Below are 43,354 nucleotides of genomic sequence, written 5' to 3' on the forward strand. Positions count from 1 at the left end.
GGACTGGGGACTGGGGATTGGGGATTGCGGATTGGGGATTAATTATTTTCCTCATCTTCTCCTGCTTCCCCTACTCCCTACTCCCTACTCCCTACTTACCTAAACAGTTAGCGCCGCTAATAAATCGCTAGGTAGAGATTGGCGCAGGCGATCGCCATATAATGCTAGAGCATTACCACCTAACAACAGCTCTAAATGCTCTTGGTCATACTCAGCAACTGTTGCGGCATCTCGAACGCAGTTATGGAGTACGCCATCCCAGTGACCGTAATCGCCAGAGAAGCAAGCCAAACGCTTACCGACTTCGCCCATTGCCACGTGAAGATAAGCAGGGCCGGGGTCATCTGATTCAAAGGAGGTAAATATTTGACCGCGTTCAAAATACTCCAAAGGATCTCGGTGACGCAGGTCGTAGTGTTCGTACAAACTAGCATCTTCGATTTTTGTGGGGTCGTGTTGGACATTCCACAATAAATCGAAGAGGTTTTTAGCTTGGCTAATCAAGTTGATATTATTGTGGCTACCTCTTTCTTGAATCATCAGCTTGGTGAATTCCATCAAGGAAGGACGATAGGGATTTTTGGGGTCAAAGTCACGGATGCGTTTTTCCCAATGTTCGTGAAAAGCATGGGCTAAATCTGGAACCCAACCGCAACCGCCTTCTAAAAAGCCTACCCGCAGTGTCGGAAAGCGCTCGAAGGCTCCATCAAAGACCATACGTGCTAAAGCTAGTTGTTGCTGGTTGCGCTGCACGAAAATGTGTGTTAATACAAAAGTTTCCGTGTGGTCGGAAATGCCACCCACCATGTAAGAACCAGGGCCGCCGTGAACGCCAAGTGAGATGTTTAAGTCTACCGCCGCTTGCAATATTGGGTGAAAGTCAGGATGGCTAATTGTTTTACAGGTGCGAATTTCTGGGAAAGCTTCTGGTGCTTTGGGATGGGGAATTGGCAAGTTGGGAGCAACGGCTACGCCAATCATCCCTAGTTCGTTTATACAACGGTGCATCTCAGCAACCGCAGCGTCAACATCCTGTAACGGTAATACACCAATGGGTTTGAGACGATTATTGTACCCCTTACAGTCGTCAGCAATGTAGCTGTTATAAGCGCGACAAAGAGCGATCGCTAAATCTTTATCTAGTAAGCTGGAAAAGACCAAATTTAATGTGCCATAGATTACCTGGACATCAATGCCTTCAGCATCCATGTGTTCTATTCGCACTTTATTGAACATTGCTCCCAAGGTTGTATCTGGATGCAAGTTACGAAAGCCGCCTTTCCCCATGCCTTGCGGTTGAGGAAACATCCGCATAAAGTCATTTTTACCCGTCGCCGGATTAAAATCGATGATGCGCGCCCGTTGATCTCCTAGGCTATCAATTACTAGACCGATGCGATCGCGGTATTCTGGTTCTAGATAATCCCGCATTACCAAGGGATTTTCTAACTTATGGGCATCAGCATCAATAACTAGTATGCCTTGATACATAATTCTGCTCCTCAAAATTTTTTTAGTATTCAGGTATCAGTTTTAAAAGTGCTGAGTGCTGAGTGCTGAGTGCTGAGTAAAAGTTTATGAGTTACGCCTAATGTGAATTAAAAAAGCCTGCTGTTTCATAAGGGTTTCAAGACTTATTAAAAATCTTGGTTTTGGAACCATCGACGAAATTACAAGGATTTCATCACTCAATTCACATTACACGTGAGTTAGTAAAGTAAACTTCATTCCTCTTGGGTACACAGTTCATGACGGCTACTTAGCAATTTGTTTGCAGATAACTGATTCCTTAAGCTGTTTTTTGCTTGAAGTATTCCCAGACTTGGCGCAAACCAAACCAGTTCTCAAAAGACCACGACATTGAAGCTAAGATGGTGATTCCTGGATATTTGACAAAGGCGGGTTCATTTTTCTCGAAGACTGCATGTCCGCCTAGGGCAAAAACTTGGGTCAACACCAAACAAACTAGTGTAAGTCGCCAATCGTAGAACAAAAAAACAGCAGCCGCGATCGCCAGCACATTAGTTAAATGATGCAAAATCTGATTAATTGGATGTTGATGACTGGTAACAAAATGGGCTTTTGCCTCTTGAAAGTAATTCAAATTGGTTTTTCTCCAACTGCACTTAATGAGGAAAATAGCAGCGTTTATCAGAACAGGTCGCTAAGTATTTAGAGAAAGTGTTCTGAGAAACACAAGTTTTTACGTTGTGGCATATAGTTTACCACCACCTCAGTTGTAAATAACCGCGTTCGGGTTGTTGAAGTTCTTCTGGTGTCAACCATTCTACAGGCTGGTATGTACCGAAGACTCGATCCCACCAGTCTACGGCTAAACCAAAGTTGTGATGCCACATCCCATACTTGTGGTGTACGTAGTGAACGGGCATTTTCATCCAAAAGCATTTCGTTGGGTTTTCGTGCTGTAGTTGATGGGCATAAGCTGAAAATGCAGCATAAACTAATCCGCCCATAAACCAACCAATTCCCGCTTCCCAAGAAAGGAAAAACATTAAAGCCATTACTAAACAACTCCCGGCCACATAGTCTCGAAACTCCCACAGCACCCCCTGTCCTTCATTGCGGCGGTGATGGTCGCGGTGACGTTTGCCGATGCGAGGTGACACGTGCATCAAGCGATGTAGCCAATATTCCACCAAACTTGCAAAGACAAATGCTAAGACAAAACAGGCGATTCCTATAGAAAGCTTCGCTAAAAGAAGCACGAATCTTCCTCCGTAGAGTTTTTCCCATTTAATCTATCACTATTTACAACTGTTGCTACAACCTGTTCTTAATTAATGTAAATTCACTACATAGGTATAGCAAAGTAGAGACGCGATTTATTGCGTCTAAAGTAGAGATGCGATTAATCGCGTCTGTACAAGAGTTAGTTATCAGTAGTTTTATTTACTTTTGTCTTCTGCCTTATGTCATATTTTTATCGAAACAATCGGGTCTAAAACCTCGCCTTGTAAGGCGAAAAGTTTTTGGAACGGGGTATAAAATCCTCGTTCCAAAAAAGGCCTCCTGCCTCCTGCCTTCTAACTTGAAAAAGGGTGTGGGGTATAGGGGAAGAAACCTTTTTCATGCATGGCGGTGAAACTTGTTTCATAGGGACTGCCTCCTGCCTCCTGCCTCCTGCCTCCTGCCTCCTGCCTTCGTTATAAGCTTTGATTTTGCAAAACCTCAATGACAAATTTCTTAGTTTCACTGTTGACCGCTGTTGCTAGACAAATTAAGGACAATTTCGTTCGTCAAACCCGTCACACTGATGCGGTGCAGGAGCAATTTTTACGCAAACTTTTACGGACTCATCAAAATACTGAATTTGGCCGCGAATATGGATTGAGCGGAATTAAAACTATCGAGCAATTTCAAAGGCAGATGCCGATTTTACCTTATAGCAGCTATGAAACTTATACCGATCGCATTGCTCAGGGAGAAACAAACATTCTCACGGCCGATCCGGTTGTCTATCTAGGCGTAACTAGTGGCTCGACAGGCAAAAAGAAAATGATTCCGACTACGAGGCGATCGCAAAATATTGTCCGAACGGCTACTCTCACTAGTATGGGTTTTTTAAGTGAGGCACTTGCTCGGCAAAAACTCCAGTTTGGTCAACTGCTGGTTACTAACTCGGTGGAACTGGGAGGACGCACGAGCGGCGGTATAAGTTACGGCCCTGCTAGTACTGGCGTGCTTCGCATGGATAAGCGACTTTATAAGCAATTTTTTGCCAATCCTTACGAAACTCTCCAGCCTGGGGATAGCCTCACCCGTCATTATGTTTGTTTGCTGTTTGCCTTGCGCGAGGTGTCGATGCGAGGAATGATAGCGAATTTCCCTATGCTACTGTTGCGAACGAGCAATTATTTAGAGCGCTATAGTTCAGATTTGATTCAAGATATAGAACAAGGGACAATTGCACCTTGGTTAGAACTCAAACCAGAAATTCGCGCTTCTTTGGAACAGCAATGGTCAGCATCTCCAAAGCGAGCTGCTCAATTACAAGCAATCTTAAATTCCCAAGGGCAACTGACTCCGAAACTTGTTTGGCCAAATCTTTCCTTTATCGCAGCTGCACGGGGAGGAACTTCGGATTTTTATTTCGAGCGATTTCCCAGCTATTTTGGCGATACTCCGATATTTGGGGCAGCTTATTCATCGGCAGAAGGCATGTTTAGCATTTACCCTGATGTCAACCAAGATGGCAGTGTCTTGGCAATTGAAAGTGGTTTTTTTGAGTTTATTCCCCAAGACCAATGGGAGGCAGAACATCCGAAAACTCTGCTAGCCACTGAAGTTCAGCCGGGAAAACTTTACCGCATCTTGATGACTAACTACAATGGCTTCTACCGTTACGATATTGGCGATGTCGTTGAGGTTGTGGGTTTTTACGAACAAGCTCCCTTGATAGTATTTCGCTACCGTCGCGGCGGACTGCTGTCTTCCACTTCTGAGAAAACAACTGAATTTCACGCTACACAAGTGATGCAAGCCCTGCAACAAGAATTTGGTTTACCTTTGGAGGATTTTTGTATCACTTTGTCTGAGAATGATTTCCCCGCTCACTATTTAGTAAACATTGAACTCGCCCCCGATCGCACACTCAGCAATCCCCAAGCTTTTTTATCTAGCTTTGATGATAAACTCAAGCAGATAAATTTATACTACGGTTCCAAGCGCCCAGATCAAGTACCTGCTCCGCGACTGCGAATTTTAGAGCCAGGAAGCTTTGCAATTGTCCGCCAACGGCAGTTACAAAGGGGAGTGCCTGATTCTCAACTAAAATTTCCCCACATCAGCGAAGACCGAAATTTTCTTGCAGGACTCAAGGTCGAACAAGAAGTTAGGCTTCCGGAGGAGTTGGTTTAACTAATAAAGTAGTTGTAGCAACTAGGATTAGTAATAGCCCAGCCACTAAAGATATACTTGCTGCTGTGTAAAATACTGATTCTAGATTGCTATGAGTGAGTACTACCCCAAGTAGTAGGGGACAAAAGAACTGTCCTAAAAAGCCTGCGCCTGTTCCCGCAGCTAACACGCTCGATCGCATTTTTGCTGGAGCTACACTTGCCAGAGCGCTGTAGAGGTTAGGTACGACAATGCCAAATCCGACACCGAAAAGCACCGCTGTCAGCAAAATCAAATCTATTTGACTCAGTAACGGGATTGTTCCCAAAGTTACTGCCATCAATCCAAAGCCGATTGCTGTGGAACGCTCCACACCGATGTTTTTCGCCAGCTTACTCGCTCCAAATGCCGATATCCCAGCAGCACCGATTGCCCTTGATGCCAAAACTATCCCGTTGAGGATGGTGCTAGCGCCAATCTTAACTTTCAGATATAGGGGTGCGTAGATCACTACACAAGACATGGCAATTGATGCCAAACTCAAGGTAAGTAATAACCACAGTACATAAGGATGCCCTAAAACTTGACGCAAATTTTGGGATGATTCCACCGCTTTTGCTTGCGGATGTAGCGACCGATTTTTGCGGAAAATTGAGGCTGTGAGCAAGGCTAGGGGTAAGGCCAATCCATATAGATAAAAGGTAAATTGCCAGTGAGTTGCACCTACCCAACCACCGAGAAGCGGAAAGAGAATGCCGGCAATCGTTAGGGCACTAGTTGCTTGACCTAAAGCTTGCGATCGCGCGTCACCTTCATACATACTTGCCAGTAAGCCTAAACTAGCTGCCGCAATCCCACCACTAGCAGCGCCCAGTAACGCCCGCGTTGCTAATAAAGGCCAAAAACTTTCCATGAAAGCTCCCGCCGTACCTACTAATGCGTAGAGCAGTAACGATGGAATCAGGACGCGTAACCTACCAACCCGATCTGCCAAAATGCCTAACAGGGGGCTGAATAAAGCTATAGTTAAGCAATGCATATTCACCAAGATACCTGCTAAACCAGGATGGATGTGAAGATGTTGCACTATTTCTGGCAAAATCGGAGCAACAACGCCCCCTACCATTGTGGTCAGAGAGCCTACCAAAAGCAGCACTAACAGTTTGAGATCGCGTATCATCAATGAGACACCTGAAAAACTCGGCAACTAAAACTTAGGTAGACAAGTTAGGGACTTGCAAGTAAAAAAGTATTCCATTGTTATTGTTAACGGTTGACGGTTGACTGTTCCAGTCAACAACCTTAAGCGAAATAATTTATTTTTTGGAGTTCCCTGACATTAAGTCCGAACGCAAAGAGATTTTAAGAATAAGTGATTATTCGGATTTAATATCACCATTAATGAAAAAAATGGTGCTGCCTGCATTTATGCCCACAAAATTAATTGACTTAAGAAATACTATAAGTTTAAGTATTATAACAGAGACAGGCAATAGAAGTTCGAGCAAATGGAACTAGCCACGACCCTTAAAAGCCAGAGAGTTCAGAACCGTGTCCGTGAGGTAGGTATTAACCCGAATTACTGGTATGCGGTTGGTTGGGCAAGCCAACTCCAGGTGGGTGAGATTGTATCGGTAATGATTTGGCAGCAGGCGATCGCAGTTTACCGCGATGCCGACGGTCAACTTCATGCATTGGAAGATGCTTGCCCGCACAAGGGTGTAGCGCTGCATAAGGGCAAAGTACAAGGTTGTAATCTGGCTTGTCCTTATCATGGTTGGGAATTTAATGGCAGTGGAGATTGCGTCAGCATTCCTTATTTAACTAAAGAACAGAAACTGCCCCGCGCCCAAGCTCGCAGCTATCCAATTCAAGAAAAATACAATATCATTTGGATTTTTCCTGGAGATCCTAGCCTAGCGATCGCCTCACAGCCACCCCATATCCCAGAATTTGACCAACCTGAATTGTTAATGGTTCCGATTAGTGCCCACTTTCAGGCGCATTTTTCGATATGCAATGAAAACGCTATGGACGTGTTTCATGGTTTTTTGCACCAAAACTTGCAAGGTTGGTTTAATCCAGTTCTATTGAATTTGAAAGAAACAGAATCAGCGGTTGCGGCTGAATATGCAGTTTCTTATAAAGGTCGCATGGCGCAATTTTTAGGTTTGAGCGAGCGCGCCGATGAAGTAACAACTCTACCTGTATGCGTACAATATCGCTACCCTCACTATTACACTTCTTTAGAGGGAGTTTCCAGTTTATACTTAATGCGGCTACCAGTTAGTCCTACTGAAAGTCGGTCTTTTGCTTTGTTCTTTTTCAGAGTTCGCCTACCCATATGGATATTTAAACCCCTGAAACCATTGCTGCAAACCTTGCTTTCACGTTTTATCTTGCCAAAATTTTTAGCCCAAGATGTTGAAATGATCGAGAGCGAACAGCAAACCTATCTAGCTAATCCTCAACGTCGTTATGTCGAAATTAATCCGGCAATAATTGCCATCCAGCGATTAATTATCCGGCAGTACGAAGAATTTATGCAAAAATCAAGTCAATCACAATCCCATGGAAACTAAAACTTAGAAAATACCTCTAACTCTGTCGGCGATCGCTTCCGATCAAACTGAATCTAACTAAAGAAATCAAATCAAATGAAGCTAACTATATTAGCATCTCCCATAACAAATCCATTGCGTAACCAATATCAGGATGTCATTAAGTGTCCAAGCTTTCCAGCAAAATGTATTAGTAAACACTATATAGTAATGAATTTTATGTAGCGATCGCAAAAAGCTACATTACAAATATAAAATCCGCAAAAGTATGGTTTTGAGGCAAAAGCGAGAAGCCGTCTCAGAGAAGGTGACAGGAGTAAACTTGTGAAAATTGTCAAAGAATATGTCCAGCGCTGGTACGAGAGTGGACTCGATCCAGATGAGTATATTTGTCTGCAAAAACAAGGTAATTTAGTTGAAATAGAAGAAGCAACAACAGGCGATCGCCGAACAGTTCTGACCTTCTGTACAAATGATGTCTTAGGGTTAGTTCAAGAAGAAGCTGTCAAACAAGCTGCTATCGATGCGATTCTCAAGTATGGAACGTCTAACAGTTCTTGTTCTGTCTTGAGCGGTCGGATTGACCTGCACCAACAACTAGAAGACGAAATTTCCGCCTTTAAGCATTTGCCCCACACCCAGCTATTCATGAATGCCTGGATGGCAATGCAAGCCTTAATGGATGCCTTCTGTCACTTAGCAATTCCAGTACCGGGATTTCAGCATACCCAAGAGACTTTGATTCTGACTGATGTCCTCAATCATGGCTGTATTGTCTCCGCAATTGTCAATGCTGGGACTCGTTCTGGTAAAGTATTTGGTCATAGCCCTCGCGTCCGAGTCAAGGCATACCGTCATTGCGATACAGAAGATTTAGCTCGTAAGCTGCATCGGTATGCGCGACCCAACGATCGCATCATGGTAATCTCGGATGCAGTCTTTTCCATGGATGGCGATATTGCACCGCTACCACAGATGTTGGATGTGCTGCACAATTACGAAGGCAGCGTACTCGTAATGGATGAAGCTCATGCCAGTGGGTCAATTGGCGCAACTGGTAGAGGAATTTACGAACATTTTGGGATTTTACCCTCTGATGCCATTGCGCGGGGTGTAGTGCCCTTGATTATGACAACTTTCTCAAAGTTTGCCGCCTCCGCTGGAGCTGCAATTAGTACTCATGTTGCAGAACTGAAACCACTATTGAATGTTTCTCCGACTTCCATTGGGACAATTTCCTTACCGCCACCATTAACTGCTGCTGCCTTGGAGAGTATTCGTCAAGTTCGTAAACATCCCGAACAAGTCAAAAAACTTCAGGAAAATACTCGGTATTTGCGATCGTGTCTAGCCGATCGCGGTTTTGTGGCGATTGGCGAAACCAATGTTGTACCAGTGGTTTTACCGTCAGAAATTAATCCCAAGATGTTCGCCAGACAAATCATGGAAGATCACGGGATTTGGGTATCGCCGATTTGGTTTATTGCCAAACCCCGGATTCGGATTACAGTCAATGCACTCCATACGCGAGAAGAGATGGAGCGTTTGGTTACAGCAATGGTAGCAACTCGCAACCTATTGTATAAACCAACAATTAGTGCATAAGTAGAGACGCGATTAATCGCGTCTGTGCAAGAGTAGGTTGGGTTAACGCAAGGAAACCCAACTTATTCTGATGAGGTTGGGTCTTGTAAACTCGACCCAACCTACAAAATTTAATCTAACGTGAGTTCGACAAGCCCTATTTGACCTCTCCCCCAACCCCTCTCCGACGCAGAGAGGGGAGCTAAAACCTTAATTTTTCGCTGCTCCTCCCTTTCCCCGTGGGAGAGGGAGGTTGGGAGGGAGAGGTTCATCAAACTCACATTAATCTACTAAAAGCGCTTATTCGACTTTTACGCCTTTCCAAAAAGCCACATAGCCCTCGATGTTTTTAGCTTTTTCCTTGGCGCTGGGATAGTACCAAGCTGCATCTTTATTGACTTGACCATCAACATCGATACTGTAGTAACTAGCAACACCTTTCCACGGACAAGTAGTGTGGGTATTACTTTCTTGAAAATACTGCTTGTTAATGGCATCAGCAGGAAAATAATGGTTGCCTTCCACAACTACGGTGTTATCGCTTTCGGCTAAAACTGCGCCATTCCAAATTGCTTTCGGCATAAGTGATTTTGTGAATAAAGTTTACATATAACATTTTGACACTTCTACGAGGTTAAAACTTTCAGTGGCTATAGGCTTTGATTGTAACTTCTGACAACTACAAAATTAATTAGTCTGTCAACAGACGTTTTTTGAGATTCTTTTTCTTCTCTTCATCAAGCCGATATATCTCAGAACCAGCCTTACCAAAAAGGTGTCCTTGAACAAAACTTACACCACTTTTTGCTAAACGGGATAGACTGATTTTTGCAAGAACTTCTTCATCGACTCCTTCAACAATTACATCAGGCGGGTTAGCGTTGCCGACTTTGACTATATCTAAAACAAATCGAATAATTACTTCGCTTGTTGGATGCTGTAAAATTTCGCGATCAATTTTGACATAAGGAAGATTCAAACCTGCTAAACGAGATATTGAAGAATAGCCAACTCCAAAATCATCAATCGCAAATCGAACTCCTGTATCATGGGTATATTCTAATACTCTCTTACGAAACTCTTGCAACGGAGAAGCACAGTCTCCCAAACTCTGCATTATCGGTAGTGCAGTTTTCTCCGAAATTTCAAGAATAATTTGTTCGGGTGGAAGCGCTGGGTTCCCTTGCAAAGCATCCCAAATAGCTTCTCGAACAGCTTTAAAGTAAGCCCTGCTCATGATAGAGCCTGGGTAAACATTAATGGATAGTGGCTGAACGTTTTCAGATTCCTCGAATCCTTTTGCCCGAATGCGTGCAAGACGATAACTCTCAATGGCTGTTTTCAGAAAATACTTATCAAGTTCTATGCTGAAATGAACTCCCCACAGTTCTGCTGCTTGAAATAGATCGATAGGAGCTTTGAGACTAACTGGATCTCTAGCAAGCGCTTCCCATCTTTTAATGGCCAAGCATCCTGGACGTATGTCAAGCATTGGCTCGAAGTGAACTATCATTCTGTCAAGCCGCTCTTTAAATAATTTTAGTCGTCGCTGATATAGCGATGGTGCTACAAACCCAAAAGCTTGTTTCAAATCATCAAGAATAGAAGCTTCAACTAATGCATAATTAGGCAAAAGTCTTTGACTGGCTCTGTAAAAGCTGGCTATAATCTGCCCGTAGGCATCGCCAAAAAAAGAATCCTTTTCTATACCACAAATAACAATAAATTCGCCCTTTTCTATATATTTTGCTCCTTTGTATGAGTCCCATTTTTCTTCTATTTGTAGTGGAACTAGGATAAATGCCTTGGGTATTCCTTTCCTTTCTTCAGATATTTTTAGATAAACTCCATGAAAGGCAGTGTCAAAAATTGACTTATAACTAACTGCTGATAAAACACTAGCCCTTAAAGTATCTATATAAGATTGGTCTACATTATCTCCAAAATTACTCCTTGATTTCTCAGTCCACTCATCCTCAGAATTGGTTTTATAATTATGTTGAAAAATGAAAACACAATCTGCCTTTGATGAACAACGAATAATATCAAGAATTCGGTTATCTACTATCGTAGCCAGTAACGTGTTTTGTTTTTCTAAAGCAGCAACAAACTTATCATTTTTTAGTCGTTTAATTAACTCGTTAATTAATACTTCATACTTTTCTAGAAAATTATGTAATGGCGGTACCTCCGACTCATATAAGTTACCATCCAGATGTTTAGACTTGGCAAGCTTGCAGTTACCAACAAAAAATTTATCTTGTTGAATAGGGGCAGCTTTTGTCTTAGCAATTGCAATGCTGAAACCCTCATCTTTGAATAGAATTTTGGGATTCATCTCAGGTTTTGTTTTCTTGACTTTATTGCAAACATATTCATGCAATTCCAAGACTGAGACTTGCCCATCTTGATTGAGGTCAGCATCACCAGTCTCAATTCCTTCAACTATATAATGAGTATAAATAGAGAGTTCTGAAACCTTTGTATCTTCATAGGAACACTGAGTTGAACTTGAGGAAGCCAAAATCGCTCTTCCTTTTCCACCTAGTTCCTTTTCAATATCAATTGTCCCGATATTTTTGGGAGTCAGTCCTTCTGCAAATGCCCCACTATAGCAGCAGTCAAGGACAACAATTTTGCGTTTACAACGTAAGCAGCTATTCAAAACAAGATAAATAAAGTTAGCAGGAACTGCTGTAGCGATCGCAAGGCTACCATCAGAGTTTGTACGGCTATTATTAGCAGCAAAATAAAGGTTGCCATTATCATCTTTAATGCCATGTCCAGAAAAAAATAACAATACCAGATCGTCTGGATTGCGTTGTTTTGTAAATAAGGATTCAATAGCTTCTTCCATTTCTTTGGAATCAGGGTTTTCCAGCAATTTTACTTCATTGAAATTGCCTAGTTCTGAATGCTCCAATACACGCTGCATGGCTTTAATATCATTGATAGCTCCAGGCAAAGGAGGGAATCCCGATTGATATTTACTAACGCCGATGAGTAACGCAATCTTTGCCATTTTTACCAACCTACTCCCCTAAAAATTTCTGTACAGCTGCGATCGCACGCATTTATTAACTCTTCTTTACTGTTAACTTTAACTTTGAACTCTACCGTTTGTTTTTACTTCCAATTCAACTTTGATATTTGAAGCATTTACCATGTGATAGTTGGATGTACGTGTTGCACTTATAGGATTCCCTTTTCTTCAGCGTACATACCATTAAAAAATGTATAGATTTATATTGATATAAGAAGTTTATTCAGATTTGAGCATTAAATCTTCATAATCTAGCCTGTAAATCTGCCTAGTAAACATAAAATTTTTGTAGAGTGTTCTTTGTGCAGGGGTTGCCTCCGCTGAGTAAAGTGTCCGTTACGCGTAGGCACACAGAGGAGATAGTAAATCATTTGTGCTTTTCTAATGCTGGTATCTTCATTACTACCCATGCAGAACGCACCCATAAAAGCGATCGCCGCCTTGGTGCAACTGCTGCAATCAACTACTGTGGATGACGACACCCGTAAGCAGGCAGCATCTAGCTTAGGGAAAATTCTACAGAATAATCAGCATCGCTTTGCGGTAGTCAAAGCTTTAAGTGGTTATTGGCAATTGGATGATGACTGTTACGATTTAGCTTGGAAATGCGCCCAGAATATGCCTTACCCCGATTTCTATCAAGCTTGGCATCAGCATAATGTTGCTACTCGTACAATGCAAAGCTTAAAGAAAATCCTCTTCACAAGAATAATTTAAGTACTTTTGCAGCAGCGACGTTACAAATATTTGCCTGTTAGTTAGCACAACTTGTCCGTTCGTTACCAACACAAAAGCTGTCGTTAGGAATGGAGTTGTTGACGTTACCACAGCTTGTCCGTTCGTTACCACCGCAAAAGCTGTCGTTAGAAATAGAGTTGTTGACGTTACCACAACTTGTCCGTTCGTTACCAACACAAAAGCTGTCGTTACTACAGCTTGCCTATTTGTGGCAAATGCTTATGTTGTCGTTACCACAGCTTAAGCAAAACTTATATATATAAGTCCTATACTATTAACAGCAAACTCAGATTCACGCCAATGAAAGCGATTGAAGTCAAAGGAACTGTCAATGAACTTGGTCAACTTTCTTTAAGACGAACCGTTGACTTTGGCAAAACATAGCCGCGTCCGGGTAATTGTACTCGTAGCGGAAGAGAACGAAGAGGATAAAATTTCCGAGTCTGCAAGCGAAAGTTTTCGTCAGGGTTGGCACGATGCTATGAGTGGAAATACTATATCTATTTCTCAACTTTGGGAAGGTTATGAATAAGAGAGTAACAGTTGTATTTGACGGTGGTGTGTTGCGCTCAGATGTCCCTTTGGATTTAGCCCCTAACACGCGTTATGTAATTACAATTCAAGAGTTGAAGGAAACATCATCATCCGGGGATGCTTGGGATGTGCTGGAAGAGATGGCGGGAACTGTTGACGCACCAGAGGATTGGTCTAGCGAACACTATTATTATTTGTATGGTACACCGAAGAAAGCAACTCCAAACAATCAGAATTGATTTTCACTGCTATGTCTATTGTTTTAAACTTGCTTAAACTAAAAAAATTACACATCTTGTTCAAATTGGTCAATAGCTTCAATATCGTCTGAAATCTGTACACATTGTTCTAATAAAGCAATATTTAGTTCTGGCAATAATTCACTTAATTGAATCTCTTCATAACCGTAAGTATCTAAAAACTCAGATGGTATTTCTTCCCTTAAATGGTAAAGCCTAAGTCGATTGAATTGCCAAATCCAAACTTCAGCAACTCCTAAACGGCGATAAATTTCTAATTTTTCAATACTCCCACTGGTGATGTTGACTTCTATCGCTAAGTCTGGGATATTTTTCTTCTCGCCAATGCAGTAACATTCATCTGGTTCAACCCCAGCTTGCTTGAGTTGTTTTTTAATAGTGGAACTCCCCATCGGACTGAATCGAATTCGCTTTGCATAGAGATAGCGTTCTATCAAAATAGCCAAACGTTTTTTAAGATTTTCATGTCTGATAGATGGTGACACAATTTCTAAAATTCCATCTAAATAGGTAATACGGTAATAAGAGTTATCTTCTAGTTTGGCTAATAATGCTTCATACATTTGCCAATTTACGCCACTAGTGACAAATTTTTCTTCTGGGTCATCAATCTGTTCGAGTTCTGAATCATCTAAGAATTCTTTTAGGCTGCTGACCATTGTTTTTTGTCTCCTAGTAAAGTATTGCTGGGTTACTGCGGTCATGCCTGCACATATTTTAAGTTATGTAGTGTTTGTATTGCATCTAAATTATGATTATTGATTACAACAGTTCTAAAAATTTGTCTAAATCTATCTGAGCTTGTTTTAAAATTTTAGCCAATGTTGTACGCTGGACTGGTCGAGGAGTAGGAAATGTTAGAGGTTGTTTGAAAAGTGGTTAGCTATGATTTTAGACACTTGTCGATCCCCCCTAGCCCCCCTTAAAAAGGGGGAATTAGAATCAAAGTCCCCATTTTTAAGGGGGATTTAGGGGGATCTAAAACTATTTGATACATCAATCATGACTTTTTAAACATCCTCTAAGGGTTCTAGGTAAAGTAGTATTGCTTCTTGAATATTTTCTAGTGATTCGTCGATAGTTTCCCCTTCACTGATACAGCCTGTAAGTGAGGGAACGAAAACTGTATAACCACCTTCATCACTTGGTTCTAAAACTACTTTTATGTTCATACAACATTTAAATTTTTACTAGTTAATAGTGTCTGAGGAGCAACATTTAAGTAACAGTTATGCTGTGGACGATTATTTTGTATCTATCGATTGGGTTTCGCTAGTTTCTTTAGGTCATGCCTAGATTATTTTAGCTGAGAGATTAACTCACCCAAAAGCGCCAAGAGGATGTAGTAAATCGTTTGTGCTTTTATAATGCTGGTATCTTCATCACTACCCATGCAGAACGCACCCAAAAAAGCGATCGCTATGCTTCAGTATCCCAATCTCGAACAAGCGCTAAAATATCACTTCGGTTACGACAGGTTCCGCCCCGGACAGCGGCAAATTATCGAAGATGCACTGCAAAATCGAGATTTACTGGTAGTGATGCCTACAGGTGGCGGTAAATCTTTATGCTTTCAGTTACCAGCGTTGATTAAAAAAGGCTTAACGGTGGTAGTATCGCCACTGATTGCTTTAATGCAAGACCAAGTAGAAGCCTTGCGAAACAATAACATTAGCGCCACATTTCTCAATAGTAGTTTGAATGTTTATAAGGTGCGATCGCGGGAAGATGCCATCCTCAGCGGTAAAATCAGATTACTTTACGTCGCCCCTGAACGTCTCCTCAGTGAAAGATTTCTCCCATTTCTAGATTTAGTTCATCACCAAGTCGGCATTTCTACTTTTGCCATTGATGAAGCGCACTGCGTCTCGGAATGGGGACACGATTTCCGCCCAGAATATCGCCAGTTGAAATCTCTGCGGAAACGTTACTTGGATGTCCCCACTATTGCCCTCACTGCTACAGCAACAGATCGCGTGCGTTCTGATATTATCCAACAATTGGGGTTAAAGCAGCCTAGCATCCACCTTGCCAGCTTCAACCGTCAAAACCTTTATTACGAAGTCCGTGCTAAAAGCAAACAAGCTTACGCTGAATTATTAGAACTAATTCGAGATAACGAAGGTTCGGCAATTATTTATTGCTTGACGCGCAAAAAAGTTGACGAACTCACCTTTAAACTGCAAAATGAGAAAATTTCTGCCTTGCCTTATCATGCTGGATTAAGTGATGAAGAACGTACACAAAATCAAACTCGATTTATTCGGGATGATGTGCGTGTCATGGTGGCAACAATTGCTTTTGGGATGGGAATTAATAAACCAGATGTGCGGCTTGTAGTTCACTTTGATATCCCGCGTAATTTAGAAAGTTATTATCAAGAATCAGGTAGGGCGGGAAGAGATGGAGAAGCATCTCGTTGTACGCTTTTCTTCAGCTTTGGTGATATTAAAACCATTGAATGGAGTATTAACCAAAAAACCGATCCTCAAGAACAGTTGATTGCCAAGCAACAACTGCGGCAGGTAATTGACTACGCTGAAGGTACAGACTGTCGGCGCACAATTCAACTCGGTTATTTTGGCGAACGCTTTGCCGGGAATTGCGGTAACTGTGATAATTGCCGTCATCCCAAACCGATGCAAGATTGGACAATTGAAGCGATGAAGTTTTTATCTTGTGTGGCGCGTTGTAAAGAAAGATTTGGAATGCTGCACATTATTGATGTTCTGCGAGGGTCGAAAAATCAGAAAATTACTCAATACGAACACGACAAACTTTCTACCTATGGCATTGGTAAAGATAAAAGTTTAGAAGAGTGGCGAATGCTGGGGCGTTCTCTGTTACATCAAGGTTTACTCGAACAAACTAGCGATGGTTACTCTGTTTTGAAACTTAACGCCCTAAGTTGGCAAGTAATGAGGCGACAGCGTACAGTTTCAATTGCTGTTCCCATAGCACAAAAGATTAGTTGGGAAGAGGGAAGCGAAAAAGCCGTAGAAGCAGAAATATTATTGCAGAGGTTGCGATCGCTCCGCAAACAACTTGCCGACGAACAGTTCGTACCACCCTACGTTGTCTTTCCCGATTCTACTTTGAAAGTAATGGCACAGGTACAGCCTCAAACCTTAAGCGAGTTTGGTAAACTCTCTGGCGTAGGTAGTCATAAACTTGCCCAGTATGGCAAAAAGTTCCTAGCAGAAATCAAAGCCTACCGCCAAGAACAAGGTTTATTAGTGGAACAACAACAAGATGATTCTACATCCTTTGTGAGTTTCCCTAGCGACACTGAGTTAGTCACATTAAAGTTACATCAACAAGGTTTGAGTATTGCTGAAATTGCCCTAAAACGTAACCTTAGTCCTTCTACAATTTTCAATCACCTTTCAAAACTAATTGAGAAAAAACAACCCGTAGATTTAAATCAATTAGTGCCTCTGGAACATCAGCAAAAAATCTGGCAAGTTTTAGAAGTTCTTGGTGATATCGCTCTTACCCCTATTAAAGAACAACTTGGTGAAAGCTACACCTTTGATGAAATTCGCTTAGTCCGGGAAAAGTGGCGGCGTGAAAATCGTAAGTGAATTTTTTGATTTATTTTTATTAGCCAAGAGATGATTACTGATTACTTTTTAGAAACAATAATTAAAGATGCAAGAAAAATCATCCGATCGCTCGTTTTTGTTAGAAACATCGCCTACTTACAATAAGAATAGGCTATTTTCGCTGGACTTACTTAAAGCATTAAGCATTACAGCAGTAGTATCGTTTCATTCTCTCGTACTGCCAAAAATAACTTATGCAAGTAGTCAATTAGCTATTGATACGCTTTTTTCACCTTTAAGATTCTGTGTACCAGTTTTCTTAACAATTTATTTTTTACTTTTTGAAAAAGAACTAGTAAAACATCCAGTTTTTACTTGGACTACGCTTTATAAACGTCTGAATCGGCTTTTAATACCAACTGTATTTTGGTTTTTGGTTACAGCATCTCTTAAGCTTATCAACCGAAATCCTTTATTGGAAGTAATTGCTAGTATATTTAATGGTGAAATCTTTACGGGAGCTTATTATCTACTAATAATCATACAATTTATTCCTGTATTTATTTTATTAAGAAGCTGGTTGAACAAGCTTTTAACTTTAATAATTACAATTTGTCTACAAGGACTTGTATTTATATATATATACTCTATTCCTTTTATGCCCGACCATGATTATATACTTGAAGGTCTGAGAATCATCAATAGACCTCTATTTATTTATTGGTTTGTATACATGGCTTTTGGAGCATTTTTCTGGAAAAAATGGTCATTTATTGTAGAACTATCCAAGAAAATACCTATTAGTTTAAAAATATTTTTATTGACTTCTTACTCTTTAATTCAGTTCTTTGAATTTCGCTGGAGTTTTTTGATTTTTAAAAGTGAAATACCACCATTTGAGTATGTTAATTTTTCATGTATGCTCAGTGTAGTAGTTTTATTTTTGTGTTTTGCATCTATTCAAGAAAATCAATTTCCTATATATATACAAAAGTTAGTTTCTTTACTATCAAAGTATTGTTTAGGTATTTTTTGTATTAATGGTATTATCTGCCAGATACTTAGTTCTATATGCCTGCAATTATTTGCAGAAGCAAGGTTTAATTTTTATGAAATTTTGAGTTTGAAGTTAATACTTTGGTTTTTACTCTTAGCTATTTCATTAAGTTTATCTATATTGTTAAACTGTGTTGGATTGAAAGCAGTAGTTCGCTGAAAATATAAAATTAATTATTCATATTAAATTGGTATGAGCAAGATTTTAGAGACTGTTTATAAACGCTCGTGAAGTAATATAATTAGATTTTGCAAGTAGCCTCAAAATTTACATACTAACGAACGATAAACTATCTTGTAAAGAACGGCATTCTTACAGAGGCAGTGTTAGTGTAGTTATTGCACAAAAGTATGGCTATGAGCGCAAGCCAATCAATTTTTTATTTTAATTTAGATTAAAAATTTATCTTTATTTGTGTTTATTTTTTTTAGCGATCGCCCCGCACCACAAAAAGAGCTATTTCTCCTCATCAGGGCGATATTAAACTCTCAGACACCGCATATTTATGCTTTATCGAGCAGCATCTACTAAGCCAGGGATTTCAGAATTGGACTCTAGCGATCTTACGGCAGACTGCGATGATTTAGTAATTTTCTCTTTAGCATCCATAACTATAGATAGCAGTTTCGGCAAAGCCAGACAAGCAGCAGCATTTAACAGCGTTAGTAATAGACTATCTGTCAAACTCATATATTACATCTCCTTTGAAAATTCGTACTTCCTATATATTTAGTTTGAATCATAAACAGTGTTATTGCTTACATATAGGATTTTGATTTTCTTCTTGGGTATATAAGCTAGACAAATATATATTTCTTTTGATAGAAACTATCTATTTACGTATATGCTTACAGTAAGAAAAATATGATAGTTCAAGCCAAAATTACGTTCAACACAACAAAGTGCTGAATGCTGAGTGCTGAGTATTGAGGAGCCACTGCGGTCTTGGGGTCTCCCCAAGTGGAGCAAGTGGCGTTGCTGAGTAGAAACCAAGTGAATTCAAGGCTTTGAGCAATCAACACTGTCCTAAAGGTGTGACTACAGCTATACCTTTGTTGTGTAAATCAATAAGTATGCTGAAATGACTTTTGCGAAGCTGAATTTACTGCTTGAATCAACTGTTGAAGTTTAGCAGCTACCACACCACTGGTAAATAATTCTTCTGCTTTAGTTATGCCTGATCGCATATCTGGACAAATGCCACTTCGCCACAAATAAAACCCACCATTCCACAAGGCTGTTTGCATTAGTTCTCCAGGTTGACCAGCTAAAACCTCTTGGATTTCGGCAATCAACTCTTCAGTACTACCAAGGGCTACATTCTTATTAGTAAAGCCGTATTCATGCGGTGCTAGAAGCAATCTTTCAATGTTTGGGGGTACGTCAGGTGTAGATAAAGCAATAATCGCAGTGCGATCGCGTGGTAAATCGCAACTACCTTCTAATCCTTTGACAAATGTAAATTTTGTCACTCCCCGCAACTCTAGCGCCAATTGGAACATAGCTTCTGTGGGAGGATGAACGAATCCAGGAATAATATGGGCATCGCCAGCATAAGGACACCAAATTAGTTCCATTGTCGCAAACGGTGGACGTTTGCCGAGTTGGTCGCGATACTCCCAAATAGTTTTAGTTACAGGGAAGTGAACGGGTGTATAAACAAAGCCTATTCCTGTTTGTTCAAATATCTGCTGTGTTTTTGCCAGCGGTAAATTAGTCCAATCTATTCCTAACTTTTGCCAAACATCTATTAACGGTAATCCATACTTTGTTGGCAAGCGATCGCCACCATGCATAATAATTGGTTGTCCAGCTGCGGCGAGTAGTAAAGCCGTGACTGGGGCAATTGGTGCAGTTCGCGTTCTGCCATCGTAAGGTAGACCAAACACTATGACTTGACGGGTAGAAGCGATTGGTTGTAGCTTTGGCCCTAGTTCATCATAGGCATCTAACATACCCGCTAACTCTTCCCCCGTGGGTCGCCTAATGCGATGGGCAATCAAAAACGCGCCTATTTGCGCTGGTGTTGCTTCACCCAGCAGCATCATTTTTGTAGCTTTGGCTGCTTCCGCACGAGTTAAATTCTCTCCCGTGTGGTTGCCACTGCCTACCTTTTTCAGTAATTCCCTAAATATATTGCTCATATTTAGTCATCGATCGTTGGTCAGTTGTTAGTAGTCAGTTGTTAGTTGTTTTTCTCCTAACCACTGACCGCTGTCTATTTATATTTAAGAAGCCGATCGCTGCTGCTGAAATTGCGGAGGGATACTTTCCCGTACTAGTTGCCAAAAGTGGTTGATTGGGGGAATCTGGAGACGGTCTTGAGTAGTTACCATAACTACCCGTCGAGTCAAACCGGTATTGTCACCAGCAGCAGCGCTATTACTGGCTAGGGGGCGAACTGCTAGGGTGGGGTCTTGGCGTGCTTCCATGAGTGCTGAGTGAGGCAGCAAAGCTATTAGTTCGCCTTGACGCACAACTCCTCGGAAGGCATCTAGAGTATTTACCTCTAAAGCAGCCTGGAGTCTAGCTTCCAAGCGCTCAAACTTGTCTTGTACTAGGCGTTGCATCCCATAACCATCTTTAAAAACTACTTGGGGATAACGAATTAACTCCGACCAGGGGATGCGTTCGTGTTGGGCTAGGGGATGATTGGCAGCAATCAGCACTTCTATAGGTTCATCATATAGTACTTCTACCACTATCTCTTTACCAGTAGTTAAAAAGCGATTATTCATCACAATTGCCAAATCCACCAATCCATCTTTGAGGACTTTGAGAGCGCGATCGCTACCCAATGATGTGACTCGCAATTGTACTTCTGGATAATCGTGACAAAATTTTTGCAATACTGGTGGCAAGTAAGAAGCGCATAACGAGTGAATCGCCGCAATGCAAAGTTCTGGCTGTTTGCCTGCAAATAAATCTGTGAGTTCTTGTGTGGCATTCTCCCACTCTTGGCAAATTTTGCGGACGCGAGGTAGTAAACGTTCGCCTGCTAGAGTCAATTTAGCGTGACTCGTTCTGTGAAACAATTCTACTCTCACATCGGTTTCCAATGACTGGATTTGGCGACTAATAGTCGATTGAGTAACACCACATTTTCGGGCTGCTTGTTGAAAGCTGCCAGTTTCCGCGATCGCCAGAAAGGCTTGCAACTGCTCTAGCCGCATTTTTATGTAGCCTGAATTACATTTATGGCTTTCATTAAGTTAACGGTTTTGTTCTCACAATTTAGTAGAGTTTGTTACAAGAATTTCTTTGTGACATATTTTAATAAAAATTTTTCCTCACCAGTCATTTGTAAGCTAATAATCATTCAAATTGCATCCCCTTTCAGGTGACGCTCCTGCGTCGCTAACGCTTCTAAGATCGGAAGTTTGGACTCGACGGAAACCGGAGGCACTCGCTCAAAGGGGTCTCACGCCACTCCCCTCAAGTCGGGAGACCCGCCCACAGGGGTGGCTCCCCAAGTAGAGGAAGTGCCATCCAAGACTCCAACTTCCTCACCGCGTCTACCCTTCTCCGCATCCCCGCGTCTCCCAATCCCCGCGTCTTTCTAAGGCAAAGGATTGTGCAACTTCAAGGCAGATTAGCTTACTCAATCTCCCCAAATAAATTTCGTGCAATCTACCCAACTAAATTGCGTCTTGGCACGAGACAATCAAAAAGAGGAGACTTGAAAAATAGAACAATGGATACAAAAGCCTTTAAACGTACACTCCAGCATTCAGAAAATTACAATCGTAAGGGATTTGGTCACCAAGCAGAAGTCGCCACCCAGTTGCAATCTGAATATCAAAGTAACTTGATTCAAGAAATTCGCGATTGCAACTACACTTTGCAACGAGGTGATGTCACTATCCATCTAGCAGAAGCTTTTGGCTTTTGCTGGGGTGTGGAACGTGCTGTGGCTATGGCCTATGAAACTCGCAAGCACTTTCCTGGAGAACGCATCTGGATGACTAACGAGATTATTCATAATCCGGATGTGAATCAGCGGATGCAGGAGATGAAAGTAGAATTTATCCCTGTTGCAGCAGGTATCAAAGATTTTTCGATTGTTGACATCGGTGATGTCGTGATATTGCCTGCCTTTGGGGCCAGCGTTCAAGAAATGCAGTTGCTTAATGATAAAGGCTGCAAAATAGTTGATACCACTTGCCCTTGGGTATCTAAAGTTTGGAATACAGTCGAAAAGCACAAAAAAGGCGATTACACTTCAATAATTCACGGTAAATATAAGCACGAAGAAACTGTTGCTACTAGTTCCTTTGCTGGCAAATATTTAATTGTATTAAATTTGCGGGAAGCAGAATACGTTGCTAACTACATTCTCAATGGTGGCAACCGCGATGAATTTCTTCATAAATTTGCTAAAGCTTGTTCTGAAGGATTTGACCCCGATAAAGATTTAGAAAGAGTTGGTATTGCTAACCAAACCACGATGCTCAAAGGCGAAACAGAACAACTTGGTAAGCTATTTGAGCGTACTATGATGCAAAAGTATGGCCCTACCGAATTAAATCAGCACTTCCAAAGCTTCAATACTATCTGTGATGCTACCCAAGAACGGCAAGATGCAATGTTGGAATTAGTGCAGAAAAACCTAGATTTGATAGTCGTAATTGGTGGGTTTAATTCCTCGAATACTACTCAATTGCAACAAATTGCTATTGAACGTGGGCTTCCTTCTTATCATATTAATAATGTTGAACGAATTAAATCAGGAAATTCCATTGAACATCGGCAGTTAAATGGAGATTTAGTAATTACAGATAACTGGTTGCCAGAGGGAGAAATTAGTGTAGGAATTACTTCTGGTGCTTCTACGCCAGATAAGATTGTAGAAGATGTAATTGAGAAGATTTTTGCATTGAAAGCAACAGCATCAGCGCTTTGAGAAAATTCTCACTTCTAAACCTGCATTAACAGGTAGATTAGTGCGATGAAACTCAAACATGTAATGTTTTATCCCGAAAAGGCAAAAGGTAAGGGTTTTTCTCTTACCTTTTAATTTTAGGAATGTAGTTTTATCATCCAAGTTATTTTTAATACATATATTTTAAATTTTTATTGTACAGCAAATATATATAAATATCTGTTATGTTTTTGACCATTTGCCATTTTGGCAACTTTCCAAAGAAAATTTTGATATATTGCAGAAATTACCAAGATGTTTTTACTAGTTATATTTATGACGGGATTCAACCCGTCTTTTCTCTTTTCCAGTTTTTGGCATTTTGGCAAGTAATCAAAAAAATTATGTGATAAATTTATAAGACTTGCAAGGATTCACGATGATTGTAACAGTTAGTACGGCATGAATAGCTGTTCTTTTTGCTAATATCATCTGTCCTTACAACCTATTAAATTTAATTTTTTCTATTTATTATAGAGTCTAAGGTGTTTTGCCACTTTCAAGCTATTTACTCAGGCGGGATAAAACCCGTCTTTTATTTTGCTTATTGAGTCTAGGTAACACTTTGATGCATGGCCGACTAGAAAAATAATCAGAAGTTAAGGCACTTTAATAAAGTATCAACACTTGTTTTAGTAGTTGACCGATAGGCGATTGCAGTCTATTAGATCGCTGTGTAATTTCTGAGCGTAACAACTTAGTTATATCAACATTTTTAGAGTTTTTTAAGATGTATTTAATAATACTCAATTAAGGCAATATCAGCTTTTATGAGATTTGGACACATCCTATAGGAAGATGACCTAGGACAAAAATAATAGGTAAATTATTCCGGGATGTTGTTATGCACTGGATTTATAGAGGGGTTTGGCTCACCGCCAAACCTTTTTTCTTCTTCGTACTTGAGAAAATGGCTAGAAAGCTATTTTTCATCTTTAATTTCAAATTGCGGTAGTAGCAATATCATACTTTTTGAAATATGTAGTTGTAGAATTGTTAAAAAGTAAAAGTACTCCGAAGAATGCCGATAGTCACTGGGTCATTGTCTGGTGTATGACCGGGTTCTAAGATGTGAATTATCGCTGGTGTAATGCTGAGGTTATTTGTTAACTGAAAACGATAAAATGCTTCTATTTGAGTAGTTGTTCCCGGCTGTCCACCTGCACGTCCTAAACCTGTATTGATAAAGTCAGGGACATTGTTACCCACGCTAAGAGTACTACTCGTGATTTTAGGTGGTTGTCCAATATAAACTCCACCCAAATTTCCTTTAGCAAACAAATCGGGAAAATTCAGAAACACCATATAATTTGTTGTTTCTACATTTCCCGATTGTCCGGGAATATAGGACTTAGTATAACCACCCCAAGCTCCTAAGGTCAGTTTGGGTGAAATTTGCCAATTTACAGTAGCACCAACAGCATTGGTTTGTAAGGGTGCTGATTTTCCCGTACTGCTATCAACCGCAGTTAAGCAGTCGTCGCCGACAAAGGTCAACAAACAACCATCTGATGAATAGTTATTGACATAATACAAACTTAAATCGACGGTGTTAGTGGGCGTTAACAGCAATTGCACGCCAGTAGTGGTATTTCCATCAAACAAACCACTATGTTTACCAGGATTGCCAGGTTGATAACTAGTATAAATAGCCTGCAAACTGGCACGTTTAGCAAATTGCCAATCTACAGCTATGCCACCATGGCCGTACCCCATATTTAAAATTGGGTTTCTTTGAGCGAAATAAGATAATGGCCCTGTGGCAGCACTTTCCACTCGGTTAGGGCCTCTAAAAGCACTCGGCATACTCACGTTTTCTGTTCCGATCATCACTGCTAAGTTATCAGTGACTAGCCAGTGATAATTGAGGTCACTAATGATAACGCTATCAGTGGGAAATTCGTAGCCAAGGAAAACATCATTGCGCGAAACTCTGTCGCGTGTAACATCATTATTATCAAATCTAGGCCCAGTGGTACCCTTACCAAATAACAAACCTGTGAACAAGTAACTACGAGGGGTAAATTGACTAGTTAAATACAGCTGCGTCAGGGATATGACATCAGTGTTTGTACCTCCGTCTTGGGTATCTTTGATGCCATCTCTAGGATTAACGTCGCCACGGTTGCTTGTTCGTCCTTGAACGCCAATTATATGTAGCCCGGTGAGTTTAGTCGTGGCAGAGAATTGATTTGCTGCAATTTCAGCGTTGCGGGCTTCTAAATTATCAACTCGACCGCGCAAAGTCGTTAATTCCGCAGCAAATTCCGTCTGTAATCTTTGCAAAGTTGCTAAATCTTGTTTGATTACCAAATCAGATGTAGCTGTAGCAATCAGTTCGTTAACTCGGTCTAAGCAAGCATTCACACCAGCAGCAAATTCATACCGACTAATAGCCCGATCGCCACGATATAACTCATTGGGATAACCTGCAATGCAACCGTAGCGTTCTACCAAAGACTGCAAAGCTTGAAAAGCCCAATCTGTGGGTTGTACATCTTTGAGCTGTGAAACCGATGTGACTTGTGCCATCGGTTCAGTAATTTCTTGTAAAATATGTTTGCCAGTATCGCTAGAGGATGTAGGTAGATGCTTTAAGTTTAAATCTATACTGGAATTAACCCTTGTATCTATATATTCTTGGGCGATCGCTTTTGAGGCTATTGTGTTAAATCCTACAACTATTAACCAGATAAATATCCAGGTTTTGCCGTGAGGTCGGCTAATGAATCTAGCTTTCAACTTTCTACACTCTACTCCCATACTTAAGCAAGAGTGTATTCAGTATCATCTATTGATGACATGAGAAAATTTACTGACTTTTAAAATGACATGAGAAAAATTACTTATTTTATACCAAATTAGACTGTAAAGATTTTTAGTAACATTTGAAAGCGCGAGTATAAAAGAAACAATAATTTGGATTGATGAAGCACTAACATGGTACAGCGCTCGCGTAAGCTGACGGTAAAATCTTTTGGACGCTATCAGCCTCGTGCAGGTGCGGTCAAACGCATCTCTCGCAAACATCGGGAACACGTGAGTTCCGACCCTTCGTGTACTCTTCAAGAACCCTTTCAGGAAACGCAGTTGTCGCCTGAATTGGAAAAACCTTACTTGCTACAACAAGGGGAATTCTCTGTTAGCACAGGCTCGACTATAGAAGAAGTTCGCATAGAGGAAAACCCTCCCGCACAGAGCATCTATAATTCAGTAAAGCCATCCGACGAGGCACTCCCTCCGCAAAAGAAAGGTTGGTTTTCTTCAACGTTGGCGATCGCAATTTTACTGAGTGGAGCCGGCTTAGTTATCGCTTTTACTTGGTTTAGTATTCTTTTTATATTCAATCCAGCACAGATAGGCTGGTTAAATAAATTTTTACCTGAATGGGCGCAAATACCCCTTGGCTATAGCGAACCCCCTCAAACTCTGGAACAAATTCAAGAAAAGTTGAGCAAACAACAACAAATAGCTGGTAATACCCTGGCTTTAGATGACGAGGAAAACTCATTTTTATTGCCAGTCGTTCAGCAGCGTGCTAATTGTCAGTCAGACTGTCAAGAAATTGTGGAACTGAGGGTTTATCAGCGCTCAACTGAGGTGGAGTTTGAATCGCAGTCAGAAAAATACTTTCGTTTGGCGTATTACCTACCTGTAACTGGGCCAGAAGAATCTTTGGCAGTTACTACATCAGAAAACCACAATGCTTTACCTTTAAACACAGTAAAACGCTTTGAAGGCGATGGCGTTTCGCCAGGAATTTGGTTTTCTTTGCAAGGTCAGCGCCAACAAGCAACCAATGCGATCGCTTACGGTCAGATTGTCTACTACAATCCAGGACGGACTAACCTCCAACAGATGTTGTCTTGGACAAATCCCAATGGTCAAGTGCCCAAATGGCAGCAAGTGACTGGTGGTGGTGCAAAAGAATTAGTTATCGATCGAACAGTCGATTTGGAACCGCAGTTAAGCGTTTACCAAGTTAAAAATGTCAAGCTGTACCTCAACCCCATTCAACTAGAAGCAATTTCCCTCCAACCACCAGCCTTGAAGGATTCTGCTTACCAAAATGCCCTGTTAATTGCTCGCAATGGCTTGTGGACACCAGCCTTTGAGTGGTTGGAATCTATCCGAAAACAGCGAAAAGGAGTTTTACCAGCAGCACAAGCGCAAATCGATCTGATTCGCTTGCACGCCCAACTTACTAAAGCCCAAGCCGAGAAAACTTGGGCCAGTCCTAGTCAACAAGTGTTAGCAGAATTGATTGATGGTCGTTGGGAAAAAGCTTTACAGGTGTTTGCACAATCACCGCAAAATAGACAGGAAATTGCCATCCTCCTGAAAGCAGATAGCGGCAGGTTATGGAATCGTACAGTAGCAGCCTTGCGGGTTAAGCCAGATAGACCAGAGGTGCAAGCTTGGGCAGCCCTGATTTTAGCAGAGCAACAAGGGGAAGGCCGGGCTAATTCTTGGTTGAAGGCGCAACCAAAAATTACCAACGCCACCGTTACGTATATTCAAGGTCTGTTAAAACAACTCAATGAAAATCGGCCATCTCAAATTTCTAGTCACCCCAGCCAGCTTGTCGGTACGGTGCAACCGCTGTCGCAAATTAACCCCAAGGAGTGGCTACCAGTACCAAAAGCAGACCTGACACTCAAAGACAAAGAAGTTTGGTATCAGGTAGAAGTGAGTACTTTTAATGACGGCAAACGCTGGCTCAGTTCGCCCTTTGGAAATTTGCGATTACCGAAAGATTTTCCAGGCAAATTTTTATGGGAAACTTTGGGAATTAATATCAACCCGACTGTTCAAATAATTGTTCGACTGCCGAATGGCGAACAGCAAACAACTGCTGCCACTGTTAAAGGAGTACGACTGCAAAATGGAGTGCTACGGCTATTAGCTGCTGGAGAGGCGATTGTTGAGAATCAAAACGAGGAGCGATCGCCAATTCTAGCTTTGACCGATAATACATTAGAGTGGGTGCAGCCATCTCCCATTACCTTATCAGAACTCTATCAGCAAAATCCCCAAGTAGTGGAAAATGTATTATCGACTGTCTGGCACTCCTTACAACAATCAAGTCAAATTTCAGCTGGTGATGTTCCTAAGTTCTTGCAGATTCAAGAGCAAATAGGTCAATGGCCCGTTCAGGTCATTGATTTAACAAACGATAATAAGCCAGAAACCGCGCTCACTCTCTCTCAAGAAGCCGTAGCTTCCTTGAAAGATTTCACAAAAACAACTCCAGAACGCGAGAAAATTCCCTACCGTTCCCGTACCCTGATTTTGTCTGATACTGGTAAGGTTATTTACACGGATTTTCAGAAAAATTCTCAACAAGCATTGACAGCGATCGCCAAAATTTCCAGCGGTCAATCCCTCGCTTTACTAGTTGAGAATGCCAAGAACTACAGTCTCAAGCGCTGGTCAACTCAAAATCAGCGCTTTGAGTAGCAGCCCCTTACTCAAATCCAGACCGGAGTAATCAGGCATTCTCTTCCTAGAAAACTAACCTATTCTTCAGGGTCGCTAGCAGTTTGCCGTTGCTCCTTCAAGTTTTGCAATTGCTCCAACAAAGAATCTACCTCTGCTTGCAAACTTCTCAGCTTGAGTTGCTGGTCGTTTTGGTAACAAGATTTAGTTAAATCACTTACCCAAAGAGTTTGGGAGTGGTATTTGGAAACACTAGATGAATAAGTAGGCATTGCTAAAAGAATTTAAAAATTAACTCACACCTTTGGTAAATATTATAATAATGTAAGTTTAAGGATTGTTAAATGATTGTATATTTTAAATCATTTACTCTAATACATTACTGGTGTTTTTATAAGTGACTGCAATTGGATCGGTTGAGTTCCAGGTGGGGGAGTGAGGGAGATGAGGGAGATGAGGGAGAATAACTTCCGACTTCCGACTTCTGCCTCCTGCCTCCTGACTTGAAAAAGGGTGTGGGGTGTAGGGTGTAGGGTGTAGGGAATATTCCTTTTTCATGTATGGCGATGAAAATTTTTTCATCGGGACTGCCTCCTGCCTCCTGCCTTCATGATGATAAACTGAGCGTTCTACAGAAAATAAAAATTGCAAGTAAGACGCTTGCATTAAAAGAGATAATATTCTTCTGGAATGAAAAATCTGAACAATGGGAACTGAAAACGAGAAATGTATTTTCTTGTTCATTACCCAATACCATATTTGTCTATTTCCAAATCCTTAGTTAAAAAATTTTAAATCCCGTGACTGCAAGCTTGTCTGCCATTAAATCTCATTGCCAACCCTGGCCTGGACTGATAGAAGCCTATCGTGAGTATTTGCCTGTGAGTGAAAAAACGCCTGTTGTTACCTTGTTGGAGGGTAACACTCCGTTGATTCCAGTGCCAGCGATCGCAGAACGTATCGGCAGACAAGTGCGTGTATTTGTCAAATACGACGGTCTTAACCCCACTGGTAGCTTCAAAGACCGGGGCATGACAATGGCAATTTCTAAGGCGAAAGAAACCGGGTCAAAGGCGGTAATTTGCGCCAGCACGGGTAATACCTCCGCCGCCGCCGCCGCCTATGCCAAACGTGGGGGGATGAATGCTTTTGTACTAATTCCTGATGGCTATGTGGCCCTGGGTAAGTTGGCACAGGCGTTACTGTATGGCGCAGAAGTACTGGCAATTAAAGGTAATTTTGACCAAGCACTAGAAATTGTCCGCGAGATGGCCGAAAGCTATCCGATAACTTTGGTAAATTCGGTAAATCCCTACCGCTTGGAAGGTCAAAAAACCGCAGCTTTTGAAATTGTTGATGTCCTAGGTAATGCCCCCGACTGGTTATGCATCCCTGTAGGAAATGCGGGAAATATCACAGCATATTGGATGGGTTTTTGTCAATATCATCAGGCGATGAAATGCGATCGCTTGCCTCGGATGATGGGATTCCAAGCAGCAGGTGCAGCTCCTTTAGTGAACGGTAAACCAGTAGCCCATCCCGAAACCTTAGCAACAGCAATTCGCATTGGCAACCCAGCTAGTTGGGAGTTAGCGAGCGCCGCGCAATCAGCAAGCCAAGGCAGTTTCCATGCTGTCACCGATGCGGAAATTCTTGATGCTTATCGACTGTTAGCAGCATCGGAAGGTATTTTCTGCGAACCCGCCAGTGCTGCTTCCGTCGCAGGTTTGTTGCAAGTCAAAGACCAAGTCCCTACCGGAGCAACAGTGGTTTGTGTGCTTACTGGCAACGGTCTCAAAGACCCAGATACAGCTATTAAGCACAGTCACAGTCAATTTAAACAGGGTATTGCAGCTGAATTGGGAGCAGTGGCAGAAGCAATGGGATTTTAAACGCAGTGGCTTAGGGCAAACAGCAAGAATATTTAATACTGCCATCAATGTCACAACCTAACACCGTCACCATAACAGACATTCAAGCAGCTCAAGCCCGTATTGCTGGTATTGCTCATCGCACGCCTGTGCTAACTTCCAGAACAGTTAACGATCGCACCAACAGTCAAGTATTTTTTAAGTGCGAAAATTTTCAACGCACGGGGGCATTTAAGTTTAGAGGTGCGTACAATGCACTAGCACAGCTATCAGCAACACAAAAGCAAAAAGGCGTGCTTACCTACTCGTCGGGAAATCATGCCCAAGCGATCGCTTTGGCTGGACAACTGCTAAATATTCCCACTACTATTGTCATGCCTGAAAATGCTCCTATTGTGAAGCAAACTGCTACTCGCGGTTACGGTGCAGAGGTGATTATTTACAACCCAGAAAAAACTAATCGGGAAGAATTAGCCCAAAATTTAGCAAGCGATCGCGCTTTGACCCTCATTCCTCCTTACGATTGTCCTCATGTAGTGGCGGGACAAGGTACAACAGCTTTAGAACTGATCCAAGAAGTTGGTCAATTGGACTTGTTGTTAGTTTGTTGCGGTGGTGGCGGATTAATTTCTGGTTGTGCAATTGCTGCCAAAGCACTTTCACCAGAATGTAAAGTAATTGGCGTAGAACCAGAACTAGCCGACGATGCAACTCGTTCCTTTCACAGCAAAACTCTGCAAACTGTCCGCAATCCTCCTACCATTGCCGACGGCGTTCGTACTCCCAGCCTTGGTAAAATTACTTTCCCCTTAGTGTTACATTACGTCGATGATATGGTGACGGTATCTGAAGCAGCGATTCTTCGTAGCATGTTTTTCTTGTGGGAACGGCTGAAGATTGTCGTTGAACCCACAGGGGCCTTGGCAGCTGCTGCATTACTAGAAGGTGTGGTGACAGCACCAAGCGCCAAAATTGGTGTCATTATCAGCGGTGGCAATGTAGATTTAACACAAGTAGGTAAAAGGGACTGGTGACTGGGGACTGGGGAGCCAGTCGCGTGCAAAGAGAAGTGCGGTCTTGGGCAAAGCCCAAGTAGAGCAACTTTGGGGAGTTCCCTCCACCCTTGCGAACTGGCGTTAACTGGGTTTTTACTCAGCACTCAGCACTCAGCACTCAGCACTTTCTCTATTCGGAAGCAGAGACAAGAACTTCAGGCTGATAGCGGATGCCAGCTTGTTTGAAGCGATGCAAAGCTTCGCCCAAGCGATCGCAGTCGGCAATCAAACTAATTCTCACATATCCCTCACCTGCAACCCCAAAAGCATTACCGGGAGTAACGACAACGCCTGTTTGCTGCAATACATTCAGGGCAAAATCTGTGGAACCCATGCCGACAGGACACTTCACCCAAAGATACATTGTCGCTTTAGTTTTTGGCACATCCCAACCCAACTGCCCTAACCCTTGAATCAGGAAATCGCGGCGGGTACGGTAGCGTTGTTGCACTTCATGCAAATAAATATCTGGCAGTTGCAAAGCTGTTTCTGCGGCTGTTTGCAAAGCCGCAAAAATCCCATAATCCAAATTGGTTTTTAGCGTCCGCAAACCTTGAATGACATGGCGGTTGCCCACCACAAAACCCACGCGCCAACCAGCCATATTGTAGGTTTTAGATAAGGTGTGAAATTCCACACCAATTTCTTTCGCACCGGGAATTTCTAACAAGCTAGTCGGTTGATAACCATCAAAAGCTAACTCGGCATAACACAAGTCATGCACCAGGAGGATTTCATATTTACGGGCGAAAGCAACGATTTCTTCAAAGAATTCGCGGGGGGCGGTGGCGGCAGTGGGATTGCTGGGATAGTTGAAATAGAGAATTTTGGCTTGTTCGGCAACTTCGTCAGGAATGGCAGCTAAATCAATTAACCAGTCATTTTCTGGTTTGAGAATCAAGCTGTGAATTTTGCCTCCAGCAATTACCGGGCCGCGAAAATGGGCGGGGTAAGCCGGAGAAGGTACGAGAACGACATCGCCAGGGTTAATATAGGCGATCGCCAGATGAGTTAATCCTTCTTTAGAACCGAGTAGCGGCAATGCTTCGCTATCGGGATCGAGAACAACATCATAACGGCGACGATACCAATTAGTTATGGCACGGCGGAAACTAGCAGTACCTTCAAAAGGGGGATAACCGTGATTGGCGGGATTTTGCAAAGCGGCGATCGCAGCTTCTACCACTGGTTGTGGTGTTGCGCCATCGGGGTTCCCCATGCCCAAGTCAATTAAATCTAATCCTTGTTCGCGTGCCTTGGCCTTAAGTTCGTCCAGACGGGCAAATACATAAGGTGGCAATTTCTGTATGCGTTCTGCTGGGACAATCCAATCCAAACTCATTCCTCAACCTCGTCAATTCCCCTTGTCAACACTCGACTTGTGCTATCTCTACTATCTGTGGGTGCGGTAGTAGAAACCATCGCTGCCATTAATTGTTCTAGTGCGACTTTAAATGGTAGTCGATGAATGTCCGAATTAGGTGCTAAAGCAATTTCAGCAGCTGTTTGCAACTCGCTGAGTGTAATGTTGCCCAATCCCAAATCAGCTAATTTTTGTGGCAATCCAATCTCTGCGTAAAACTTTAACAGCTGTTGCCGTGCAGTTGCTGCTAGTTGATTGCCTTGGATCGTTTCTTCTAAACGCAGTTGTACTAAGATACCGTAGGCAACTTTTTCACCGTGAATACTGCTGTGCCCGGAAACATGAGTTAAACCGTTATGTACGGCATGGGCAGCAACGGTGCGGCACTGTGCCCCGCCTAATCCCCCTATCACCCCGGCTAATAAAACGGTAGCATCTACAACTTCTTGCCAAACCTCACTACCTGATTGTTGCAGGGCAACGGTTGACTTTTGCAATAAAATATCTCGCAAAACTCGTGCTTGTTGCACGGCGGCAATAATTAAAGTCTGCTGCAAATGTCCGCTACTAACTGAGGCTTCATACCACTTGGCGATCGCATCGCCAATTCCTGCCACTAATGTACGTTGCGGTGCAGTTTGAATCAAGTCGTAGTCGAGTATTAGTAAATCGGGACAGCGAGATAGGGCGACATCATAGAGAAATGCCCCCTCTGGTGAATATACATTTGATAGGGCACTCCAAGCCGCACAGGTAGCCGCTGAGGTGGGAATTGTCACCACTGGCAACTCTAACTGATGAGCGACTAATTTAGCTGTATCTAATGCTTTGCCGCCACCAACACCAACGATCGCATCGGCTTTATGTTCTTTGGCTGCCTTTTTTAGAGATTTCAGACTCGCTTCACAGCAATCCGCACCATAAGAAGCTTGGGCAGGATGTAACTGTTGTGCTTCTAAAAGCGGTTGCATTTGCTGGACAGTAGCAATATGCTTACCCGTGACAATTAAGGGACGACTTCCCAAACGAGCAATTTCTGCTACTGCCCCCGACAACACACCAGAACCACGGATAACTTTTGCTGGGGCAACCGCGAGTGTAAATGAAGGACTAGAAGTTTGAGTAGACAAAGTTTGATGAGAAAATAATTGAGTATCCATATAAACTAGTTTGCCAAAACTTGATAATTCTTAATCAAATTGGACTTGTCCCGAGGAATTCTTGTTTCCATTTTGACTTGAGGATGGCGATCGCCTAGGTAAGTTGTCACTCCCAGCAATTTATCGCCCACTACTGGGTTTTAGCCCGCCAATAAAATAAACTAAGCCTTCTGCCAACTGTTCGAGCAGTTTGCTTGTGTGACTTGACTCTAGTAGGGTCTATTAGACTCAAATGCCGAATTATCAAAGTATTGAACAACCGGATATTCCACTAACAATACCACTCTGAGATACTCAGTAAAAGTAATTGGTAGTTTGTCAGTTGTCAGTTGTCAGTAAAAAACAACTGTCAAGCGATCGCTGACTTAATCCATTACTCATTACCAGCATACCGATCGAGTTTTTCTTAAGTGAAATTGGTAAATAATATCTTAATCTAAAAATAATAAATATTGTATAGGGAAATACAAAAAATCTTATGTCATCCTGATAACAGATGACTGATTTTCGATCTATAGGAATATACTTATAAATTAAGAAAGGAACAGTTGTTAATCAAAGCTTCCTAGACAGAAAAAATATTAACTCCAGCAATTAGGAATAGGCGATCGCCAAGTGATGTATACAACACGATGCAATAGGGTAAGAGTAGGGGAAAAGGTTCCAGGGAAAGGGGAAAACTTGATTTAATATCATGTCCGTTTAAAGACTTATCATTTAGACTGACGCAGGGACGCGGGGACGCGGAGATATTTTAATCATAAGTGATTAGGCGGACATGATTTAATTCCTTTTGTGCTTACCCATTTCCCAAGTGTTCCTTTCCCTTATCTTCTTGCTGCTTGCTAACTATCGCTCTTAGGCAGTAGGTTTTGGCAATTGAGCAAATTTTTCTGGATAAATCTCAACTGCCATCTCTGGATCTTCACGCTGGGTTAGCGTTCGCTTAACTTGACCTAAGTAAAGTGGTATAGAAACACCTGGTTCGGGGTGGATTAAGGTACGGGCACGAACCGTCAGATAGTTGTCTCCCCGCGAACCTAAGCGTCCATAAGAATATAAATTACTAGCTGCTTGACGCAGAGTTGCCTCTAGTTGTGATGGTGAAATTTTGGGTGAGGTGGCAATTACTGTCTGTGTTGAGCCATTGTCATAAACTAGAGTGTACTTTAGCGCTCCTGGAATTACAGTGCGACTTAAAGGAACTAATGACAGTGCAAACAACCCAGCAGTTAGCACTAGCATAAAGCCAGTAGTACCTACCAATCGAAAGCGAATGCCCCATTTGAGAATAAAAGCTAGGGCTGCTAAAGCAGCAAATCCCAAGGTGGCAATGCCCGACCATTGGGTATATTGAAGAAAATCAGCTGTTGTGAACATAAGGTTTAGCTACTGAGGCAGCATTTCTTTGATTACTGACACACTCATTTTACAGATTGCTCATACCGTAAGAGAGTATCTAGCAATAAAATATGTCTCTTTAATATTTAGGATGCTAAACCGGAAGAATTCGGGAGTCAGAATTCAGAAGTCAGAATAAATGAGACAACCTGCAAAAATATTTCAATATTTGATAGGTTATTTTGATTTTTAACTGAAATAGCAGTTCTAAATTATCATTCGTGAAAAACGAGATTCCCGATTTTTTAGATAAACGGAAATCTCGGTCTTTCAACAAATCAAGTAAGATTTGTATAGTGCTTAACTGGCAAAAATAGAAATATAAAAGGGCATCTATATTTAGATGCCCGTCATGCAGGAAAACCCAATGGGGTTGTCCCTACACCTTCCCAACTATCAGCAACAGTAGCTAATTTGCAATTAGCCACACTCACAGTCACAAATGTGAATATAGTCATATTATTAATAGGATGCTTTAAATGACTCCAGTGTAACCACTGAAAGTAATGAAGCTGCGTTCAATGCTATTGATAGTCAAAATTACTGTTAAACTAATTTTATTCAGCTACAAATTTTTCGTGTCGTTGGTAGTGATAGACTATTCCACAAATAGCAGACAAAAATACCCAAAATAGCGTATTTACGCGGAAATCAAATAAGGTTACATCTACTGTATTAAATAGTAACCATTCTCCAAAAATGACAAGATAACTAAAAAATATCAATCTATCTTCGGAAGCTATATAGTTGGATTTTTGTAAAAGTTGAATACCTGCAAATAAGATCCAACCAAGTAAGCTAAAAAACAACAAAGTAATCGGTAAACCAGTTTCAGCAGATAGCATCAAAAATAAGTTGTGTGGATGACCCAAGTCGATGTGCATTTGGGCTTTGTAAAGCCCTGTGAAATTACGCAAGCCCCAACCTGTCAAAGGATGCTGCTGAGTCAAAGACCAGGCAAACTCCCATTGGGTTTTTCGCATTAAGGCAATGGGTCTATCTGGATACATATCATCGTTTAACCGCGCCCAAAAGAAAGTAGGAACGATTTGGCGAAAAATTTGAGCAATTGGTGAAGGGGCGAAAGCAGCTAAAAGAACGCTGGCGGCGACAGCAACGACACCGCCCACAAGGATGCGCCAACCTTGGTAAAATGCATAAGCCAAACAAGCAACTATAGCGATCGCCCACCCATTGCGGGAATCAGTTAAAATCAGGGCGCTAAAATTGCCAATTACTGCCACAGTTAAAAAAAGGATAGGGGCTAGAGAAGGAAAAAGTGATTTTTTTCCCCTTTCCCCTTTCCCCTTTCCCCTTCTAGAACGCCATTGTTCTAGCCACAAGCCTAAAGCGAGGGTAAATGCGATCGCTAGATAAGCAGCAAAGATATTGGCGTGCATGAACATTGAAGCCATACGTCCTGGTGGATCTCCTCCAGGTGCGATCGCCCAATCGCAGACAATCCACAAAATTTGTAACTTGAAAGCCCAACCCAAAAACATTTGCCCAAAGCCCATAATTACTACTGGCATCGAAGCGATAACGAAAATCCAAGCGAGATGCCGTAATTGGGCGGTTGTTTGAATTAAAGCACTTAAACCAGCAAAAACTAAGAAAAATGGGAATAAATTAAATAAGCCGAGGAAAGCCTCTGTTTTTTCATAGGCAAACCCAGCAGAAATTATGAGTAATATACTCAAAAGAGCAAATCCCCAATTAAGGGGGCGGCTGATTATTGTGCGGTTTCTTCGCAGCCAAGTTATTAATACTGCAAAACCAATGCTAACAGCCCCCAAAAACGGACTCAATGGAAAAATCAGTAGCCCAATTTGCAGGCAATTCCAAGGTGTTTGTAAATCGGGATTGGGATGGTAAAAAGCTAACTTCAAGCTGGCTCCCAACATTCAGCACGAGTTAAACGAATTTGCGCTAAGGCAAAGATGGTAGGAATGATCCGACCGTAGTTAGTGGCGATCGCTCTCCATCCTAAATCTGCAAAAAACCAAGTCCACATGACTGGGCCTAGGAAGGCAAACATACTGCGAACTGCTCCATAACGAGCTGCACTTGCAGTCATACCCCGCTGTGCCATTTGTAATGCTACATAATTTTGAAACTGTATTGTCGTTGCTTCCGAACCTACAATTGCGGCTTGCTTGGCTACTTGATAGGTAGCAAAGTGTACTGCAAATTGACGGGCAATTTCTTTCAGAACTAGTGGCTGAAGGACAGAAGTAACAGCGATCGCACTACCACCTTTGAAAATTAATCCCAAGGGATCGCGCTGCAATAGAAGTGGTAGCGGTTGTTTGAGTTCTGATTTTACTAAATGACGCTGTACCCGCGCAGTTAATTTTTGCTTTTCTTTTTCCGGCAATTTTTTCCACACTTGCCCTAACAAATGTAAAAATACTTCTGCTTCTAAATCAACAGTTGTCAGTTGATTAGAATAAGGAATTTTCAAATATTTACATACTTGAGTTAATGCTTGTCGGTAACTTACCTGATTTGTACGTCCCCGTAACACCGTCATCCCATCTGCTGCCAAAAACCGAAAGCGATTCTCTAGAGCATCTAGCCAAGCTTTGCGGTCTTTACTTTGTACTTCGATAGGTTCGGGTGTCTGAACATAGTCTAAGGGATTAAACTTACGACTAAACAGAATCGCTGTTAAATCCTGTAATTCTTCTTCGGTTGCTAGCTCCAGCGCCGCCCTCAGTTCATCCAATGTCCCTTCCTCCCTTCCGTACACCTTTCCTGTACCCTATTCTACTATTAGCTTTCAGCAGTCATTAGTAATGATTTTGTCCTTTGTTCTGTTGTTAGGCTGTTTTTTAACCTATCCCACTAATAAAACTCTGTTAATTCAGATGTGAATTGTGGCTAGAGCCAGAAAAGCATTGCAACAGGCGGAAATTCCTTTCCATCGAACCAGAGTTGGCGATATTTTCGTTGAAATCAAGCCAAACAAAGCTCTTGTTAAAAGTTTCATGAGCGATTCTCATCATTTTTTTGACTTTGTGCTGTTTGCATGCCTATTGCTTAGACTTCTTGCAGAAGTCGGGAAAAGGGGGAAAGGTTTGTTATTTTCCCTTTAACCTTTTCCTTTTTCCCACCTCTTGCAAAAAGAACTTTTGCAAGAGGTCTATTGATGTTGTTAGTTTTTTTGGGTGAAACTGGACAAAGAGTTTTTAGAGCTTTCTGGGCTGGCTATATTGTCAGCTATTTCTATCTAATATAAATTTTTTCAAAGTTTTCACCTAATAATTGGATCTGTCGTTAGACTGATTGCTCGGTGTAGTCGATCGCCTAATATAAGGACTTACTAAATAAATATAAAAAAGATGTAGTTTCAGGGGATACATACTTTAAAAGTCAAAAGGGTATAACAGGGAATGGTAGTTACTTTAATAAGTAATGTAAACAACCAATTTAGTTATACTTTACTTAATGTCTCGTCAGAGTTAAGTTGTTTAATTTAATGCCAGAATTGATCCCTAATAAATAATGCTGCGTTTTGTGTAGGTTTTTGCTAAAACATAAAAAATTTGAAATAATAAAATCTATAGAATAAAACATCAGTGCTTACTAATTATTGAGTGCTGTTTTCAGAAGTCATACTGTCAATTAGTAGAAACTTCAATCAAAATCAGCAGAGCCAGATGTCTGAGATTCTACCAAGGTAAAAATTTAAGTTCAGGGTCGGATCGTCTTATTAGTTAAATACTTCTAAATCGCTGCCAAAAAGGCTTTTACAGGAAGTGTTTATTCTCTGCAAAAATCATTGACTGAATGAAAAAGGAGTTAAAAAAACTTATGAAAACAGTAGTCAATTTAACACAACAAACAGTACTAGGAGAGATTGAAAGCGTTTTAGATACATATCCATATCATCCTTATCAACAAGCTTTTGCAATTCCTGACTTGCGCCAAGAATTAATTGCTTTTGTCCTCAGCCGTATTCCCTGCTTGTATAGCGTGGTCTCTGACGGACAAGTTGCAGTACAAAACTTGGACAAAGAGTGCTTGCTCAACTACAAGTTGCCTCGTAGTCCTTTAGAACAGCAACTACACGTACAAAATTTGATTCACCAAGGCATTTATGCCATTTTTCAAGAAAAGTCAGATTGGATTAGCCATCACCTTAGTGAAAGGGTTCAGCCAGGTAACGAACCATCTCACTGGTTTGGCTGAATTATAGTTAGGAGTTAAACTCATAACTCCTAACTATAAATTCACGTTACACGTGAATTAAGTGCTCGAATCCTTGTAATTTCGTTGGTAGTTCCAAAACCAAGATTTTTAACAAGTTTTGAAACCTTTATGAGACAGAATGCATTTTTAATTCACATCAGGCGTAATTCTTAACTTTTTAAAGGATCGTGTCCCCAGTTCATTAACGAGTAGCGCCAGCGCGTATCTTCAATATCACCTTCAGGTTGCTGTGCTGAATGGCGATGGATGTAACTGACGACTTTTTTCATGTGCGATAAATCATCATCTGTGTAGTCATCTTTTTTCTGTTTCAACAAATCGATGATGCGCTTACCGGATTTGTGTCCGATTGATTCATCGTCATCTTTATTTTGTCCTACAGATTGAGATTCCTCTGTTTGCAACCAAGATTCGATTTCCTTTGCTGACATATTGACTGAGGAATGAAACTCATCTATGACTGATTTAACATCTTGACTCATAACGCTACGTTACTCCTCAATCTTCTCTAAGGCATCAGGTTTATGAGCAGCTTCTTTTCCAGTTTTGTCGCTTTTCACCAAGTACTCTGGATTGTCTTTTGAGGCAGCAACATGATGTCCTTTAACATCTATGGGTGAAGTTAATTTTTTTTCCACCTCACCAGCAGTTTCACCTTGCGCCGTATTCCACTTGACTTTGTCGCCTTTGTTTAATTCTTCTGTCACGGATTTTTCTCTTAGCTATTTTATACCTACTATTATGTTGACGCTGAAGGAAGAATTAATCAGTCGAGGGATATAGAAAGAATTTGAGGAAGTTACCGCAAGTCTGAAGCTGTGGAAAAAGCGTGACTTTTTCCACAGCTTCAGACTTCCCTGAAAAGTCAGCTCTAGGGTGCTAATGAACAATTTTTGCCAGTTTTGTCAAACAATCAGTATGGCGTAAACTAAATCAAGTACAAATAACTAATATTAGAGCTAATTTGTAAACTCAAGTAAAGTAGTTGTCTTGTAAGGGTTTCAAGAGTTTGAGCCAATACATCACTTATTCGCTGAAACCCAGATATAGTAATGAGTTGAGTATCCTTAAGATTTTCTTTACGAATCAGCTCTTACTCTCTATAAATAAGATATTACTTGTGCTTGTAATTGCATTACGCGTCTTTTAATGAGTTATCAGATTGATCTTAAGCTTATTTTCTTCGTTTTTCTAAGTATCCCTTGTACCCAAAGCCACTACCAAAACCTCCGCCAAATATAATAATTATTCTCAAAATTTCCTGATATACAGCTATATCCTTATTTACTAAGAAAATAGTTAAAGAGCCAAAAAATACCAAAAATATAATAATTGTAAATATAGTATATTTCCTAGCTGACTCTGTATCAGCGAAAGCTCTTTCATCATCTTTTTCGACAATATCTAGTATTCGGGAAATATGTTGTTCATTAATTTTTTCCTGAATTGGTGAAACCAATGATGAAGAAGAAATACGTTGCATAGAGAGAGTTGCTTGTACAAATCTCTTTAATTGTGGAGGTAGTTCTTCTAATTCTTCAGAAAGCTTTTCTACATTTCCCACTTCATCCTTTTGCCTTTTTTGTTTTTCGTCCAAGCCTTGTTGAGGTTCATTTTCTTGCTCAGACATTTTATTGATTCCTCATTATACGGGATAGCTCTAACGAGTAAATAGCTGCTTCTGTATCTTCAATTTCTTCTGTGGGAACGGAAAATTTAGAATTTAGAAATTGTATAACTTTACGCTCTATAACCTCATTTACTCGAAACTCTACTTCATTTTCAATAAAAATTGAACAAGCATGATTAACTAGAGTTTCAAAAGCTTTATCGCTAATTTCTCCAGTTGTATGTAGATGTGAAAAATAAGACAATGCACCTTTAAGTTTTTCTACATTTAAGCTAGTAAAGCTATATTGTTTCGAACTAATAGCTTTAAGTCGATCAAACTTAATGTTTATTACTTTCTTTGCTGGCGAAAACATCATAATTATCCTCAACTATGCATTATTTAGTAGAGGGGTGATTTCCTTGAAATACGTAACAAGGTATTAGGATTAGTGGAATTAAAAATCATTGTAGCTAGTTGATTAGTGTTTGCATAAAATAGTGTACTTTGTTATAGTATCGTTTTGCAGGAACTTTGTAAATTTGCTGCAATAATAAAGAAAATCTAAATAACTATTTTAAGTCATACAGCCTGCTGTCAGTTCCTTGTCTGTCTAAGTCTAAGAAGTTGTTTGAAAAGTCTAATTTATTACTTGCCTTTGTGACTAGAAGTTGCGTGCCACTTGCTTCAAGTCGGGGAACCCGCCTAACGCAGTGGCTTGGCTACACATACAAAACCAACCTTCGTAGGTTTTAAAATCTTAATTTTCTATTAGTCCATGTAGGCGGACTTATTTTGTGTAGTAGCAAATTATATTCGCCTAACACTTTTCAAACATCCTCTTAAGCTTCGTAAAATACTTCTGACACCAAATATCTTGCCCTAAAGTTCGGACTTGGTAACAGATAACTTAATATGACTGGTATTGTTAAAACTTTTTCCTCTATAGTTATTAACTCCTCTCTAATACTCCAATTGAAATGCTATTAAAAAGAACAAGCGATCGCTAATTTAGCATGTTCTTCTAGTGTATTTTTATCTAAAGTTTGCACAGAATATTGCGGTGTTACGGCTAGGAGTTTCTCGATTTTATCCTTAGCTGCGTCCACTACTGATTCATCAAGGCTACCCTTGTTTAAAGAATCTACAAAATCTTTCGCAATTTTATAAGTACGTTCCAAAGACGAAGAATTAATATTGCGCGAAACAATAAACAAATCGCAACCAGCATCAAAAGCCTGCGCTATAGTACCACTATTAGTAAACATATCTGAGACAGCTTTCATATCTAGGTCATCAGACACAACCACTCCCTCAAAGCCTAATTCTTCTCGGAGAATTTTTTTGAGGATAGCCTTTGAGAGTGTTGCTGGCACATGAGGATCTATTTTGGGAAATAAGATGTGAGCTGTCATGATTAAAGGAATCTGCGCTTTAATCAAAGTTTGGAACGGTATGAGTTCGCGGATTCGCAAGTCTTCTAAAGTCAGATTGAGTATTGGTAGCTCGATGTGAGAATCTTTGCTAGTGTCTCCATGTCCGGGGAAATGCTTGGCGCATCCGACAATACCAGACTCTTGCAGTCCCAGGTAATAATCTCTAGCACCTTGAGCAGCACTTTCAGGAGTGCTACCAAAGGCGCGAGGCCCAATAACCGGGTTGTCAGGATGGGAAAAAATATCTGCTACAGGGGCCCAAGATAAGTTAATTCCTAGCGATTTGAGTTCTACCGCTGTTGCTTTTGCTACTTCGCGGGAGTGCGATCGCCACAAAAAAGCATAAGGAAATCGCGTAATTGGTAGTGGTGTGCGAATAACACGCCCCCCTTCATGATCTAAAGTCACGAACATGAGTTGACGTTCGGCGTATTGTCGTATCTGGTCATTTAACTGCTTAAAACTTTCCACCCAAAACTCATAAGGTGTGCCATCTAAAAAATTTTTGCCAAAAAAGATGACCCCAACAGGTTTTAATTCGTTGAGAGCGCGTTTATCATCATCGCTTAATGTAGTACCGGAAATACCGAGAATCAGATGATGTCCAAAGCGCTCTAGCTCCTGCGATACTGACATAATGTGTTACCTATGTTTGTGTGGCATTCTACTGAGATTTTTCACCAAGCCCCGTTGGGGCGGGGTGTA

38 protein-coding genes are annotated in these 43,354 nt (G+C 41.2%); 15 read left to right on the forward strand and 23 right to left on the reverse strand.

Annotated elements, in window-relative coordinates; genetic code table 11:
- Positions 1–99: 99 nt before the first annotated feature.
- The 3 genes from I8752_RS09440 to I8752_RS09450 form a co-directional block, all read right to left on the reverse strand.
- Positions 100–1,491 (reverse strand): amidohydrolase family protein, encoded by a 1,392-nt coding sequence (locus tag I8752_RS09440; RefSeq protein ID WP_214432057.1) that lies wholly within the window; start codon positions 1,489–1,491, stop codon positions 100–102.
- A 298-nt stretch (positions 1,492–1,789) separates the two neighbouring features.
- Positions 1,790–2,104: an Mpo1-like protein gene (locus tag I8752_RS09445; RefSeq protein ID WP_214432058.1), complete on the reverse strand. Its 315-nt coding sequence runs from the start codon at positions 2,102–2,104 to the stop codon at positions 1,790–1,792.
- Positions 2,105–2,222: 118 nt separating this feature from the next.
- Complete coding sequence (locus I8752_RS09450; protein ID WP_214432059.1) at positions 2,223–2,726, reverse strand: sterol desaturase family protein; 504 nt, start codon at positions 2,724–2,726, stop codon at positions 2,223–2,225.
- Positions 2,727–3,192: 466 nt separating this feature from the next.
- Between I8752_RS09450 and I8752_RS09455 the strand changes: the two genes are divergently transcribed.
- Positions 3,193–4,878: a GH3 auxin-responsive promoter family protein gene (locus I8752_RS09455; protein WP_214432060.1), complete on the forward strand. Its 1,686-nt coding sequence runs from the start codon at positions 3,193–3,195 to the stop codon at positions 4,876–4,878.
- Here the strand turns inward: I8752_RS09455 and I8752_RS09460 are convergent.
- On the reverse strand, positions 4,853–6,037 hold the full coding sequence (locus tag I8752_RS09460; RefSeq protein ID WP_214432061.1) for an MFS transporter: 1,185 nt from the start codon (positions 6,035–6,037) through the stop codon (positions 4,853–4,855). The two genes, I8752_RS09455 and I8752_RS09460, sit on opposite strands and share 26 nt — an antisense overlap.
- Positions 6,038–6,365: 328 nt before the next feature.
- Here I8752_RS09460 and I8752_RS09465 point away from each other — a divergent pair, with 328 nt between their 5' ends.
- Positions 6,366–7,439, forward strand: a complete 1,074-nt coding sequence (locus I8752_RS09465; protein WP_214432062.1) for an aromatic ring-hydroxylating dioxygenase subunit alpha — start codon at positions 6,366–6,368, stop codon at positions 7,437–7,439.
- 303 nt (positions 7,440–7,742) lie between these two features.
- Complete coding sequence (locus I8752_RS09470; RefSeq protein ID WP_214432063.1) at positions 7,743–9,023, forward strand: aminotransferase class I/II-fold pyridoxal phosphate-dependent enzyme; 1,281 nt, start codon at positions 7,743–7,745, stop codon at positions 9,021–9,023.
- Between the two features lie 279 nt (positions 9,024–9,302).
- On the opposite strand, the gene I8752_RS09475 is transcribed toward I8752_RS09470, so the two are convergent.
- Together I8752_RS09475 and I8752_RS09480 are read right to left on the reverse strand one after the other, a co-directional pair.
- Positions 9,303–9,584: a DUF427 domain-containing protein gene (locus I8752_RS09475; RefSeq protein WP_214432064.1), complete on the reverse strand. Its 282-nt coding sequence runs from the start codon at positions 9,582–9,584 to the stop codon at positions 9,303–9,305.
- A 109-nt stretch (positions 9,585–9,693) separates the two neighbouring features.
- Positions 9,694–12,024, reverse strand: coding sequence for a caspase, EACC1-associated type (locus I8752_RS09480; protein ID WP_214432065.1), 2,331 nt, complete (start codon positions 12,022–12,024; stop codon positions 9,694–9,696).
- Between the two features lie 405 nt (positions 12,025–12,429).
- Here I8752_RS09480 and I8752_RS09485 point away from each other — a divergent pair, with 405 nt between their 5' ends.
- The 4 genes from I8752_RS09485 to I8752_RS09500 all read left to right on the forward strand — a co-directional run bounded on the left by I8752_RS09485 (position 12,430) and on the right by I8752_RS09500 (position 13,556).
- Entirely contained in the window at positions 12,430–12,762 is a 333-nt protein-coding gene (locus I8752_RS09485) for a hypothetical protein (RefSeq protein ID WP_225895546.1), read from the forward strand.
- 89 nt (positions 12,763–12,851) lie between these two features.
- On the forward strand, positions 12,852–13,046 hold the full coding sequence (locus I8752_RS09490; RefSeq protein WP_214432066.1) for a hypothetical protein: 195 nt from the start codon (positions 12,852–12,854) through the stop codon (positions 13,044–13,046).
- 101 nt (positions 13,047–13,147) lie between these two features.
- On the forward strand, positions 13,148–13,315 hold the full coding sequence (locus tag I8752_RS09495) for a hypothetical protein (RefSeq protein WP_318780828.1): 168 nt from the start codon (positions 13,148–13,150) through the stop codon (positions 13,313–13,315).
- Positions 13,308–13,556, forward strand: coding sequence for an antitoxin family protein (locus I8752_RS09500; RefSeq protein WP_214432067.1), 249 nt, complete (start codon positions 13,308–13,310; stop codon positions 13,554–13,556). Before I8752_RS09495 ends, I8752_RS09500 begins: the two co-directional genes overlap by 8 nt.
- A gap of 47 nt (positions 13,557–13,603) precedes the next feature.
- On the opposite strand, the gene I8752_RS09505 is transcribed toward I8752_RS09500, so the two are convergent.
- The gene (locus I8752_RS09505) at positions 13,604–14,236 is read right to left on the reverse strand and encodes a Uma2 family endonuclease (protein ID WP_214432068.1); all 633 of its coding nucleotides are present in this window, start codon (positions 14,234–14,236) and stop codon (positions 13,604–13,606) included.
- A 351-nt stretch (positions 14,237–14,587) separates the two neighbouring features.
- The gene (locus tag I8752_RS09510; RefSeq protein ID WP_214432069.1) at positions 14,588–14,749 is read right to left on the reverse strand and encodes a type II toxin-antitoxin system HicB family antitoxin; all 162 of its coding nucleotides are present in this window, start codon (positions 14,747–14,749) and stop codon (positions 14,588–14,590) included.
- A 249-nt stretch (positions 14,750–14,998) separates the two neighbouring features.
- Here I8752_RS09510 and recQ point away from each other — a divergent pair, with 249 nt between their 5' ends.
- Positions 14,999–17,161 (forward strand): DNA helicase RecQ, encoded by a 2,163-nt coding sequence (recQ, locus tag I8752_RS09515; RefSeq protein ID WP_214432095.1) that lies wholly within the window; start codon positions 14,999–15,001, stop codon positions 17,159–17,161.
- A 67-nt stretch (positions 17,162–17,228) separates the two neighbouring features.
- Positions 17,229–18,338, forward strand: a complete 1,110-nt coding sequence (locus I8752_RS09520; RefSeq protein ID WP_214432070.1) for an acyltransferase family protein — start codon at positions 17,229–17,231, stop codon at positions 18,336–18,338.
- A gap of 351 nt (positions 18,339–18,689) precedes the next feature.
- Here I8752_RS09520 and I8752_RS09525 read toward each other — a convergent pair whose 3' ends face one another.
- The 3 genes from I8752_RS09525 to I8752_RS09535 form a co-directional block, all read right to left on the reverse strand.
- Positions 18,690–18,869 carry a hypothetical protein gene (locus tag I8752_RS09525; RefSeq protein ID WP_214432098.1) on the reverse strand — a complete coding sequence of 60 codons (180 nt, stop codon included), beginning with the start codon at positions 18,867–18,869 and terminating at the stop codon, positions 18,690–18,692.
- A 374-nt stretch (positions 18,870–19,243) separates the two neighbouring features.
- The gene (locus I8752_RS09530; RefSeq protein ID WP_214432071.1) at positions 19,244–20,323 is read right to left on the reverse strand and encodes an anthranilate phosphoribosyltransferase family protein; all 1,080 of its coding nucleotides are present in this window, start codon (positions 20,321–20,323) and stop codon (positions 19,244–19,246) included.
- A gap of 84 nt (positions 20,324–20,407) precedes the next feature.
- Positions 20,408–21,352, reverse strand: coding sequence for a LysR family transcriptional regulator (locus I8752_RS09535; protein WP_214432072.1), 945 nt, complete (start codon positions 21,350–21,352; stop codon positions 20,408–20,410).
- A gap of 521 nt (positions 21,353–21,873) precedes the next feature.
- Here I8752_RS09535 and I8752_RS09540 point away from each other — a divergent pair.
- The gene (locus I8752_RS09540; protein WP_214432073.1) at positions 21,874–23,082 is read left to right on the forward strand and encodes a 4-hydroxy-3-methylbut-2-enyl diphosphate reductase; all 1,209 of its coding nucleotides are present in this window, start codon (positions 21,874–21,876) and stop codon (positions 23,080–23,082) included.
- 1,014 nt (positions 23,083–24,096) lie between these two features.
- On the opposite strand, the gene I8752_RS09545 is transcribed toward I8752_RS09540, so the two are convergent.
- Positions 24,097–25,863, reverse strand: coding sequence for an iron uptake porin (locus I8752_RS09545; RefSeq protein ID WP_214432074.1), 1,767 nt, complete (start codon positions 25,861–25,863; stop codon positions 24,097–24,099).
- Between the two features lie 177 nt (positions 25,864–26,040).
- On the opposite strand from I8752_RS09545, the gene I8752_RS09550 reads away from it, so the two are divergent.
- Positions 26,041–28,560, forward strand: a complete 2,520-nt coding sequence (locus tag I8752_RS09550; RefSeq protein WP_225895548.1) for a hypothetical protein — start codon at positions 26,041–26,043, stop codon at positions 28,558–28,560.
- A gap of 59 nt (positions 28,561–28,619) precedes the next feature.
- Here the strand turns inward: I8752_RS09550 and I8752_RS09555 are convergent, their stop codons facing one another.
- A complete protein-coding gene (locus I8752_RS09555; protein ID WP_214432075.1) occupies positions 28,620–28,811 on the reverse strand; it encodes a hypothetical protein in 192 nt (63 codons plus the stop codon).
- 528 nt (positions 28,812–29,339) lie between these two features.
- Between I8752_RS09555 and thrC the strand changes: the two genes are divergently transcribed.
- Positions 29,340–30,431: a threonine synthase gene (thrC, locus tag I8752_RS09560; RefSeq protein ID WP_214432076.1), complete on the forward strand. Its 1,092-nt coding sequence runs from the start codon at positions 29,340–29,342 to the stop codon at positions 30,429–30,431.
- 47 nt (positions 30,432–30,478) lie between these two features.
- Positions 30,479–31,444 (forward strand): threo-3-hydroxy-L-aspartate ammonia-lyase, encoded by a 966-nt coding sequence (locus I8752_RS09565; RefSeq protein ID WP_214432077.1) that lies wholly within the window; start codon positions 30,479–30,481, stop codon positions 31,442–31,444.
- A gap of 151 nt (positions 31,445–31,595) precedes the next feature.
- Here I8752_RS09565 and I8752_RS09570 read toward each other — a convergent pair whose 3' ends face one another.
- From I8752_RS09570 to I8752_RS09590, 5 genes are all read right to left on the reverse strand, one after another.
- A complete protein-coding gene (locus tag I8752_RS09570; RefSeq protein ID WP_214432078.1) occupies positions 31,596–32,807 on the reverse strand; it encodes an aspartate aminotransferase in 1,212 nt (403 codons plus the stop codon).
- Positions 32,804–33,988 carry an iron-containing alcohol dehydrogenase family protein gene (locus I8752_RS09575; RefSeq protein WP_214432079.1) on the reverse strand — a complete coding sequence of 395 codons (1,185 nt, stop codon included), beginning with the start codon at positions 33,986–33,988 and terminating at the stop codon, positions 32,804–32,806. Before I8752_RS09575 ends, I8752_RS09570 begins: the two co-directional genes overlap by 4 nt.
- An 858-nt stretch (positions 33,989–34,846) precedes the next feature.
- On the reverse strand, positions 34,847–35,368 hold the full coding sequence (locus tag I8752_RS09580; protein ID WP_214432080.1) for a Ycf51 family protein: 522 nt from the start codon (positions 35,366–35,368) through the stop codon (positions 34,847–34,849).
- A 578-nt stretch (positions 35,369–35,946) separates the two neighbouring features.
- The gene (locus tag I8752_RS09585; RefSeq protein WP_214432081.1) at positions 35,947–37,293 is read right to left on the reverse strand and encodes an O-antigen ligase family protein; all 1,347 of its coding nucleotides are present in this window, start codon (positions 37,291–37,293) and stop codon (positions 35,947–35,949) included.
- Positions 37,275–38,117 (reverse strand): YaaW family protein, encoded by an 843-nt coding sequence (locus tag I8752_RS09590; RefSeq protein WP_214432082.1) that lies wholly within the window; start codon positions 38,115–38,117, stop codon positions 37,275–37,277. The genes I8752_RS09585 and I8752_RS09590 overlap by 19 nt, the downstream gene beginning before the upstream one ends.
- A 151-nt stretch (positions 38,118–38,268) precedes the next feature.
- Between I8752_RS09590 and I8752_RS09595 the strand changes: the two genes are divergently transcribed.
- On the forward strand, positions 38,269–38,487 hold the full coding sequence (locus tag I8752_RS09595; protein ID WP_214432083.1) for a hypothetical protein: 219 nt from the start codon (positions 38,269–38,271) through the stop codon (positions 38,485–38,487).
- 718 nt (positions 38,488–39,205) lie between these two features.
- Positions 39,206–39,583 (forward strand): hypothetical protein, encoded by a 378-nt coding sequence (locus I8752_RS09600; protein WP_214432084.1) that lies wholly within the window; start codon positions 39,206–39,208, stop codon positions 39,581–39,583.
- A 170-nt stretch (positions 39,584–39,753) separates the two neighbouring features.
- On the opposite strand, the gene I8752_RS09605 is transcribed toward I8752_RS09600, so the two are convergent.
- The 5 genes from I8752_RS09605 to nagZ form a co-directional block, all read right to left on the reverse strand.
- Complete coding sequence (locus I8752_RS09605) at positions 39,754–40,086, reverse strand: DUF3140 domain-containing protein (protein ID WP_214432085.1); 333 nt, start codon at positions 40,084–40,086, stop codon at positions 39,754–39,756.
- A 9-nt stretch (positions 40,087–40,095) separates the two neighbouring features.
- On the reverse strand, positions 40,096–40,311 hold the full coding sequence (locus I8752_RS09610) for a hypervirulence associated TUDOR domain-containing protein (RefSeq protein WP_214432086.1): 216 nt from the start codon (positions 40,309–40,311) through the stop codon (positions 40,096–40,098).
- Positions 40,312–40,778: 467 nt separating this feature from the next.
- Positions 40,779–41,234: a hypothetical protein gene (locus tag I8752_RS09615; RefSeq protein WP_214432087.1), complete on the reverse strand. Its 456-nt coding sequence runs from the start codon at positions 41,232–41,234 to the stop codon at positions 40,779–40,781.
- 1 nt (position 41,235) lies between these two features.
- Positions 41,236–41,592: a hypothetical protein gene (locus I8752_RS09620; RefSeq protein WP_225895549.1), complete on the reverse strand. Its 357-nt coding sequence runs from the start codon at positions 41,590–41,592 to the stop codon at positions 41,236–41,238.
- 607 nt (positions 41,593–42,199) lie between these two features.
- Positions 42,200–43,285, reverse strand: coding sequence for a beta-N-acetylhexosaminidase (nagZ, locus tag I8752_RS09625; RefSeq protein ID WP_214432088.1), 1,086 nt, complete (start codon positions 43,283–43,285; stop codon positions 42,200–42,202).
- Positions 43,286–43,354 lie beyond the last annotated feature (69 nt).

The organism is Dendronalium phyllosphericum CENA369, assembly GCF_016056275.1.
Lineage (GTDB): Bacteria > Cyanobacteriota > Cyanobacteriia > Cyanobacteriales > Nostocaceae > Dendronalium > Dendronalium phyllosphericum.

Coding starts and splice junctions, on each gene's coding strand:
- I8752_RS09440 (WP_214432057.1), bottom strand. CDS start 1,491: ATGTATCAAGGCATACTAGTTATTGATGCTGATGCCCATAAGTTAGAA.
- I8752_RS09455 (WP_214432060.1), top strand. CDS start 3,193: ATGACAAATTTCTTAGTTTCACTGTTGACCGCTGTTGCTAGACAAATT.
- I8752_RS09460 (WP_214432061.1), bottom strand. CDS start 6,037: ATGATACGCGATCTCAAACTGTTAGTGCTGCTTTTGGTAGGCTCTCTG.
- I8752_RS09465 (WP_214432062.1), top strand. CDS start 6,366: ATGGAACTAGCCACGACCCTTAAAAGCCAGAGAGTTCAGAACCGTGTC.
- I8752_RS09475 (WP_214432064.1), bottom strand. CDS start 9,584: ATGCCGAAAGCAATTTGGAATGGCGCAGTTTTAGCCGAAAGCGATAAC.
- I8752_RS09480 (WP_214432065.1), bottom strand. CDS start 12,024: ATGGCAAAGATTGCGTTACTCATCGGCGTTAGTAAATATCAATCGGGA.
- I8752_RS09485 (WP_225895546.1), top strand. CDS start 12,430: ATGCTGGTATCTTCATTACTACCCATGCAGAACGCACCCATAAAAGCG.
- I8752_RS09490 (WP_214432066.1), top strand. CDS start 12,852: ATGGAGTTGTTGACGTTACCACAGCTTGTCCGTTCGTTACCACCGCAA.
- I8752_RS09500 (WP_214432067.1), top strand. CDS start 13,308: ATGAATAAGAGAGTAACAGTTGTATTTGACGGTGGTGTGTTGCGCTCA.
- I8752_RS09505 (WP_214432068.1), bottom strand. CDS start 14,236: ATGGTCAGCAGCCTAAAAGAATTCTTAGATGATTCAGAACTCGAACAG.
- I8752_RS09510 (WP_214432069.1), bottom strand. CDS start 14,749: ATGAACATAAAAGTAGTTTTAGAACCAAGTGATGAAGGTGGTTATACA.
- recQ (WP_214432095.1), top strand. CDS start 14,999: ATGCTTCAGTATCCCAATCTCGAACAAGCGCTAAAATATCACTTCGGT.
- I8752_RS09520 (WP_214432070.1), top strand. CDS start 17,229: ATGCAAGAAAAATCATCCGATCGCTCGTTTTTGTTAGAAACATCGCCT.
- I8752_RS09525 (WP_214432098.1), bottom strand. CDS start 18,869: ATGAGTTTGACAGATAGTCTATTACTAACGCTGTTAAATGCTGCTGCT.
- I8752_RS09530 (WP_214432071.1), bottom strand. CDS start 20,323: ATGAGCAATATATTTAGGGAATTACTGAAAAAGGTAGGCAGTGGCAAC.
- I8752_RS09535 (WP_214432072.1), bottom strand. CDS start 21,352: ATGCGGCTAGAGCAGTTGCAAGCCTTTCTGGCGATCGCGGAAACTGGC.
- I8752_RS09540 (WP_214432073.1), top strand. CDS start 21,874: ATGGATACAAAAGCCTTTAAACGTACACTCCAGCATTCAGAAAATTAC.
- I8752_RS09545 (WP_214432074.1), bottom strand. CDS start 25,863: ATGGGAGTAGAGTGTAGAAAGTTGAAAGCTAGATTCATTAGCCGACCT.
- I8752_RS09550 (WP_225895548.1), top strand. CDS start 26,041: ATGGTACAGCGCTCGCGTAAGCTGACGGTAAAATCTTTTGGACGCTAT.
- I8752_RS09555 (WP_214432075.1), bottom strand. CDS start 28,811: ATGCCTACTTATTCATCTAGTGTTTCCAAATACCACTCCCAAACTCTT.
- I8752_RS09565 (WP_214432077.1), top strand. CDS start 30,479: ATGTCACAACCTAACACCGTCACCATAACAGACATTCAAGCAGCTCAA.
- I8752_RS09570 (WP_214432078.1), bottom strand. CDS start 32,807: ATGAGTTTGGATTGGATTGTCCCAGCAGAACGCATACAGAAATTGCCA.
- I8752_RS09575 (WP_214432079.1), bottom strand. CDS start 33,988: ATGGATACTCAATTATTTTCTCATCAAACTTTGTCTACTCAAACTTCT.
- I8752_RS09580 (WP_214432080.1), bottom strand. CDS start 35,368: ATGTTCACAACAGCTGATTTTCTTCAATATACCCAATGGTCGGGCATT.
- I8752_RS09585 (WP_214432081.1), bottom strand. CDS start 37,293: ATGTTGGGAGCCAGCTTGAAGTTAGCTTTTTACCATCCCAATCCCGAT.
- I8752_RS09600 (WP_214432084.1), top strand. CDS start 39,206: ATGAAAACAGTAGTCAATTTAACACAACAAACAGTACTAGGAGAGATT.
- I8752_RS09605 (WP_214432085.1), bottom strand. CDS start 40,086: ATGAGTCAAGATGTTAAATCAGTCATAGATGAGTTTCATTCCTCAGTC.
- I8752_RS09615 (WP_214432087.1), bottom strand. CDS start 41,234: ATGTCTGAGCAAGAAAATGAACCTCAACAAGGCTTGGACGAAAAACAA.
- I8752_RS09620 (WP_225895549.1), bottom strand. CDS start 41,592: ATGATGTTTTCGCCAGCAAAGAAAGTAATAAACATTAAGTTTGATCGA.
- nagZ (WP_214432088.1), bottom strand. CDS start 43,285: ATGTCAGTATCGCAGGAGCTAGAGCGCTTTGGACATCATCTGATTCTC.